Below are 57,671 nucleotides of genomic sequence, written 5' to 3'. Positions count from 1 at the left end.
AACCAGGGGTGTTGATTTCGTAAAATAATCCTGTTCCCCCAACAACTGTAAACCAGAAATTCGTCACGAGAGGAGCAATAAAAGCAACGGACAAAAACAGTTCCCGGACCGTTCTTCCGTCTGAAATTCGACTTATAAAAATTGCCATAATCGGCCCATAACCGATAAACCATCCCCAAAAGAAGATCGTCCAACCCGATAACCACTCTTCATCGCCTCGATAAAAACTCATCGGGAAAAAGTTCATTAAGTAGGATCCATATGCACTAATGAATTGATCGACAATGAACATCGCCGGACCGAGCAATAAGATGAGTACCGCTAGAAATACCGTAAATATAATATTAAAACGGCTTAGCCACTGAATTCCTTTATGAATTCCCGTTGCCGCAGAAATCGTCGCAATCCCAACGAGCACAAAAATCATGCTCACTTGCACGGCAAATGTATCTGGAAAGCCAAATATGGCATTTAACCCATATCCAGCTTGTAAACCAAGAAATCCAATCGGTCCAATCGTTCCTGCACAAGCCGCAAGTATGGAGACAATATCCGCTGTCGCTCCAATTACACTTTTATTCATCACACGCTCACCAAGAAGCGGGTACAATAGGGTACGAGGTTTAAGGGGTTGTCCCTTGTCCTTTGCATACATGAGCACAACAACACCTAATGTCCCGATCATCGTCCACGCTAGAAATCCCCAATGTAAATAGCCTTGCGATAGTCCCGCATGTACTGCCGAAGCAGTTGCATCATCACCGAGGAACACTGGGGGAACGTCTAGATAATGGTACATCGGCTCAGCCGCTGCCCAAAACACACCCCCACCGGCAAGGAGCGTCGTCATGAGCATCGCCAGCCACTTAAACCGCGAAATATTCGGTCGAGGTAACTTTCCTAAGCGAACCGTCCCAAGTTCTGTAAAACTCATAATGAGCGTTATGATAAACGTCAGCACCATAAACACTTGCCAATAGGCTCCAAAATACTTGGAAGACCAGGCAAACGAAGCATCCACAAATTGCCCGACAGCTCCAGCGTCAATCATAGAAGCGATTAAAAATACGAGCAATAATCCTCCACTAATTCCAAAGACCGTCCAATCCATGTCTTTCTTATTCATTATGTAACCTCCTATGCGCATTTCACCATAGGGTTTACCAAAAACATGAAAACTAACAGGGATACCTAGATGATTTTTTACTTGAAAGAGGCTTACTCCCTTTTTAGCCACTCTTTGAACAGCAAATGTTCAACTTAACAAATATATACTAATTCTACCGAGTAAAACCTTGAATATTGACCTTGTGCTCATACTCGTATTCGTTTACAATATCAATAAGAGAACATACGTTCTAAAAACGGTGCATTTATCGCAATAAACTTCTAACTATATCCAAATATATAAACCATCCAAAATATAAACTAGGAAAAATTTTAAATGAGATGTTTATTTTTTCTATTTATTCCCTGCTTTATATACAAAAGGTGGTGATTTATTTGGAGCAACATCACAAGCTGGCTAAGTTGATCAATGAAAACTATATTTTATTAATCAATGAGCCAATCATGAAAAGTTTTTTAGAGAAGAAGGAAAACTTCGATCTCCTACACATTTTTTTAGATTATCCAAATAGTGATACGGAAATAACCTTTAATGAAACCTTTAGAAATCACTTTTATAAAGCTAAGCTGAGCATGTATCTTTCAAAGTCAATCTACTTCAAATCTGTTGAATTTGATAAAAAAGTACGAAGATATCTAAACCACTTTCCACTAATAGCAGATAAAACAGCAGAAAAGAAAGAAAAAAACAAATATATAGACAATATAAATCGTAACGACGTTTCCGTTAATTCAAATCACCTAGATTATCACTTATTGTTTCGGTCAAATGACATTCTAGATCACATCACTTGTCCTAATTTGTATAGATTGATGAAAAAATTTAGTGAAAGACAGTTGTTAGTTTTGTCATTACTATATGTAGGTAACTACACTAAAAAAGAAGTCTCTATATTACTCAGAGTATCTCCTCAATACATTTCAAACACTGAGAGGCACTGTTTTAATAAGATTAAGGGAGGGCTTAAATAATGTATGAGAATAAAACTGAGCTTACTAGCGTCATTAGAGAAATTGATCCAAAAATTAAAAAATCATTATATCAAACGTCAAAACAGTATAGAGAAGATTTACAGCAAGACCTATATGTAACAATAATCACTATAATAAAATATCAAAAAGTCAAAACCCCAAAAATCTAGATGAATTCATTAATCATTTAATTAATGAGCAAAACCTTCAAAAAACTTAAACTAAAAATAAGGTTGTGCAAAGAATTACTTTATAATAATTGCACAGCCTCTATTTTATATATATAAATTACTATGGTCACTAGTTTTCCATATAACAATGATATTTATAAGGATATGCCCTAACTCAAGGTTCTACTCCTATTACGTAATGTTAAGTGCTTTACATTGTTTCTGCTCACTCAAGAAAAGTTTGTATAAATGATCAAATATCTTCCCAATCAAGGTTCATGTCCGTTATAAAATTGAAGTCTCCCAAACTTTGAATTTTATAATGGGAAGTTGAGTTACCAACAAAATCGCTTTGCATATTTGAGTCATTTAAACTTAGTATATCCTCTGATATTGATAGTGTGAACAATTCTTCACTTTGTGAATGTACTTCTATCCAATAAACTCTATTTGAAGAATCTATAGATGTATTGGTCGGAGTCAGGGAAGCTCTAAATATAACTTCACTAAAATCAGTAATGCTTTCCCTATCAACAATGTAGGCATATTTCATTTCATTTGAGTGGTCCTCTATATATATACGATCAATCTCATCCACTTCATTTATGTCTACTTCTTCAACTAACGTTGTTTCACGATTTTGTCCAATGAAAAGAACTAAGATTACTATACAAACGAGTAATACACTCATAAAAAAGAGTTTCTTTTTCAATTCAAACCCTCCCCGATTATATAATCTAGTTATCATTATTTTTTAAATTATCTATAAATAATGATCATACTAAAGTTCACCCAATTATATCAAAAAATCTATAGATGATGTTTACATTTCGTTAGTCTATCTTCCTTTATATATATAGCAAGGGTACCCTTAGCTAATATAACTAAAGGATGGTGGTCGTATGGCAGTGTTTGTTAGAGATTATATCGGAATCGTAAGAGGTGTTAATAGAGAATTTATCGAGATTCATCAAGCTCAAAGAAGCTTGGAAGAAGCTTTAGAAGACCAACTTTCAGAAACTGGTCTATCAGATGCACTTCAAGGAGTATCAGGAGTCCTTAGTTTATTTTTTGGTATGACTGGGGCAGGAGCAGTTGCATCAGCCGTATTTTCAATGATCAGTACACTAAGTTCAACAGAACTTGAAACAATCTTATTGTCAGTTAGAGAAGGAAGACAGTTTTTAGCTGATATGCGGGATGAGTTTGTCAATGATCCGGATTTGAATATCTTAACTGTTGAGCTACCGTTTCTTGAGTACGATACTCCAAGTGGGATTTATAGAGTTTGTCAAGGCAGAGGCACCATTACAGGACGATTGTAATTTTTTCTATTGAGATCCCATTAAGTCTTAAAAAACCGGATCGAGTATGACTCGAGCCGGTTTTTTATCACTTCTGAACTTAGTTATTCTTCGTAAATCCCAACACCGTCGAAGCCGTTTCTAGTTGATGTTGCTTCCTCACTTCCTTCACCGTAAATGTCGACTGCTGATTGCACAAATGCGAATCGGGTATCGTCGAAGTTTGAAATTGGTGTAAGGTAAACGGTGAGTGCTCGGTATACGATATTTCCTAATGCTTCACGTCCGATATCATCGCCGATGAGAAATGCTGCATGATTAATGATGGATGAGTTGACGTGCACACCTCCATTATCAACCTGAATGGGCATATCATAGAATTCATCCATGTGTGCAGGGAAGACTCCTGAACCATTCCCATACTCAACGTACGCATCGTTAACTGGGAATTTCCCTGGTTCTTCTAAGCTTCTAAGCGCTGTTCTACCCTCAGCAAGCCACGCTTCCCCGATAATATCATCGCCAATATCCCAGCTGGAGTCATCCACTAATACCCCGAAAATATCGGCGATGGATTCGTTGACTGCGCCAGACTCAAAACGATACATCAAGTTGGCGGTGTTCGTAATGACGCCATGTGTAATTTCATGAGCGGCAACATCTAGCCCTGCTGATAATGGAATGAATTGCTGTCCATCTCCATTCCCATAGGCCATCTGTCTACCGTTCCAAAATGCGTTATTGAAGTTATCCCCGTAATTGGCCGTTGAAATGAGGGGTGCTCCTTCATCGTCTAGAGAATTCCGACCGTGCTCTTCTAGATAATATTCATACACCCTCAAAGAGTTGTAATGTGCGTCCACCCCCGGTGCATCGTAACTTGAATTAAACCCTGCGGTATCGTTTGTAAATGGGTCTCCCGGCAGCCCGAAGCCACTAGAAGGAAATTGGTTCTTCATATCATATGTGTAAATGCCCTCAAAGTCCGGCCGCGTCCAATCATACAGCTTAAATGTACCTTGAGGAATGTCAGAAATCTTATACGCCATATTTAGTACTCGATAATCGCCGAGCACACCAAAACCGGACCCGTGCATAGGCCCAAAATCACTTCGGTCAATGTCTTCTGGAAGCTGTCGGATTTGCATGAGCGGATTTTCTTCTACAGGGGCAGGTGATATGTCTTCCACTTCTAAGCCTGCGTCTTCGGCGAGATGACCGATCGTATTGTAACGATCAACGATCTCTCCATTTTCTGCGTTCACAAACACATGCCAATCCCCTGGCTCCTCGCCCATGAAGTTTATGTTTACTTTATATACGGTAACAAGTTCATCCCCCATTGGATACATGATCAATTCTGCTGTAGGTTTATATTCAAGGTGGTCAGGAGCATCTACATGATGTTTTGCCTCATTGACCGCATCTTCTGTAGACAGATGAACAGCACTCGTTGATACCGCCGATTGCGCCTCATGGTAATTGCCATTTACACTACTCATTGTGCCATCGGCGTTGAAATGAACGAGTAATTGATGTCCTTCAACGGGAACACCATTTACGACTTGCTGGTAGCGAATATGCGTCATGCCGTGTTCGTCTTCGGTTTCTTCAATTAATTCTAATTCCTGATCAGGCTCTGCAATACCGAGCACATCTTGATTTGACTCGATAAAGTTCAAGGCTTGATCGGTGTAATTTCCACGACTTTCTTGTGTAGACATTGCTTGATCATCTACCTCATTCTCTACAAGCAAAATACGAGACTTCTCATCATTTGCCTCTGGAACATTTCCATTTTCAGCAGACAACGACAACGATGGGCTTGATAAAAATAGCGCAGCAGCACCACATAAATAATAGAACTTTTTCATAGGTTCACCCCTCTGCATTTTTATTATTATCTCATTTAATAGAATTAACTGAAATCGGTAAAAGCTATAGATTTGCTTTGGGCCTTTTTTCCTTAAGGAGCCTCTTGCTTTAACAACAAGAGGCTCTCAAGTCTCTACTTAACTTGTGTTAATCTACCATCTTTAATCTCATAGATTAGGTCCGAAACCTCCTCAATAAATTGCTTGTCATGAGACACAATAAGAACAGTTCCCTTGTATTTAGCGATCATTTCTTCGAGTGCTTCAATGCTTTGTACATCAAGAAATGTCGTTGGTTCATCTAAGATGAGCACGTTATAGCTTCCTAAAAATCGTTCACTTAGAACGAGGCGAATGGCTTCTCCACCACTAAGGTAATTGACTGATTTCTGTATATCATTCCCTTGAAAACCCATTGAGGACAGCACTGCACGAATTTGTGGTTCTTCGTAATCTGATTGATTTCGAATCCAATCAATGACAGTTTCATCACTCTCGAAATGATAAGCCATCTGCTCATACCGGCCGATTACGACTTTCGGTGACAATATCACGCCAGCTTGATCGTTTGCAATATGGTGCAAAAGCGTTGACTTCCCTGCACCATTGGCACCTGTAAAGGCGATTGTTTTTCCTAAAGGTAGTTGAAAACTAACATCCTTTACTAGGGTTCGATTTCCTGCTCGAATGGTTGCTCGGTCTGCCATAATGGGGATTTTGTTGTGTAATTCCAACACTTCGGGAGTATGAAAGCGAATGTGTTGTGCTTGTTCTGGAGCTTGGACTTCTTCTAATTGATCCATTCGCTGTTCAATTGCTTTTGCAGCTTTCGCCATCGCCTTTTGACTGCTTCCTTTTTCTTTTGTCATAAACATGCGATTGGCGTTTGGCGTGCCTTTACTTCCCTTTGTAACATCACTCGCTTTTCTCATTTTTTCTTGTGCTGATCTTTGAAGTCGTTCCTTATCTTTTAAATATTTATCATATTGATTGGCTTGCTGTTTGTTCTCCAGCTCTTTCTGTTGTTTGTAGTCCGAGTAATTGCCGGTATAGACCGTCACTCGCCCCTGATCGACTTCCCATATCTTTGTAACCAACTCATCTAATACGTCACGGTCATGGCTAACCAAAACGAAAGCACCATAGTAGTACTTCAATTCATCAATGACAAAGCGCACACCTTCACAGTCCAAATGTGTTGTTGGTTCATCCAAAAGCAACACCTCTTTGTAGACCGAGAATGTTTGAGCGAGCTTTCTTGTCGTCTCTTCTCCACCGCTAAGTTGGTCGTGATTAGGGACAGATAATCGACCGAGCCATTCAGCATCTGCCACCGCATTTCTTTCACTGTCCAATTGCGGGAATACACTAGCGTCTGTATGACTAATTACTTTTCCCCTGCTTGGTGTAACTTCGCGACTCATTAACTTCAAGAGTGTGCTTTTGCCACTTCCATTGTTTCCGACGATGCCAATCCGATCAAACTGATGGACAGACAGCTTTTGTATATCAAGTACAACACGATCCAAATACGACATTTGGATGTTTTCTAATTCAATCGTTACTTTTTCCATTCTCTCTTCCTCCCGTTTGCTCTGATCCGTCAGAGTAAGAAGAAAGTCTGCACAAAAAAAGAGAAGAGCATAAAAATCCGCCCAACTCATCGATAGAAGAAGTTATAAAATGACAGACTTATCCCGTTTACCCTGCGGAGTGCAGAGTCATTGAACGATTCCATTACTTGTTCAATGTCGGGAAACGTAGTCTGGGTAAAAACATAATATAACTTTCCTCCTTTTCGTAGAATTAGTTCCAGTATATGTACGTTAGTGATGATTGTCAACGTCGTTAATATGATGGACTTTTCTAACGTTTTCTACACTTATTGCATACACAATAGAAAACACTCATGGAGGAGGAGACATCATTGAGACCCAACTCGGAATGGGATCATTTGCGGAACGGAAATCGCAAAAATCGCCTGAGTGGCATTCACATAAACAATCAACTTATTCAGTCTCTATATACTTCATCAATGCCTCCTAATGGGATTACAGTAACTGGGCCAACAGGAAATACGGGAGCTACTGGTGCTACAGGGCCACTTGGCCGACCAGGAAGACAAGGACTAGCAGGACCTCAAGGGGTTCCAGGTGCTACTGGACCAACGGGGCCGCCAGGGACTGGATTGACTAGTGTGACTGGTCCCACTGGGCCTACAGGGGTTACCGGGGTTACCGGGGTTACCGGACCTACTGGTGCTACTGGCCCTTCTGGATTGACTGGGAATACTGGAGCAACAGGAAGCACTGGGGTTGTAGGTCCTACTGGGCCTACAGGTAGTACTGGGGCTACGGGGGCAACAGGTTTGACTGGAAGCACTGGCGTGACGGGCAGTACCGGTGTTACTGGACTCGCAGGTAACACGGGAAATACAGGGCCTACTGGATCAACTGGTACTACAGGAAACACTGGGGCTCCCGGAATCACTGGTGCTACTGGCGGTACTGGTGCATCTGGATCGACAGGGGCTACTGGAGTTGCTGGGCCTTCAGGTGCGGCGGGATCTACGGGGAACACAGGAATAACGGGCAATACAGGGGCTACGGGACCTTCAGGATCAACAGGAAATAACGGGCCTACTGGAATTACCGGACCTACGGGCTCTACTGGTAACACCGGTGCAACAGGAATCATAGGTACCACCGGGCCTACAGGGAGTACTGGCGCCACTGGACCTTCTGGACCTAGCGGTTCAACTGGAGATACAGGAGCAACTGGGGATACGGGTGTAACCGGATCAACGGGCGTTACTGGGGTTACTGGCATAACTGGAAGTACAGGAACAACAGGCGCGACGGGGGTCTCTGGGGATACGGGTCCGACTGGTTTAACTGGTCCTCCAGGCCCTCCAGGAGCTACTGGACCTTTTGGACCTACTGGCAATACTGGGAGCACTGGAGCTACGGGTGTCACTGGTCCTACAGGAGCGAATGGAGCTACTGGAAATACAGGGGCTACAGGATCAACAGGAAATACTGGAATCACTGGCCCTACTGGGAATACTGGGGCTGCTGGGTCCACTGGGGTTACAGGACCTAGTGGCTTAACTGGAGATACAGGAGCAACGGGGGCTACAGGTAACACGGGAAGTACTGGTAATACCGGCGTTACTGGCGCGATAGGTCCTACTGGGAGTAGTGGTGTGACAGGGATCACTGGAGCTACTGGACCCTCAGGTGTAACCGGACCCACTGGCTCAACTGGCAACACCGGTGCAACAGGAATCATAGGTACCACCGGGCCTACAGGGAGTACTGGCGCCACTGGACCTAGCGGTTCAATTGGAAATACTGGAGCAACCGGGGCTACGGGTGTAGCGGGATTCACTGGCCCTACTGGCATTACAGGTAGTACTGGAGCGACGGGCAGCACTGGTCCTTCTGGCTCAACTGGTGCTACGGGGAACACAGGAACGACTGGAAATACAGGGCCTATCGGGGTTACTGGCGTTACCGGACCTAGCGGCTCGACCGGCAACGCTGGAGCAACGGGAAATACAGGGCCTACTGGCGTTACCGGTGCAACCGGCACCACCGGTGTGACGGGATCTTCAGGGGCTACAGGACCCACGGGCACTACTGGACCTTCAGGCAGTACCGGAATTACTGGTCCTACTGGTGTTACAGGGCTTATCGGACCGACTGGCTCAACTGGCAGTACTGGGGCTTCAGGAATCACAGGTACCACCGGTGCCACTGGACCTAGTGGTTCAACCGGAACTACTGGAGCAACCGGGCCCACGGGTATAACGGGATTTACAGGTTCTACTGGCTTACCTGGTGCAACTGGTGTCACAGGTCCAACTGGCACTACAGGCAGTACTGGGGCTACTGGCGTTACAGGTGCGTCGGGACCTTCAGGGACTACAGGACCCACGGGTGATACCGGTCCTTCAGGCAGTACTGGAATTACTGGAGCTACAGGTAATACTGGCACTGCAGGTAACACTGGACCGACCGGCTTAACTGGTCCAACAGGAGTTACAGGACCATCTGGAGTTACTGGGGTTACCGGACCGACTGGACCGACTGGAAGCACAGGTACTACCGGCCCTACCGGGAGTGGTGGCGCCACTGGACCTACTGGAAATACAGGAGCAATCGGGGCTACAGGTAACACTGGAAGTACTGGCAATACCGGGGTTACTGGCGCAATAGGGCCTACTGGGAGTAGTGGTGTGACTGGAGTTACAGGCGCCATTGGCCCTACAGGTGCGACGGGTGCTACTGGCGTTACCGGAGCAACGGGCACCACCGGTGTCACGGGATCTTCTGGGACTACTGGAAATACAGGGCCTACAGGGGTTACTGGTTCATTAGGTGTTACAGGACCGACTGGAGCTACAGGCAGCACCGGTGCTACTGGACCTTCAGGCAGTACCGGAATTATTGGAGCGACTGGTGCCACCGGACCTAGCGGTTTAACGGGCAATACAGGAGCAACAGGAATTACTGGGGCAACTGGCAATACTGGAAGCACTGGAGCCACAGGAATTACTGGTCCTACTGGTGTTACAGGGCTTATCGGACCGACTGGCTCAACTGGCAGTACTGGGGCTTCAGGAATCACAGGTACCACTGGACCTAGTGGTTCAACCGGAACTACTGGAGCAACCGGGTCCACGGGTATAACGGGATTTACAGGTTCTACTGGCTTACCTGGTGCAACTGGTGTCACAGGTCCAACTGGCGCTACAGGCAGTACTGGGGGTACTGGAGTTACCGGTGCGTCGGGACCTTCAGGGGCTATAGGACCCACGGGTGATACCGGTCCTTCAGGCAGCACCGGAATTATTGGAGCGACTGGTGCCACCGGACCTAGTGGCTTAACGGGCAATACTGGAGCAACTGGAATCACTGGGGCAACTGGCAATACTGGAAGCACTGGAGCCACAGGGGTTATCGGACCTACTGGCTCAACTGGCAGTACTGGAGCTTCAGGAATCACCGGTGCCACTGGACCTAGTGGTTCAACCGGAACTACTGGAGCAACCGGGCCCACGGGTATAACGGGATTTACAGGTTCTACTGGCTTACCTGGTGCAACTGGTGTCACAGGTCCAACTGGCGCTACAGGCAGTACTGGGGATGCTGGAGTTACCGGTGCGTCGGGACCTTCAGGGGCTACAGGACCCACGGGTGATACCGGTCCTTCAGGCAGTACTGGAATCACTGGAGCTACAGGAGTTACCGGACCTAGTGGCTTGACTGGTAATACTGGAGCAACGGGAATCACAGGTGTCACTGGCACTTCAGGCATAACGGGCAGCACCGGGAACACTGGTCCTACTGGAGTTACTGGACCTACTGGAAGCACAGGTACTACCGGCCCTACCGGGAGTGGTGGCGCCACTGGACCTACTGGACCTAGCGGTCCAACTGGAAATACAGGAGCAATCGGGGCTACAGGTGTCACTGGAAGTACTGGCAATACCGGCGTTACTGGCGCAATAGGTCCTACCGGGAGTAGTGGTGTGACTGGGGTTACTGGCGCCATCGGCCCTACAGGTGCTACGGGTGCTACTGGAGCAACGGGCACCACAGGTGCCACTGGTCCTTCAGGCAGTACTGGAATCACAGGAGCTACCGGAGTTACCGGACCTACTGGCTCAACTGGCAATACTGGAGCAACGGGCACTACCGGTGTCACTGGTGTCACCGGGCCTAGCGGCTTAACCGGCAGTACCGGGAACACTGGCACAACTGGTCCTACGGGGATTACAGGAACGACTGGAAATACAGGTCCTACTGGGGTTACTGGTTCAACAGGTGTTACTGGAGCTACTGGAATTACTGGACCTAGCGGTCCCTCCGGAAATACAGGTAGTACTGGAATCACTGGCGCTTCCGGAGTTGCCGGACCTAGCGGCTCGACTGGCAATACTGGAGCAACGGGTAGCACCGGTGCCACCGGACCTTCGGGTGCTACAGGACCCACTGGCGCTACCGGACCTATTGGACCGACTGGATCAACAGGTGTTACTGGCTCTACAGGTTCGACTGGGAGTACCGGAATCACCGGCATAACAGGGGCTACTGGCGGTACGGGTCCAACAGGAACTACCGGACCATCTGGGGCCACTGGCACGAGGGGAGCTACTGGTGCAACTGGGTCCACTGGACCTACGGGTCCTTCAGGGTCAACAGGCCCAACGGGTAGTACTGGTCCGAATGTATCGTTACAAGGGTTTTCTGCACAACGAACGCCTGCAACGCTTAGCGCGGCCGGTCAATTGGGAAATTGGATTACGCCAGCTCCTTTTTATACAGACACTGGGTTTGATCCTACGACTGGGAATTACACAGTTCCAACTTCAGGTCGTTATTCTATTAAGGCGATGATTAATTATCAAACGACTGCCGCTATATCGGTTCAGCTCGGGGCTGGAGTTAACCCAGCATTCACTCTTGAAAGAATCTCTCCAACACCGACAGTTATTGCTTCAGGGTTGTTTCCGGTATTAAACGTCAATATTCTTCTACTATTAACATTACGAACGATTCTCGGTAACGGGGGTGTGAACTTAACGGCAGACGTGAACTTAAATGCAGGTGACGTAATTGGTCTGTTTTATGTATCCAATGGCTTGAATATCAATTTGAATATTGGTGCAGGTTCTTCTTCCGGTGTCGTTTGGTCCATTCACCGTATCACGTAATCAAAGGAAAAGATCCGTACCTCACTTGAGGTACGGATCAGCAATTAATCTAAGTTGCCGGTACGATCTAACACGGTTGCAAGTTGCTCGCGGGAGACGGGTTCTTTTGGTCGTTCGCCATTTAGAATACCTTGGCTCGTCGCTTTTTGCCATGCTTCTTGATGTGCGGGTGCAACCGAAGTAGGTGCTGGGGCGTCCATTGCTTTAATTAAGGTGCCTATCAAGTCCTCATACGGTAATGTGCCGTTTTCTAGCCTTTGTGACATATCCCCTACGCCATGTCTACGAACCAATCTGCGGATGGCCTCAATGTTACTTGCAAACAGAGCATCATTTAAATTCACAAACTGCTCCTCCTCTTTTGCCGTTATTTTTGATAGGTTAAACTCAGCCGCAATACCGTTCACATGCCCTCTTGCTATCGCTTCAATGACTTCTGAACGTTTAAGTAGAGCGGCATCTCTAGCATTGGTAATAAATAATGATTCTGTGAGTGCGGTTTTCATCGACTGGTACGTTCCGCGAAGAACTGCAAAGTTTGCAGACTTTAACCCTCGATCCGTTACTGTGCCGTATCGACGTATCTCCGACAATATATTTCGATGCAGTTGATTTCTCAGACTAGGCAAGTTGGAGTTATTGTGCATAAATGTTTCTGTACCGTTTGCTGAAGCAACGTAAGCATTTAAGTGGATGGATACAAACCCATCTGCGCCAAAGCGTACAGCTCGATTTGCTCGCTCAGAGAGTTCAACAAACACATCGGTTGTACGACTCATTGCAACGTCCACATTCTCATATTCTGAAAGCAAAATGTCTCGAACGCGTAGACCGATTTGCAATACAAGTACTTTTTCAGTGAGACCGTTACCTTGAGCGCCTGGATCATGACCTCCGTGACCTGGATCAATGAATATCTTGGTCATCAGCATTCTCCTTAAAAAAGAAAATATCGTTCTATACAATCTATTCTCTTAACTGGCGACAAGCAACGGCTCAAGACTAGAAGTCTACGTACATTCTTGTATTAAAAAATCTCTTTAAAGAGGCGCCCGATCAAGCGTGGCACGTACAAAATAATTTCAAGAAAATAATCAATGAAAACCGATTGTGAGTGTGGGTCTGATTTCCTTTTTCTCTTCATCGTCAAACCTCCTCAAAAGAAAGGTTCATAGGTTCAGAGGCAAGCTCTGCTTCAGGATCCATATTTGTAGAAGGGGTGTTATCGTCCACTTCTTCAAAAGAAAGATGATCCACCCATACTCTCCCTTTTCCAGATAACAAAAGACCGATTGAGATGATTGAACTGTCATCAGGAATATCTAAAATGATCGTATAGTAGTTCCACTCCGTCGTGCCTGTAATTGGGCGATTGTGCATGTTATCGAATTGGAGAATATCTTGAGAAGTCCCATCAACTCTCATCCACAATCCACAAGACTGTTCCACTTGTTCTGTTTTGACGAACCCCGTAAACTTCATTCTTTTCCCGATAAACTGCTTCGCTTTAAACTGTTGCATAATCGTTGCGAAGCACTCTTCTCCTAAGGCTTCCTTTGATTCAAGCCGAACACTCTGGCTTCCGTAATGAACGACCTCCTGATCCGCTGTAAGTTTGTATAAATGGGGGTGAGATCCGCTAAGGAACCACCCTTTAATTTCTGAATTGGTCATTGGCTCATCTCCTTTTTTCTGTACGAAAAGACTTCGATATTTTCCAGGAGGAAGGGAATAGTACTTTTTAAATGCTCTTGTAAATGCTTCTTGACTCTCAAAATAACTATTAAGTGCAATATCAATAATTCGCTCTTCTGTATAGAGGAGTTGGTGAGCAGCGAGAACAAGTCGGCGATGTTTAATGTACTCCGTAGCACTCATGCCAACTTCTCGAACAAACGTCCGATGAAAGTGGTACTTAGAATATCCCATTTCAATGGCGACGGTTTCCAAGGTGATCGGTTGTAGCAAGTTCTCTTCAATATACGCAACGCTTCTCTGAGTGATGGTTTGCACCGTCTCTCCTCCTTTCCATAGTAGAATACGCGATTATGTTCGCTTTGTTTTGATCTTTTTTGCGGCGTATGCCCAAACACATGCGTATGCTAGGAATATTACACTTGCGATAAAGTAAACGATGGATAGTGATCCATCAAATGTCGAGAGCAGTAAATAAGATAATAAAGGACCTACCGCTGCACCAGTGTCTACCATAATGGTATGCCACATCATAAATTTCACCCTGTCCGTCTTTGAAGCCGCTTCTGTTGCAATGGTATCGACCGTGGTTGAAAAAAACGTCGAAATTAATTGAAATATAACGAGCAACAAAAGCAAGAGATACAGCTCACTCGTCCATCCAATTAAAAAGAAAACGATCGCTCCCCCCGATAGAGGCACAAATAATAAGTAGTGTGAGTGCTCCAGTCGGTCCATCCACTTTCCGACGAGCGGAGCAACAAAGGGGTCCCAACTCCAACGAACCGCTTGCAGAACGCCTGCAACGGTAGCCGCCCCAATCACAACCCCTAGTACGGTCAACTCCTCAATATAGTAGGTTTCAATTAGTGGGCTTAACGTGGATGCGAACAATCCCATAATCAAAAAACCCATACCGAGGCTCGTTAATAAAATGATTGTATGGTACGAGGTGAATGAAAATTTGTCATTTGTAACCGCCTGTTTTGAATCGTCATTCGTAATAAGTACGTTAGGAATTACTCGCCAAACAACCGGGATACACGCGGCAGCACATAAAGCAAACACCGTCGTGATCGGCATAATTGACATCTGGTCTGCAAGTAAACCCCCTGCCAGCATTCCAACAAGTCCACCAATCCCCCATAGACCGTTGTACATGCCAACGTGCTTTCCGCGATTATCATCAGAACTCACTTCAATTATGGTGAGGAACCCCCCCATTCTTAGCAATGACCAGGCAACACCCCAGAGCATTCTGGCAATAAACAGCACCCAGAAAATCGGAAACACTCCGTAGGAAAAGGTTGTGAGGCTTGCAAGAATCATCGCAATAAGTAAGCCTGTACGTAATGAAAAGCGCCGGTAAAACCAGGCAACCAGTGGGTTTAGTGGAAGACGAATTAAGCGATTAATGGAAAGCAAAAGCCCAATTTGCCATAAAGCCGTGAGCCCAAATTGTGAATAATATAATGGCAGTACAATAAATAGCATCGCATCTCCAAATAAAGCGATCGCAGTTATTAGTGCAACTTGGATAACACGTATTCGAGCAGATCCATTCATTTTATTCCCCTCCACATCTTTCACATATAATTCTAACTTTTTTAAAGAGGAATAAAAGTGTACACTCAATATATATCGAGTTCCCCTTTTAGGAGGTGAAGAGGTGCACCTGATTGAATATTACTTACGGTTATTAGATCAAATTAAAGAAGTAAATACTGTTGTTTCTATTCGGCTTCCACGTGTATCCTCAATCCTCTCTTGTACAGATCGCAATGCGAAGAAAGTACTTGCTAAACTGACAGATGCGGGGTGGATTACGTGGACTGCTGGTCGTGGACGTGGCAGAATCTCGTCCATTCGTTTACACATTAGCCGTAATGATTTTCTAATTGATCAAGCAAAACAAGTAGCCACATCACAAACGATTGATGATGCTCTTGGGTTTTTGCATCGCTTTTCTCTGCCTCATACCGAGTTACAGCAGTTTTTTGATTGGCTTATGACCGACATGACTCGAACTGAAGCAAGCATAAATACGACATCCAAAGACCAGATTATTCTTCCTTCTTACCGAAGCTTTACGAGCTTGAGTCCGTTACAAGTGCACCGTCGTTCTGAAAACCATGTCATGAAGCATCTTTATAACTGCCTCGTTCGTTATGATGAACGGACGGAGCAATTTTCACCTGACCTGGCACATCATTGGCACGCACAAAACAACAACAAGCAATGGACATTCTATTTACGCAAAGACGTTCAATTCCATTCAGGTAAAGAAATGACTGCCAAAGACGTTCAGGAAAGCCTCTTACAACACAAACGTATAAAAGAATCTCCTTATCATTGGGCATTTAAAGACATGGATACGATTGAAACGCTAAGCCGATATGTTGTGCGCATTACATTTGAATCTTCACAACCACACCTGCTTCATATTGCTGCGTCTCTCGGAGCTGCGATTACTCCCGTTGAACGATCGTCTCTGCCTGTAGGAACAGGGCCATTTGAAGTAACAAGCTTCACAGACAAAAAGTTCATCATGCACGCATTCTCAAAACACTTTCACACAAGGCCTCTGCTTGATATGGTTGGCATGTTTTTTTATCCTGAACTTTACAATTATCCTTCGGCACAACATTTTAACGAGAAAGATGTTCCGTTAAATTTCTATCATTACCCTTATTATGAACGTGTGGATGACCGGCTTGAAAGTTATGAAAAAGTGGACCGAGGAAGTAAACTTCTAACTTTAAATATGAACACAGGCACCTTAGCCAACGACGATCTTTTACGAGAAGCCATTTGTCATCTTCTTCCCGTCAGCTCATTACTTGAACGCTATCAAGGCAAACGGTTTTCAAAAGCTGAGCGAATGGTGCAAGAGTTTGAAAAAGACACATTCGCAAGAAGCGAAACACGAGGAGCTCGCTTGTTGCAACAAAGTAAATATAGCGGGGAAACGTTACAGCTTTACACGTATGCTGGAGCAGGAAATGAAGCAGATGCTCAACTCATCATTGATCACCTATTCAAGTATGGAATTCGTATGCGTTTACGAGTGTTGCCTTATGACCAGTTCCACCGTGAACATGCAGGAGCTGATTTACTACTTGGAGAAAACTTATTTCTTGAATCGCCGCTATTTACTTATATGATGGCTTTTCTAAGCAGTCAGAGCATATTAAACACTCATCTGCCTGAAGATATTCTTCATGACGTTAAACAAGCCTTGCAATCAACAGATGCACTAAACAAACTACTCCACATCGAACGCAACCTATTAAGTCAATACACGCATGTTCACCTTTATCGATTAACGCAATACGCATTTTACCCCAAGAATTTACATGGGGTGGAAATGAACACATTAGGTTGGGTCGATTATCGGAAGTTGTGGTATGACATCGGGGGATTTGAATAAAGGGTAGGCGGAGGTAATAATGAATACGAACGACTTATTCCGAGATATGGCTCTCACATCCATTATCGTTAGTGTCATCTATTCATTTTTGGGAGGTATATTTCACCATTTCCTAGCGATACATTCAGCAATCACAGATCATTCATTTGGAATAACCGTCATATTAACATTCTTTAGCATCACACTCATAACCATCTTCATTATAGCCCCTGCCCATTACTACTTGTCTCGTTTCGGAACATGGAAGGGACCAACAATTTTGTTTAGCTTAACCACCATGATTGTAATCGTCATTTCGTTAAACACAGGTTCCGGCACGTTGTTGTTTTATATATTTTTGCCAGTGGTATTTAGTGTTTTTTCTTTACTCTTAAAGTATTTTCTGAATCCTTCCAACAACTCGCAACGTATATAATTTAAAGGAGTGAATCGGAATGTTAACTTTAGCCGATATGTTAATGCTTACAGCGATTGATCCAGAAAAAGATCGGGTGTATGTTCGCAGTAGTTCTGCACTTCCATACGGATTGAGTGGGGCGTTGATCGCCGAGCTGATGTTGTCTGCAAATGTAGAATTGCAAAAGGATAAAGTTGTCGTTATTCATCCTGAACACGAAGATCCTGTTCTTCAAAAAACGTTGCAAATTATTGAAAACGATAAGCGTAAACGTTCAGCGAAAGATTGGGTGTACAAACTAACGACAGCTCATAAGAATTTGCCAAATGTGATGGCTTATCACCTCGAGGAACAATCGTATTTAGACGTGAAAGAACATAAATTCCTCTGGATTTTCCCTCACTATACGTATCATTTACGTGAAGAAAACAACATAACTGGACTGCGTGAAACGTTCAACACCGTCTTGCAAAAAGCGCAAGAAAAAACGCCGTTCAATCGTGAAGAAGAACGGCTCATCGTGTTGTTATCACTTATTGATGCAAGCAAGCTTCTTGGCATCGTCTATCCCGATAGTAAAGAAGAACGATCGGTTCGTAAACATCTGAAACAAGTGAACAAAGATTTACCTGTTTCTAAAGCAGTATACGAAACAATTATGGCCATTGAAGCGAGTGTCGTTATTGCCGTGACTGCTGCGTCAACGGCTGCAAACAGTTCCAATTCATCCAATTAGTGCTTAGAACTCCCGCCCTCTTCTCTAGGGGTGTTGAGAGGGATGAAGAATTGTTCGGTTTTTGCACGTAAAGATTTGGACCGTCCTGGAATGTGGCAGTTTAAATATGTTGAACTTTAGGTTAACCTCGAAAACAGTGTTGCTGGTTGATGTGGCGATTCAATTTCAGAGTAGAAGCGCGACATCAACTCTTTTGTGTTCGTTGTGCCTACTAGACCGGGGAGGAGCGGTTAAGCTTCCTCCGTTTTATGATGAAATTATTAAACTGTCACTACTTAAGAAAGAGAAATTATTTTTCCCCTTATCCTGAACGAGCAGAGCGGAATTATTTGGGTACGCTCTATGGACAGATTTTTGCGGATTTGCTTGCGTATGAGGTTAAAATCGCACCATAGACTTTGATATGGTGTGATTTCTAGTTTCTATGCTTTGATTTTCACTCATACACCTCATTATTTAAGCAAAATCCTACCATAAAACGTTCTATGGTAAGATTTCCCACCTTTATCTGTGGACAACCTTACGACCGGAAACGCCCCACCCCTTTCACCCCGAAAAAAGAGCGAACGTTCACAGTTTAGGAAACGACGGGCGTAACTTCCTCGCACATTCTCGTTTTCAGCCAATGGTCTAGCTGTTCGATATCTTTTGAAAAGATTCTGTCTTGCTCAATTGACGGAACCACTTTTCTTGCTTCGGTATAGAACTGTTTCGTCTTCTTCGCGAGGTTCTCACTGCCTCTGTATTCCGCAGCTTGCATGCCACAGATGGCCTCGATCGCTAATACTTTTCTCGCATTTTGGATAATTTGATACGCATGCCTAGAACCAATGGTCCCCATGCTCACATGATCTTCTTGGTTCGCTGACGATGGAATTGAATCCACGCTTGCTGGATGAGCCAGTGTCTTATTTTCAGAAACGAGGGAAGCAGCCGTATACTGAAGAATCATCGCCCCAGACTGAATTCCAGGTTGCGGGCTTAAAAATGCTGGTAAATCATTGAGCTGTGGATTCACTAACCGCTCAATTCTTCGTTCTGAAATGTTTGCGAGTTCTGCGACGGCAATCTTTAGGAAGTCCATAGCAAATGCAATGGGTTGACCGTGAAAATTCCCTCCGCTTATGATTTTTTCACCACCGTCAAAGATTAGTGGATTGTCGGTCGCTGCATTCATTTCGATTTCTAGCTTCTCTTTTACATACTTCAACGTTTGCCAAGATGCTCCGTGCACTTGCGGAATACAACGAATGGAGTATGCATCTTGCACTCGCAATTGACCCTGGCGTGTCGTCAATCGGCTTCCTTCAAGGTAGTCACGAATTCTCGCTGCAACATCAACTTGCTCCTCATATCCCCTTGCGATGTGTACGTCCTCATCAAAAGCGTCAATAATGCCTTGAAGTCCTTCGATCGTCAACGCACTCACAAGGTCCGCATACTGAGCCAAGTTCTCAGCTTCAAGGTATCCAATGACCCCCATTGCTGTCATCGCTTGCGTCCCGTTTATGAGCGCGAGACCCTCTTTTGCTCGTAGTGTGACCGGCTGAATGTTGTATTCGTCTAACACTTCCAGGGCAGGGCGGACTTCTCCCTTTACAAACACGTCTCCTTCTCCCATAAGCGCGAGTGCTAAATGAGCGAGGGGAGCAAGATCTCCACTTGCGCCGAGAGACCCTTGTTGTGGAACGACCGGTGAAAGGTTTGCGTTAATCATATCTTTTAACGTATGAACAATGACAGGGCGAACCCCAGAAACGCCTTTAAGAAGCGCATTGAGTCTAAGAATGAGCATCGCACGCCCGACAGGTTCTGGAAAAGGCTCTCCGACACCGCAAGCATGAGAATGAATTAAGTTGCGCTGCAGTGCCACGACGTCTTCTTTCGGTACGGGCACATCGCTTAACTTACCAAATCCCGTGTTAATGCCGTACACGACATCGCCATCCTCAACAATTCGTTCTACTGCTTCACGAGATGTTTTTACTTTCTCCAAGCTCAAGTCATCAATCTGAATACGTTCTTTATCAAACAAGATCTTTTTCATTTGTACGATCGTAAGTGAATGTCCATTTAATGTAATCATTAGACCGCTCCTTTTTTCAATATAAAAAAGGGACTATACAAAACCGTACGATGTACGGTTTCATATAGCCCCCTAGTGTCTATTGGCTGTGGGCCGTTTATATGTGGTTAATGCCAAGCCCAATCGTCTCATGCTCGGCGCCTTTTACCGGGGCTCCAATTGTCCCATAAAGAGATACGGCAATCCATTCCCCTTCTTCGGGTTCGTCATACGGTCGACCTCTCACGATGGAAAAGCTAAGACCAACCGTACGTAACATCGACCCTAGCTGGACTTGCCCTCTTGTAACCCCTTGCATCGCTTCAATAATCGCGTGATAAAGCGCATGCCCTTCTCGGTAAAGGTCTTTGTTAATGATCTTCTCATTCTTTGCTGCCGTTTCAATAGCGGCAACAACTTTATGTGTATCCATTGATCCAACTTTCCCTTTGCAAAACTGCCAGTTGGAAAGCTGCAATTGTTCTTCAATATGTGCACAATCCTCTTCTAATAGTAGCAAAAGCGCGGATTGTCCGATTCTTCCGTTTGTTTTTAAAGGCATCACAATCACTCACTAACATTGAACATTACACACGAACTATCAACTATTGACTGGTGTAATTGTTTTCATTGTATTTTTTTCCTTGTGAAAAGTCAATTAGAATACGATATGAGTAATCAAGGCGATAATCGGCATCGCTATGAGTGTACGGAGCACAAACAGAATGAGCATATCTTTTAGTGTGACCGGTACATCCACTTCCATTAAAAGCGGAATGACCGCTGAGAAAAACAATACTTGAGATAAGGAAAGAACAGCGATAAAGAACTTCGCTTCAACTGCGGCCTCAACGACAAACAACGCAGGCAAGAACATCTCTGCAATTCCAACGAGTGATGCCGGTGCTACGAGATGCGCATCCGGTATGCCTAACAACATGATGAGTGGTTCCATCGGCTTTCCAATCCATTGAAAAACAGGTGTATATTCTGCAATTAAAATGGCAGACAACCCGATAGATAGAATCGTAGGTAAGATTAGAATCGTTAATTTTCCACCATCTAGCAACCCACTAAACAGTTCTTTAAATAACTGATTAGATTCTTTTGCCCGGGCTGCACCGATCCGTAGTGCTGCCTTGAATAAGTTTCCTTCAGGTTGTTCTTCTTCCACCGGTTCACCCACAAACGTATCTGGTTTCCTAGAAAGAGGTGGAATCCGAACGAGAATCGCAGCCAGCACAATCATGACAAATGTGACACTTAAAAAGATAAGGGGAAACAGATGCAACAAATCCAATGTTGAAGCGACAACAGCAAAAAATCCAATGCTTACAGACGAAAAACACGTCACGATTATGATAGATTCTTTAGCGGAGTATCGGCTCTGGTTATACATTTTGTTCGTCACATAAATGCCGACTGAGTAGCTTGCTACAATGGATGCGACAATGTCTAACGACGCACGCCCTGGCACTTTGAAAAGGGGTCGCATAATCGGTTTTGATAATGTTCCGATAAATTCCAATCCGCCAAAAGCAACGAAAAGCGTGACAAAGAAAGCACCTAAAGGAACAATGACTGCTACAGATGACACAAGATTGTGATACATGAGCTGTCCAGTATTTGGCAAAAGCACCGCTTCTGGACCGATATTAAAGACGATCATAATCGCAAAAACAGCGCCGAGCAAACGAAAGATTAAAAACGGTATGCTCGTCCGAAAATACGAAAAATCACGACTCCATTCAGTATTCGAGCGCTCTTGAATAAAAGCGATTGTACTAAGTACAGCGCTCAACAAAATGATGAGCAATACGTAAAAGGCGACCATTTGCGGAAAGTGGTCTTGTATGCCAGACACAAAGACATCAAATGGAATGGTCCAAGCTCCGTCTACTTTTATTGGAAGCAAAAAGAAAAGAAAACCGATAATCATTGTGCTCCATAACTTCACGTAAGAAAGACGGTTATTCGCAGTTTCAACGGTTCTCGATGTTTGTTTCATCTTTCATCCCCCTGTATTCAACACAACAACCGGTGTAAATAAAAGAGGCAACTACGCCTCTTTTCTTTTGCTATATCCGGTAAGAAAACTGAGCATGGTGTGAACGGCCGCTTTAACGGTTTGTTCCCCAACATCTTTTCGAGGATCAAGACAAACAATGTCCATCGCCTTCACTCGTTGATGTTCACCTGCCAGTTGAACAGCTTCGAATAATTCTTCTGTATACATGCCACCTGGTGTGGCGGCGGGAGCTGCGGGTCCATGAACGATATCAAGCACGTCCATGTCGACCGTTAAATAGATGGTATCTACCTGCTTACTTAGTGTTTCCAATGCTTCTTGAATGACCGATCCAATGCCGGCTTTTCTCGTATTTTTCATCGTTATATAGTTAATGCCATGTTGATCTGCGTATATTTTTAAGTCCTTGGCGTTAAAGAAACCATGGAGACCAATGTTATGCACGTGCTTGCCTTCAATGACCCCGTTCTCAATTAAAAACCGGATGGGCGTCCCATTTGCAGGGCCGAGCTCATTCGGGTCTCGCAAGTCAAAATGGGTATCCAATTGCAAAATCCCGATTCGCTCATCAGGATGAGCATTTTTCCACCCTTTTACGAGCATCGCTGTAATGGAGTGGTCACCACCTAAGGACACAGGCAATGTATGTGGATGGTGTACTCTCATCGCTTCCATCGCTTGTGTAATGTTCTCGTGCGTTTGATGAATATCCGTCACATGCTGCTTGACGTCCCCTAAGTCAACGGCTTGAAGGGATGCAAGATCGACGTCTTCGTCCAAGTTGTACGTTTGGAACGATTTCCAAGCGGCGCGCATCGCTTCTGGGTTCTCGCTCGCTGCCGAAGTGCTAATGGATGACTTTGACAGAGGAACTCCGAGAATTGTTACGTCAACATCATTCAAATCTGTCGATTGTTCGACAGGTCGAATCCACTCGTTAACTTTTACGTCTTCGTTCGCCTCTGCTTTCTTTGTCCAAACTCTTTGTGGTCGGTCGAGCTGCGGGTACGGATAGCCACTCATGCTAATGAACCACCACGGACGAGAGTCTTGCCTTCTTTAACGACCGTATCGACATGATTCATGCCGTATTGATAGGATAAGGTCAAATAGTTCGGCACATCAAAGATCGTAACGTCGCCTTTCTTCCCAACTTCAAGGCTTCCTACTTTCTCCTCCATACCAATGGCATGTGCCGCATTGATCGTCGTTGCCGTCAACACTTCTTCAGGTGTCATCCCCATTTTTAAGCAGCCGAGATTCATAATAAATGGCAAAGAAATCGTCGGTGAGGAGCCTGGATTTTGATCTGTCGAAAGTGCTACGGGTAAACCTTTGTCAATCATCTTACGGCCATCGGCGAACTCTGCCATTAAGAAGAAGGCTGTTCCTGGTAGTAACACACCCACTACACCCGCTTCAGCCATTTGTTCAACTCCACGGTCGCTCGCTTTGAGTAAATGATCAGCGGAAATGGCACCCACTTCAGCAGCAAGTTCTGCGCCTTCATATGGCTCAATTTCATCTGCATGGATTTTCGGAATAAGGCCGTGCTTTTTCCCTGCTTCTAGAATTCGTCTTGACTGATCAGGCGTGAATACACCACGCTCACAAAACACATCATTAAATTGCGCAAGTTTCTCTTCAGCGACCACTGGCATCATTTCATCAATGACACGGTCCACAAATGCTTCTGGATTTTCTTTTTCATCCATCGGCACAGCATGTGCCCCCATGAACGTAGACACAATATCGATCGGATGATCCCCTTCAAGCTCTTTAGCGACACGCAATTGCTTAAGCTCATGTTCAAGTGTTAATCCGTACCCACTTTTCGCTTCAATTGTCGTCACACCGTGTAGCAAAAATTTGTTCAGGCGACGGTGCGACTGCTCGTATAATTCTTCTGAAGTCGCTTTTTGCGTCGCCCGTGTCGTCGCATGAATTCCGCCACCTGCGTTCATAATGTCCATATAACTTCTGCCTTCAAGCCTCATCGCGTATTCGTTTTCGCGTGTACCTGCATGAACGAGATGTGTATGCGGGTCAACAAGTCCAGGGGTAACCGTCTTTCCAGTGGCATCGATCACCTCTGCATTCTCAAGCTTTTCACTGTATTCTGCGCGAATGTCTTGATCCGTTCCTACCGCCAAAATGACACCATCTTCAATAAGCACACTGCCGTGTTCAATCATGCCTACTTCTGACATTCTCTCTTTTTTAGCAGGTTGTTCACTATGGCCTTTCATTGTCACCACTTGCGCAGCATTTGAAATATAAACGATTTTTGACATGTACAATCTTCCTTTCTATTGATCTAACATCGGAATGTTCATCTTATGTCTCTTCGCAGCGTCAATAGCCTCATCATAGCCAGCATCTACGTGTCGTACAATTCCCATTCCCGGATCTGTTGTAAGCACACGCTCAAGCCGAGCTTCTGCATCTTTCGTTCCATCAGCAACGATAACCATGCCTGCATGGAGGGAATACCCCATACCTACACCACCACCGTGGTGCACACTCACCCAACTAGCGCCACCGACACTATTAATCATCGCATTGAGGATTGGCCAGTCAGCGACTGCATCACTTCCGTCTTTCATCGCTTCTGTCTCACGGTTTGGTGAAGCAACCGAACCTGAGTCTAAGTGATCGCGTCCAATAACAACCGGTGCGCTTAATTCACCGTCTGCGACCATTTGGTTAATGATCTTCCCAAATTTCGCTCTTTCACCATACCCTAACCAGCAAATTCTAGATGGTAGTCCTTGGAAAGAAATCTTCTCTCTCGCCATGCGAATCCAATTACACAAGTGCTCGTTGTCACTAAATTCACGAAGAATCACTTCGTCAGTTTTATAAATGTCTTCCGGATCTCCTGACAAGGCGACCCAGCGGAAAGGTCCTTTTCCTTCGCAAAACTGTGGGCGAATATATGCGGGTACAAATCCTGGGAAGTCAAACGCATTTTCGACTCCTTCATCTTTCGCCACTTGTCGAATGTTGTTGCCATAATCAAACGTAATCGATCCTTTTTGCTGAAGAGTGAGCATCGCTTTTACGTGCTCAGCAATGCTTTTTCTTGATTGCTCTGTATAACTTTTTGGTGAGCGAGCGCGTAGTTCATCCGCCTCGTCTAGATTTAGACCTGTAGGTACATATCCGTTTAGCGGATCGTGAGAAGATGTTTGGTCTGTAAGGACTTCTGGTGTGAATCCTCGCTCAATGAATTCAGGTAGGATTTCTGCAGCATTCCCTAACAATCCAATCGACAATGCTTCTTTCTTTCCTTTCGCTTCTTCAGCCATACGTAATGCCTCATCAACTGACTCGGTGGAAACGTCCAAATACTTTGTATCTAACCGGCGCTGAATGCGATGTTGATCCACTTCAATGGCAATACATACGCCCCCATTAAGTGTTACCGCAAGCGGTTGTGCACCACCCATCCCACCAAGACCAGCGGTGACGGTAATTGTACCCGCGAGGCTGCCATCGTAATGTTGCTTCGCTAACTCACCAAACGTCTCGTACGTTCCTTGGACAATGCCTTGAGAACCAATATAAATCCAGCTCCCTGCTGTCATTTGTCCATACATCATGAGTCCTTTTTGATCAAGCTCATGAAAATGATCCCAATTCGCCCAAGCAGGTACGAGGTTGGAGTTGGCAATCAACACTTTTGGCGCGTCCTTATGTGTTTTGAATACGACTACTGGCTTACCCGATTGAACGAGTAATGTTTCATCATCATTTAATGTCTTTAAACTATCTACAATCGCATCGTAGCTTTCCCAGTTACGCGCTGCTTTTCCGATGCCACCATAGACGACCAAATCGTCAGGGTTTTCAGCAACATCTGGATGGAGATTGTTACTGAGCATGCGTAGTGCGGCTTCTTGAATCCACCCTTTTGTATGCAGTTCAGTGCCCTGATATTGTTTCACTTTCGTTTCTTCAGCCATTCAAATCTCCTCCTGCTGTCTTTTTCGTATTTGCTACATCGTATCAACTTGCACAATTGCATTACAGACAAGAATCTTTTGAATAAAGATAGTTATTTTCAATATTTTACGAGAAACCGTTTACAAAAAGATAACTATTTTATAAATGATATAATTTTTGGTTCAGAACCTATAATTACTTTGAAAAATTTTTATCTTCTTAATGTTTCGTGGTATGGTTGGAAGAAAAAAGAGGGGTAGGAAACAACTGTATGGCTAGAGGAAAAGCATACTTATATACCATTCTTGGTGCATCCGCCTGGGGATTAATTGGCGTTTTCGTATCCCCCCTGTATGATCGCGGATTCACGCCTTGGGAAGTCGTGGCGATTCGTGGCGTCTTCACATTTGTTTTCATGTTTTTATTAATGATATTATTTTTCCGAAAACACCTCGCTACAAAGTTTCGTGATCACCTTGTGTTTGCAGGTGCAGGCATCATTAGCATCGCTTTTTTTAATTACTTTTACTTTGAAGTGTTCGCTCAATCTGGCATTTCACTCGCTGTCACGCTGCTTTATACTGGGCCTTTATTTGTTACCATCTTATCGAGAATTTTCTTCAAAGAGGCTCTCACAAAAACAAAGATGATTGCGCTTGGTCTCGCTGTCATTGGCTGTGCCTTCGTTGTGGAGCTGCTCCCTTATGGTTCCTCAAGCTTGCCACTATCTGTTGTTGGCATGGGCATTCTTTCAGGATTCTTTTACGCATTGTATAGCATCTTTACAAAACCGATTACCGACCGCTACTCACCACTCACCATCACGACGTATACGTTCTTATACACAAGTGTGTTTATGCTAATTGCAAGTGACGTGACCGCTAAAGTGGGGTTATTTACATATCCAGACGTGCTCGTTTCTAGCGTACTGCTCGCCCTCGTTTCAACCGTTGCCGGATATGTTTTTTATACAACCGGATTGAAACATCTTGAAGCGAGTAAAGCATCCATTCTCGCTACCATTGAGCCAATCGTTGCTGTAATAACCGGAGTGCTCGTTCTGAATGATACATTGGCGGTCTGGCAAGGCGTTGGCATCATTAGCGTGCTATTCTCAGCAGTTCTAGTGACGAGAAGGAGAAGAAGCAGGCAGCATTCTGCTCGAGTCGTATAGAAGATCGCATCTCCATTCTCTTTCGCTGAAGTTGTTTTGAAAACAGTTGATTGCGTGCTTGTTCATTAGTACTTTGTTAAAAACGGGTGTTTTCTAAGGAGACAATTTGAAATTAATAATGCTGGTTTTCTTTTTTGGTGCATCTACTGTGAACGAAGGTACGAACAGAGGAGCTTGTAGGTTATCGCTCCCTCACGTAGTCAATTAGACACTTACGAATTGACGAGCAGCGTCTTTTGCTGTTCGATTGAGACCGTTCGTGAAGTCGCCCCATGAGGTGTATGTTTCATCTTTGTCTCCTTCTCATATCTGGTTTCTTTCGAAACAGTTCTTTACAGAATTATATAGAGTGTCATAAAAGTACGCCGATAATTCATGGAGGTCTATATGGCAAATATATTACTTTTAATAACTTTAACTACTCTAAGTTTGTTGCTAGGAAACATCATAGTATCTAACATCGTAAAGGATTACATCCCTAGAAAAAAATTAAAATTCGTAAATGCTCATATACTACTAATACCAATAATACCCATATTTTGGCTTTTTATTTTAGTTTCTGATATAAGCCCTTTATTTGCTATTATAATAACTACGATTCTGTACTGTTATATGCATTTTCACTGTACGGTTATTTAAAATATCGCCATAAAAAGAGATAGAAGTTTTTCAAAGGGGTGTTTTTATGGAAACAGAAAGAACATACAAAATTGGGGAAATCGCATCTATGTTTAATATCCCAAAACAAACATTGCGTTATTACGATAGATTAGGTGTAATCAAACCTTCTTTCGTAAATGAAGAAAATGGCTACCGGTATTATTCAATTGAAGAAACAAGGAAATTACACAGCTTAAACCTATTGAAAAGAATGGGTGGCAGCGTAAATGAGATAAGTGATCTATTTTCTAAAGAAGGCACCATACCTGAATTGAAAGAGAACTATAGCAAACTCATTGAAAAAATTGATGATGAAGTAAAGCATTTATTCTTACTTAAGAACAGTATTCAAAACAAATTAAGCGATTTAGATCAACTTAACCAACAGCGTAACCAATTCGACATTCAACAGCGCGAGGAAACAGTAGTTTGTGTAAAGCCTGTGCAGATTCGTTCTGCAGAAGATCAAGAAACAGAATGTTATCGTGCGTTTCTACCGATTGCTTCTGATGTTGATTTTATTAATACACGAACAGGATTTATTTTAGAGAAAAATAATTTCTTGAACAATGAGTCCTACGCAACGTTTTTTATCATTGAAGGATGTTCGCCAATTGAAGGCTACCATGAGCACGTTATAAGAAAAGGAACATACTTAACGTTAACCATTGAAGATGATTATTCGAAAAGCTTTGCGTATTACGATTTATTAAGAGAACACATCCTCAAGAATGAAATTGAGGTACAAGGCGACATTTATGAGTTTTCTCATGAGCATCTCCCCCACGTTTCAAAGAGTTATGCGATTTGGCAACTAATGGTCGAGGTGAATCCGTTGACCCTACAATCACTGTAGGGTTTATGGTTAAATCATCAAATTAAAAAAGGATGGTTTTATTCTCATGAGAATTCGATTAATTGTTGCTCACCCAAGAAAAGAAGCATTGACGATGAAAGTTGCGGAGCGTTTTATTAATGGCGCAAAAGAAAAGGGCCATATCGTTGACGTGGTTGATTTATATAGAGAGGAATTTAACCCCGTTCTGTTCGAGAAAGATGAACCAGATTTTGAATCCAAAAACAATGTGTACTCTGAGACAGTCATGAAAGAAGTCAAACATATAGAAGAAAGTGATGCCCTCGTCTTCATTTTTCCAATCTGGTGGTACGGGATGCCCGCGATTATGAAGGGGTATGTCGATCGCGTGATTAATTATGGGGTGGCATATGGCCAAGGAAAAGACGGCATTGTTGATAAGGTACGATTTATTGGTCTAGGAGGCGTCGATCGAAACTTCTATAAAGAGCAAGAATTCACATCCGCGATTAACATCCAATTAAACAGAGGCATCAGCAACTACTTTGGCATTCAAGATACGGAGACCCACTTGTTCTTAAACACATTCGCAGAAGGCATTGACCAAAAAGAGATTAAGAACTATTACAACACATTCTTAGATGACGCTTATCAGATCGGACACGACCTTTAAAGAGGAAATAGGAAAGAGACTATTCTTGTTTTACTCGAGACAAAATGGATTTAGAAATACCTTTGTATTAAGGATCAACAATAGCAAAAGCATATGAGTGTCCATTAAATATCGTTCTATTTCTTTATAGTGAAGAAGAAATAGAGCATAAAGACGAGACTATTTTTTGAAGTCACAGTATAAAATTACACAACCCGTCATGTTCGCTTCCACATCGAGCTGAGCGAGCGATGCTAGCGAGTCCTTCCGACATCCAAGTGTACGAAGAAGCTTGATTTTACTCTCTCCCGAAGTTGAGGTGGTTTTTGCTCACATAAACCTCTAGCTGCATTAAATTTGGGAATGATTAGGAGATCCGCGATCTAGATCACGTCCAAAATGGTCTAGATCACGGTAAAAGGACTGTTTTTCTCATATATAGGGGATCTAGATCATATTCATGGTGATCTAGATCATTTTTCACTGCTTTGAACACCTGCGGTGCTAATGAATGCTCAATATTGGTAACTTTTAGGAGATTGGTGGTCTATATAGAATGAACTAAACATTTTCCTCGTTGCGTAGTCTGTTGTTGCTTTCCACTGCAGGCGGATGCTTGTACTCCGGAGTATAAGTGCGACATCACCTCACCCGGCGCTGCCGCTTGTGTTCGCTGTGTCTACTTGACCGCGGAGGACCGGCCGAGCCTCCTCGGTCTAACGACCTGCGGGGTCTCGTCTCGGCCCAACTTCTACAGGCGTCACCGCCTTTCGTTCCAAGCAACGGTACTGAATAGACGACGTCGCTGAACTGGGGTTGCTCAATATTGGCATTCAACTCGATCCGTACACTTTGGAGGCCAATAGCAGTAGATACTCATCTTTTCTACGTCTATTGAAACCGATGATGATCGATCTCAAAGTCGATGAACTTTAGGCTTTAACGGTTGGTATACCATTCGTTTGTGAAGAAATTCTTTAGTTCAACTTATATAGATCACGGTTAAAAGGTCGATTCCCACAAATACTTGACGATCTTTATAGAATGAACTTAGCATTTTATTGATTTGCACTGTTGGGTGGAACGGGTAGCGCGGTGCTGGGTGCCATTTTGCACTTTTCACCAAACTCCTGCGTAGATTCCATGCTGAAGTGCCAACGACACGTCGGCCCCAGCGGGGGCCGAAACGAAACCGCACTTGGTTCGGCGCGGCTCGCGCCGACGTCTTGTAGGTACTTCAGGGCGGGGATGTACACATGACCTGGTGATCTGTTACCTAATTTATGAGAATACATCGCTTTTCCTGCGATTTTCCCCAACTTGAGAACCGTTCGGTCGCAACTCGAGCACAGTCTTCACTTTACCAAGCTTACCATTGGTTCTTGAAGAAAATCTTTAGTTCAACTTATATAGATCGCTTTAGATCACCGCAGTTCACCTCACACTGGGCGAACTATGAAGAACTTCAACCCTGTTTATTTATATAAACCTCAAGATTTATATAGAAACAACATCTAAACATTTCAACAGCCTGAGGGATGTTCTCAAATGAGACATCCTTTTTTTATGCTGTTAAAAAGGACAAACCCTTTTGTTGAGCCATGACAAGCGCTTCGCCCAAGTTCCTCATCTCTCCTAGTTAATCCAGCATCATATATCAAATTTCGGCACTGTTCTCCCGACAAAAATTTGGACAACCTTTAGTATTTCATGTCAACTTCTTAAACTATAATAAAAATTCGTAAAGTGGAAATAATAAACGTAACAAGTACAAATTCATTTTAGCTAACCTTTAGGAAGGGGTTTACGTTATGACCATTCAAGTGATCCTGTCTGTTGAACTGCTGGAACTTGTCCTTTGGTATATGCTCGTTCGAATGAGTCGTGCTCCTCTGATTCGTCGCACGTCCCACCACCTTCCGACACTTAACCATGTAACTGATCGCTAGGTGAATTGGAACAGAAATCCGGACCTATACGTATAGGTCCGGATTTTGCCGTTAATCTACAGAACGCCGCTATGCTTACCCGTAAACTGCCCCTATACATGAACCCGATGAAAAATGTACAAACTGGGGGTAGCTACGTTGTAAAGGAGAAACGACACATGAAAACAGCCTATGGCCGCATACAGCCTGTGTTCTATTGGGCGGTTGGCATCTTACTTATCGTGATTTTATCGGCAGTGGCTATACCTAACCAATTAGAACAAATGACTTCAACTGTACAAGCATTTATTTCAAATTCTTTTGGTTGGTACTACTTAATCGCTGTCACGTTTTTTGCTTTAATATGCTTATTTATTATCGTTAGTCCATATGGAAAGATCAAACTTGGAAAAGATGATGAAAAACCTGAGTACGGATACTTATCTTGGTTTGCGATGTTGTTTAGCGCAGGGATGGGGATTGGGCTTGTTTTCTTCGGAGCGGCAGAGCCGATGTCACATTTTGCGATTAACTCCCCGACCGTCGAAGAAGGTACCATTGAAGCTGCACAAGAGTCGATGCGCTTCGTATTTTTCCATTACGGTATCCATGCTTGGGGCATTTATGCCATTATCGCTGTGTGCCTTGCCTATTTTAACTTTCGTAAAGGAAAACCCGGATTAATCAGTGGTACACTATCCCCTCTTATGAACATAAGTGGAATTACTGGTAAAGTCATTGATACGTTTGCTCTCGTCGCGACGGTAACAGGGATTGTTACGAGTTTAGGATTTGGAGCTGTACAAATGAATGGCGGTCTTTCCTATTTAACGGATGTGCCGATCACATTTTGGATCCAGGCCATCATCATTATTATTGTGACCGTACTCTTTCTAACATCGGCAATGACTGGGCTTAATAAAGGAATTCGTTTATTAAGTAACTTTAATATGATTCTTGCCCTTCTCTTGCTCATCTTTATTGCAACATTTGGCGCCACGATGTATTCATTAAATCTATTCACGAATACACTCGGGACCTATATACAATCGTTGCCCGAACTTAGCTTCCGTATCGCACCCGGTAGTCCAGAGGCGAGAGAATGGATCAATGACTGGACGATCTTCTATTGGGCATGGTGGATTGCGTGGTCCCCGTATGTAGGCACTTTTATTGCCCGTGTTTCACGAGGAAGAACACTCCGGGAGTTCACCATTGCCGTTTTAATCGTGCCTTCAATTGTTGGTTTTATTTGGTTCTCCTTCGTCGGCGGCACTGCTATGTCACTCGAATTTAATGATGTTATCAACTTGAGTGTCTTAACAGATGAAGAAATGCTCTTCGGTATGCTGAGTACGATGCCGGTCAGTACACTCACTTCCATCGTATCCATCATTCTTATCGCCGTTTTTTTCATTACTTCAGCAGACTCTGCCACCTTCGTTTTAGGCATGCATTCTACAAATGGCTCAAATAATCCGCCAAACCGTATCAAATTTGTATGGGGACTTGTACTGTCCGTTACCGCCATGGCATTACTATACAGCGGTGGATTACAAGCTGTGCAAAACGTCATGATCATTGCAGCGTTTCCGTTCTCGATCATTTTGCTTTTGATGGTGTTTTCATTAATAAAGTCTCTGCGCTTTGAAAGAACACGAACAGACGCGAAACAACGAAAAGAGCAGCGAGAATTACGCCAATCAAAAAAGCAACAAGATAAACGAACGAATCGGAAGTTCATCTTAAGAAAAGACAACACAGACGAGTGAATGTTCGTGTTGAGATCAGGACCAATATAGGATGAACTTAGCATTTTCCTGATTGCACAGTTTGTTGTTGCTTTCCATTACAGGCGGATGATTGTACTCCAGAGCACAAGGGTAACATCGGTGGTCAAATGACAACCACCGTGTTTTCTATGTAGTCCAGACTACAAGTGCAACATCGGTGGTCAAAGTACGCCCACCGTGTTTTCTATGTACTCCCGCAACACGATTCACATTTCTGCCTACTGGCCAGGGTATGGAAAGAAGCCCAAATGCCCCTTATCTTCATAAATGTGACACTTGAGAATGAAAAATCATCATTTTAAACGTGGATGCGCACATAAACGGAGTCAACGGTCACATATCGCGATCTATGTGACCGTTGAGGACCAAAAGCGCACGGTTAGAGGGCTGGATTGTCACAAACGTGTCAGGAGATCACACGCTTGCGTCAGGTGATGACCAGCGGTCACGTCCTTTTACCATTCAGTAAACGTCTTCTGTGTTTTCCACAACCCTTGCAGTAATGAACAACGATCGACATCGAAGTGAGATGAACTCCAACAGACGATCGGTAGGCGTTTGCCTGTAAAGACCGCTCTCGGTCATCGAATTACGTGAAATTCTTTCGTTCAACTTATATAGTCACGGGAGATGGTGCTCTTTGCTGAGAGTCATCTCCCGCTGAGCAACCGTTTCTTGTGAAGTGGATGATCGCTACGTTGTTTTCCGAAATTCTCGGGGAGTTTTCCCGATGTTCTCCTTAAACACCCGACTGAAATAGTTCGCTTGGTGAAAGCCAGCGGCTTCTGCTATTTCTGAAATACTAAGGTCGGTGCTGAGTAACTTTTCTTTAGCATAAGTAATTCTGTAATTCAAAACGATTTCAGAAAAGGACCGGCCGTATTGTTTGGATAGCAAGTCGCTTACATACGCGGAGCTTAACTGAACTTGATCTGCGACTTGACTTAAAGTAAGCGTCTTGTTTCTGTATTCTTTTCGAATAAAGGCCAGTGCATGATCAACCGCATCTCGGTGACTCACTGGCGTATTGTTAACGGTCTCAACGAGTCGAACGATAAATAGAATCATTTCCTGGACAATTCGAAAAAGGTTGGATCCATATAAAATATGATCAAAAGTGCTTTTATAATGCTTTTCATACTTATCATCGGTCATTTGACTTTTTAACATGTAGCGACGAACTTGCGCCAAAATACTCGTCAACCTCGTTCGCAACAATCCGGGTTCGGGATAGGGACTCGTAAATGCAAAAAACTCCGTTCTAAGCCATCGTCGAATTCGGTGACGATCGCCCTCACTTAACATGTCGATCCATTCGTTTTGTTCTTTAACGGATAGAAAAGGATCAAAATCACGCCAAGTCCCTACATCTTTTGTCTCAAATACTTGGTTATACCCTGTGAAAAACGTAAGTTCCATCGCTTGAATTAAATCGATATAAATCTCTTGCAATGACTGATCTTGTTGTCTTGTATGAACTCCGATGGCCATTGGCGTATGTGAAACGTACGACCATTCGTATAGTAACGTTCTTGCTCGCTCCACTTCGTCATGAAAATGTGAGCCAAATACGAGCACAATTCGATCACTCGTCGACAATACTTGAGGCCGAACGGAAAACGGATATTGCTTCACAAATGATCGTAAATGAGGCAAGTCTTTTAAATCTTCAACTTCTAATAAAAAGACAGGGTAGGAAAATGCTTCATCACTTTTGATAAATAACGATTCGTAATCGACATACGAAACGGTACGTTCTTCCACGTCATTCTGGTTTGACAGTTTGCGAAACGCCGACTGCATATCATGGCGAATCATAGATAGCGATAACGGTTTCATCCAAAGGTTAATCGCTTCAAGTTCTAATGCTTGCATCGCTTTTTGGAACGTCGGTTCCGCTGTAATGACGATCACTTGGCTAACTCTTTGTATAAATGGGCGAATCACTTCCCATTTATCCGCTGGAATCATATCTAGCTCGATGCAGACAATGTCGGGAATTTGCGTTTCGACTAGATCTACGAAACTAGAGAGCGTATGACATGTACTGATCGTATGGACAGGAAACGCGTTATTTTTGATGAGCCATTGGAGCCCTTCAGCTTCTTGTTGATCTCGGTCAGCGATGACAATTTGATACACCTTCGTCCGCCCCCAACTTTGTATTGTTTAGAATTGAGAATAATTATAACTCAGATGAGAATTATTGAAATGTTCTATACAACAATTATATCATCATTACTTTTTGAAAATCGAAAAAAATATTTTCAATTTTTTTCCTTCACCCTTTTATCATTTGAAAATACTTATTTTTTCCCTTAAAATACGGGATGTGTTTCATTTTCAACACAGCTCATCGATTCCATTAATAGATTTCTTGACAAATGAAATATGTATATTAATAATGAGTATGTGTTAATAATAATTATCAACAAAGGATATCAGGAGGATGTTGTTACATGTCACTTATCGGAAAAGAAGTACAACCTTTCACAGCCCAAGCTTACAAGAATGGTGAATTCATCGAGGTTACCGATGAAAACCTTAAAGGTCAATGGAGCGTTGTTTGCTTCTATCCTGCAGACTTTAGCTTCGTTTGCCCAACTGAACTTGAAGATCTCCAAAATCAATATGCAGCACTAAAAGAACTCGGTACAGAAGTTTATTCTGTATCTACAGATACTCATTTCGTCCACAAAGGTTGGCACGATGCATCTGAGAAGATCAACAAGATTACGTATGCGATGATCGGTGATCCTTCTCAACAAATTTCTCGTGACTTCCAGGTTCTTAATGAAGCTTCCGGTCTTGCAGATCGTGGAACGTTCATCATTGACCCAGATGGCATTGTTCAAACTGTAGAAATTAGTGCAGACGGCATCGGCCGTGACGCAAGTACGCTTGTGAACAAAATTAAAGCTGCACAGTACGTTCGTAACAATCCAGGTGAAGTATGCCCAGCTAACTGGGAAGAAGGTTCTGAAACATTAAAGCCAAGCCTTGACCTTGTCGGCAAAATTTAAGGGGTGTAATTAATGGTTCTTGAAGCAGAGATTAAAAACCAATTAAACCAATACATGCAGTTATTGGAACAAGACATTGTCATTAAAGTGAATGCCGCTGATGACGATACGTCAAAGGATATGGTTGCACTACTCGATGAGTTGTCTTCGATGTCTACAAAGATCACTGTGGAAAAGGCCGCCCTATCAAGAACACCTAGTTTTTCTGTGAATCGAATTGGAGAAGACACCGGTGTAACATTCGCCGGTGTTCCTTTAGGTCATGAATTCACATCACTCGTTCTTGCGCTTTTACAAGTAAGCGGTCGGCCGCCGAAAGTTGAAGATAAGGTGATTGAGCAAATTCAAAACCTTAAAGGCGAATTCCACTTTGAATCGTACGTAAGCCTCTCTTGCCATAACTGTCCAGAGGTCGTTCAGGCGTTAAACTTAATGAGTGTGCTGAACCCAAACATCACACACACCATGATTGACGGCGCGGCATTTAAAGAAGAAGCAGAATCTAACGATATCATGGCTGTTCCAACAGTGATGATGAATGGTGAAACGTTTGGTAGCGGTCGAATGACACTCGACGAAATACTCAACCAAATGGGCAGTGGCGCTGACGCATCTGAGTTTGATGAGCGGGATCCTTTTGATGTGCTCGTTGTTGGTGGCGGACCATCGGGAACAAGCGCAGCGATCTATGCTGCTCGAAAAGGGATTCGCACAGGCATTGTCGCAGAACGATTTGGCGGCCAAGTGCTTGATACGTTGAGTATTGAGAACTTTATTAGTGTGAAGAAAACGGAAGGTCCTCAATTCGCTGCGAGTCTCGAAGAACATGCAAAAGAATATGACATCGACATCATGAACTTGCAAAGTGTCAGTGATATTCGCAAAAACGAGCTGTTTGAAGTTGAATTGGAGAACGGCGGTGTACTGAAGAGTAAAACCGTTATCGTTTCCACCGGTGCACGTTGGCGCCAGCTTGGCGTACCGGGAGAAGACGCGTTCAAAAACAAAGGTGTGGCGTATTGCCCACATTGTGATGGGCCTATCTTTGAAGGTAAAGACGTTGCTGTCGTTGGCGGTGGAAATTCCGGTGTTGAAGCAGCGATTGACTTAGCAGGTATCGTAAATCATGTTACTGTCATCGAATACGGTCCAACGTTGAAGGCGGACGAAGTGTTGCAACAACGCATTGAAACGCTTCCAAACGTTGATGTAATTACAAATGCCAAGACGACTGAAATTACCGGTGATGATCATGTGAACGGCATCACTTATCTTGACCAATCGACAGGTGAAGAAAAGAACGTCGCCCTGCAAGGGGTCTTCGTGCAAATCGGGTTAATTCCAAATACCGATTGGCTCGACGGTTTCGCGGATCGCAATCGAATGGGTGAAATCATTACGAACAAATCTGGCGCAACGAACGTCCCTGGGCTTTTTGCTTCTGGTGACTGCACAGATGTACCTTACAATCAAATTATCATATCAATGGGACAAGGAGCGAATGCCTCCCTTGCCGCTTTTGATCACCTGATCCGTAGCGCAGTTCCTGTTTAAAGCGCAAAACCCTTGGTCATTGGACCAAGGGTTTTCTATTGCTAAACGGATGATTACTTGGCGGTGACACCACCATCAACAGGAAGCTCGATCCCTGTAATATGGCTCGCTTCATCGGAAGCTAAGAAAAGAACAGCGTTTGTCACTTCTTCTGAATTGCCAAGCTCGGGTAAAGCGACTTGCGTCAAGAAATAATCTTTATATTGTTCCATAGACGGCGCACTCATTGGTGTCACGATATACCCCGGGTGCACAGAGTTTACACGGATATTTTGCTTACCGTAATCGACCGCTGCCGCTTTTGTAATGGACCGAACCGCACCTTTAGAAGCGGTATATGCACCTGCGCCAGCCATCCCTGTGAGTGCGGAAATCGAGGAAATATTGACGATGGAACCCCCGTGTTCTTGCATAAGCGGAATTGCCTGTTGCATCCCAAACATAACTCCATTAATGTTAATTCCATACGTCCGTGCCCAGTCTTCTTCCGTTTGCTCTTCAAAAGGCGTTGCCAACGAAATGCCAGCATTATTTACGAGAATATCCAACCGGCCGTAACGTTTCTTAACATCCGCCATAATTTGTTGCCAGTCGTCATGTGAAGCGACGTTATGTTTATAGAATACCGCCTGGCCACCAGACTCAGTAATTTGTGTAACGACGTTCTTTACAGCTTCTTCATTGATGTCTGTTGCGACAACGGTTGCTCCTTCTTTAGCAAACCGTAACGCTTCTGCTTCTCCCATACCACTACCTGCACCTGTGATTAGCGCGATTTTATTAGGTAATCTCATCTTTAAGAGCCTCCTGTTTTATAAAAAATGATAGTCCGACTATCATTTTAAGTGTACAATGTCGAACGTACATCTGCAATTTGTACGTCTTCTTATTTTGCATGAAAGGACCATTTTTATGACATCGATTGGAAAGCGACAGCAAAACAAAACGAAGCGTTATGAGAGCATTGTTCAAACCGCTGAACAACTTTTTTTAGAGAAAGGGTTAGAACGGGTGCAAATGCAAGAAATTGCTGACTTTGAAGGGGTTGGGATTGCAACGTTATTTCGCTATTTCCCGAAAAAAGATCGGCTGATCGTAGCTGTAGCCATCTACAACTTGGAGAAACACATCCATTCATTTACAGAAATTGTGAACAAATCGACAACCGCATTCGAACGATTACAAGAAATCTTTGATCTACTAACGATTGGAGATGACGATACGTTAAATCAAAGTGCAACCTTTCGCGAAGCCTTTGAAAGTTATGCTTCATTTGCCGTTCAGGAACTCGATACGATGAGTGACTATATTGCCACGCAAAAGCAAATCGCGGATTTAGTCATGATCATCATTGCCGACGGTGAGCGCGACGGTTCACTGAGAACAGACGTACCTTTGAAAGAGACGATTATTACCGCCATCAATAGCTATGGGACGTTTGGAAGTAACATTACATTAAAATCCCCCATTACGTACTTAGAAGAAGACATTGCGCCACACAAGCAACAGCTCATATTAAAAGAGATGATACTCACATACGTAAAAAATGATGATGTTTCGTTCTAACTGGCTTAGCTAGTCCCCATTTTCCATGTGTTATTCTCCGGATTACTGGGAAACATAGGAAGTGCTCGATCATGCACAAGAAATAGGTAGGTGTTTTCATGAGAAATTATGCATTACTCGTTATTGGAATCTTATTTTTCTCGCTATCGGTGACGCTATTCGCGATGCCGAACAATTTAGCTGAGGGCGGTGTTCCCGGCCTTGCACTATTGTTATACCATGGGTTTGAGATTTCTCCTTCTCTCGTTACATTTATCGTAAACGCCGTTACACTTGCCATCGGTTATCGGTATTTACCCCGAGATATGATTATAAAATCACTCGTCACCATCCCGCTGTTTTCATTGTTCATTTTTATCTTTGAAGGAATGGGACAAGGAATTCCTGATCCGTTACTCGCCGCCTTATTCACCGGATTGTTCTCAGGAATTGGTTTTGGTTTTATCTTTCGTTCAGGTAGTACAACCGGTGGTACGTCAACGATTGCACGTATGCTCAACTATAAATTTGGTTGGGAGTTGACCGGAACGAATTTCGTCTTAGACGCGATCATCGTGCTGACAGGTGTTTTTATCATTGGTCCACTCATGACGATGTATACCGTACTTGCATTGTTTGTCGGTAAAAAAGTTACAGATTACGTACTCGAAGGTTTCGAATCAAAAAAAGTCGTCCATATTTTCACACCAAAAACAGTCGAAGTGTCAGAAGCCATCCGACTCAGTCTTGGTGCCCACACAACGATTCTTCAAGGACTGAACGACAAAGAAAATTCTGAGGAAAATTTAATTTATGTTGCGATTCCTAAGCAACGTCTGTTTTACTTAAAGAAAATTGTTCGTCAAGTCGATGAAAATGCGTTTACCGTCGTGCATACAGTCAAAGATGTTTCAGGAGGAAGTTTCGCAGAAGCCCATGATCCTGCTCAAAAAACCTTCCACAATGAAGAGAACGAACAAGAATATTATGAAAAACAAGCAGACCCTTCATAAGTCGCTTGTCATGTTTGGAGGTTGACTATGAAACAAGCAATATTTGTCGTATTTGGAACCGCACTATGCGCGCTCTCGGTAACCGTTTTTGCCATGCCTAACCAGATCGCAGACGGCGGGATTTTGGGGATCGCACTCCTTTTGTTCTATGCATTTGACTGGTCGCCAGGTGTAATCACGTTTATTTCTTTTATTTTGCTACAACTCGTGAGTTTTAAATTCTTACCTCGTACGATGTTTATGAAAACGATGATCAATGTTCCGTTGCTCTCCCTTTTCATTTTTACAACTGAAGGTATGGTGACGACACCATTAGGTGACCCCCTCGTTGCGGCAATCTTTGCCGGACTTACGATGGGGATTGGTTTCGGGTTTATTATTCAAGCCGGCAGTTCGATTGGCGGCACATCTACGCTTGCGAGACTTCTTGCTCAAAGGTACGAATGGAATGTCATATTAACGACTTTTATTATGGACGCCGTTATCGTATTTGCAGGTGTATTCATTATCGGTCCGCTCTACACGCTGTACACGATCATCGCTCTGTTTATCGGAAAGTTAGCCAGTGATTACGTAATTGGTGGTTTTGATGCAAAAAAAGCAGTAACGATCGTATCCCCCGAATATCGTGAAATTGCCAAGCGTGTCACAGTGAACATGACTTCCAGTGCTACGTATTTCAACGGCTCCGGAACATTCACGGAAAAAGAACACTACGTTCTCTACGTCGTCGTTCCAAGTTATCGACTGCTCATGTTAAAACGTTTAATACGCGAAGTCGATCCAAACTCGTTTGTTGTCGTACATAATGTGAAAGATGTATCTGGCGGAACATTTTTTGCACCACCTGTGGAAACGACGGAAGAAGAAATTGAAGAAGAAGTCGAGGCACTTACTGAGGATGAAAACAACGACAATCATCAGCGAAAACAAAGTCAAGAGGACCCTCCTCCAGTTGTTTAAATAAAATAAAAATGCTGGGAGAGAGTCTTCCAGCATTTTTATTTAGCTGAATACCTTTTGTTTTTGAATGGCATCTTCGATAGTGTCTTCCAGAGCCACTCTAGGGGGCCAACTCCGAAAGTCTTCAATGTAAGGTGAGCAAAACCAAGCATGCAGATGCTAATCAATACAAAACCAACAACTACAGCCAATATGCCATCAACGCCTATAAATCCGAGGCCAAAACTATAAAAGTAAAGGCTCGCAAGTATACTTTGCAATACATAACAACTTAGCGCAGTTCGACCAATCACTTCGAACTGCTTCTGAATCCATCGTAATGCTCCACGGTTCATCATCCAGGCAATCAATCCGATATACCCAAATGTTAGAACCGGCGCAAACAAGAAGCGTACCGGTATTTCAAAATATCCACCTGGAACTAGTGAAAGCAGGTTTAATGGGAGTCCAATACTAAATCCCCATAACATTAACTTCTTTTGGATATACATGCCCTTCTTATCCATGTTAAATGCGCCTGCTAAATATAATCGTATGCCAATCAAGTACAGCCCAATGGATCCATAGATTATAGAAAACGCCTCTGATCGTAAAAGAAAAAAATTCTCAATTCGATAGAGGACCTGCTCAAAATACGTCCCAAACTGATATAAAGAAGTTGTTTCCAAAGCAATTTGTTGAATAGCGGTATACGACGTTGGGTCCGAAAAAGCAATATACGTTTGCACATAATAAATAAGGATACCAAATGTGTGTAGAGACAATGTGACAATAATCCAAATTGTCATCGTTTTTGGTTTTAATTGGACTAAAAATGCTACAATGGCTCCGGTTATAGCGTAAGTCATTAAAATGTCATACTCAAAGATGAATACAAAGTGAAATAAACCTTCAATAAATAAAATGAACATCGTCAACAAATAAAATGGTATCCATGGTACTTGCGATCCTTTACTATTTTGATATTTCATATACAGTCCGACTCCAAAAAGGATCGTAAGCATCGCTAAGAAATTCCCATTAACGAAAACAGATTGAAGCATTTCAACTACGGATTGTCCTTGATTCATTGGCATAAGTGTCGCAGAACCTGGATCAGAGAATATCCAAATATTCGTTGCAAGTGTGCCGACAATAGCGACCCCTCGTAACAAATCGAGAATGTGAAGACGAGAAGCAGAGTTCATACAATCACCCACTTATTGTTAGTCCATTTAGCATAATCAACAAGTGGGCGATTTTTATATTTCCACGCGTAAGTGGTGGAAATGGGAGAGTAACGCGTTTCATTATATACATAAAAAGCGGTTTGTAATCAAAGTTCTCTCAACCTCTTTATGCGAACACTTCCAAAAGCTGTGCATACAAATCTCTTCTCAGTTAATCTACCCTATCTTTCTCTCCATCTACTTCCCGTTCAATCTGAATGGTTGATTGTTCGATGTGCAAAGAATGTTGCACGTAATGCTTAGCTTTTTCGAGTACATCTTCGTAAGCTTGGTTTGAGTTCCCCTGTAGTACAAGGTGCACAGTGAGCTTCTCAATTCCCGACGTAATCGTCCATACGTGCAAGTTGTTCACATCAACGACCTCATCGATCGCTAACAGGTCAGCCGATATTTTGTCACAATCGAGATGCTTTGGCGTTCCTTCTAACAATACGTGTACGGTGTCTTTGAGCAGACGAAATGCAGACAGCCCAATCATGAGCGCAATAATAATGCTGAGTATCGGGTCAGCATAATACCAACCAGTCGTCAAAATAATGATGCCGGCGGCAACGGCAGCGACTGAGCCCAATGTGTCTGAAAGAACATGAAGGTATGCCCCGCGCATGTTTAAGTTGTTCTTCACGTCCCCTCGCATTAATACGAACAATGCACCAACGTTGGCAATTAGCCCGATAAAGGCAATAACGATCATCGCGCCGCCCATAACCGCCTGTGGCTCAACAAATCGCTGGATCGCCTCGCGAATGATAAAAAAAGCAATCACGAGAAGCATGACACTATTTAAAAGTGAAGATAACACCTCGTACCGATGATTTCCAAACGTGCGAGTAGCGGTTGCTGCTTTCTTAGCGAGCACAATGGCAAAGAAGCTAATGAGCAGGTTCGCAAAGTCGTTGAACATATGTACAGCATCCGCAAGTAATGCTAAGCTGCCCGTCCAAAGTCCGCCAAGTAACTGAATAACCATCCAGCTGCCGATAATGAGCATTGCGTACAGAAGGTTTTTCTTATTTGCCTCACCTGTCGCGTGATGATGGTGATGTCCGTGGTGGTGGTGATGATGTCCCAAAGGTTAGACTCCTTTCCGATTCCTTATATGATCATATGCACATATAAAGTGTGTTAATAAACAACGCACCCACATCCGTCATTAATCGTGGGTCGCGTGTTGTATCGTTTTCTCAAGTATTTTTAATACGTGTTCATCTTCAGGTGAATAGTACATCGAAGTGCCTGCTCGTCTTGATTTCACGAGCCGCAAATTTTTTAGAAAACGCAGCTGATGAGATACGGTGGATTGACCAAGCGAAAGATGTTCGACAATCTCACCGACCGAACACTCTTTTTCTGCTAAAAGATGAAGTATTCTTATTCTCGTCGGGTCACCAAGCGCTTTAAACGTTTGCGATACGATAAATAGCGTTTCCTCATCGAGGTCTATGTATGAATGATTCATTTTTTCACTCCTGCTAATATGATTATGTGCTCATATTAGCATATAGTGATTATAAGTTCAATACATTTTTGTCAGTATGACTAGCGCTGTTAAAGAACAGGTTTCTCTTGGCATTAATGGGGGCTGCCCGTATATAGGAAGATCATAGCTATGGTAAGAATTTTGTCAATTGGCAAGCCGATTTAGCTGAAATCTTATCACTCTTTGTTCTATGGTGGGATTTGCAACAAATGGGTGCGTCAAACAAAAGAAATCTTACCATAGGAAGCACTATGGTAAAATTTACGCTTTGCACTCTGCTAAGTGTCCAAGGCGGTTCATGCAAAGAAAAATAGGAAGACGTCTTCTAGTACTTTCGCTTGTTGAAAATTTCCTATCAACGGTTATATTATGGGATTTTTTACATTTGCACCTCGCCCTATTGCCCGAACCTTCGCATAAAAGGGAGTCATTGATTTCGGTTAACGAGAAGCTTAAAAAGTAATGTGTGTTTTTCTGAGCTGCGAGGTTTTGAACGTGGAACGGGGGAACTGGTTCCAAAGATTATCGATTGGAATCAGATTCACTCATATGTGACCATTTTGCCTCTTTCTGATTCCAATCGATCGACATCTAATTCCAAACGTCCGTCTAAGGAATCAGATTCAACACTTTATAGAAATTGAACAACAATCTAGTTCCAAAGCGATGTTTATTGTGTCGCACAGTTGAAAACGCTTAACTTCTGTCGGCGCGAGTCGCGCCGAATCGAGACCGATTTCGCTTCGGTCCCGCTGGGACCGACCAGTCGTAAGGTGTTAGGTTTAATCCAATCTGCGCGCAAGTTTTACGAAATGAACGGTAAAACCGCTAATAAAGAGCAAACATGATTGCAGAAAGGGTAAACTAGGGCGCACAATGCGCACTACGCGCCCTGCCCCACTCGGTATAACACCATTGGAGTGATTCCGCTACGCGAAGACATTTTTGTCATATCGGCCACAACGTAGGAAATGATGATGTAACCTCTACATTCTGCACCTAGGATTTTAAACAGAAAGTGATTTTTCAACAAACCTCTCTGCATGTTTTGTAAGCTGTGCCCAATCCTTTGTCTCAACGAGTGCTTTCTTTAACAATGAGCCACCGGCTCCTATGGCGATTGCACCTGCTTGTCGATATGAGACAAGATTGTCCAAATCAATTCCGCCTGTCGGAATGATTGGGATGTGCCCTAGCGGTCCTTGCACTCCTTTTAGAAACGAATGTCCAAGGGCATCCGCAGGAAACACTTTTACGATGTCCGCGCCCCACTCATACGCTCGAAAAGCTTCGGTTGGCGTAAAGATTCCTGGAATCATCGTCTTTCCTTCTGCCTTCACAAAACGCACGGTCTGCTCGTCCAGAATAGGGGAAACAATGAAATCAGCGCCCGCTTCTAGGGCTAATTTCGCGTCGTTTACATTTAGCACTGTTCCTGCACCAATTACTGCCCTTTGATCAAAACGATTTCGCAACCGAGCAATTTGCTCGGTTGCACGGTCCGATTCCATCGTTACTTCCAGTACGTTTACGCCTCCTGAAATGAGTGCTCCTGCGATTTCTTCGATGTCTTCAAAAGGAAGTTTGCGCATAACCGCCACGACCCTCGATTCAGTGAGCAACGTCGTAAAATCAGCCATTTTTATTCTCCTTTAGGATCGCTTTCATTTCTTTTGCCACTTGTTTCGGGTTCGTTGCTTTCGTTAACGCACTTCCAACAATGACAATGTCTGGCTGATGACGACTGACATCTGGCAATGTCTCCAGAGTGATTCCACCCGCAATAGCTTTTTTCAATGTCATCCCTTCAACAAAAGCAAAAGGGGAATCAGCTTTTTTGCCAGTCTTTTGTTCATCTTTACCGACGTGTAATCCCAAATAATCTGGTTGCAACTCATTGATTTCTTCCACCTTGTTTCGCTCGCTAACACCGAGTAGGTCTACTATCATTTCCGCTCCATGTTCGCGTGCGGTAACGATGGTTTCTTGTATCGTAGCTGGAGGTGCAAACGCCATGACTGTAGCAATATCTGCTCCTGATGCAAATGCTTGTGTCGCTTCATGACGACCTGCATCACAGATTTTCATGTCTGCCAAAAGAATGTGGTGAGGGAACGCTTTTCTTAATTCACGTACGATACTCATTCCATACTCTTTAATAACACCCGTTCCAATTTCCACAATATCAATGTACTCATCAACTTCATACACAATGCGAAAACATTCATCCCAATCCAATCGATCCAACGCCAATTGTAGCTTCATCGGTCCCCTCCTTACCGTTCGATACGCTCTATAAACCCAAGCCGCTGTTCTACATCTTCAAGGACCGGTAATCCTTCGTTATCACCGACCACTTCAACAACCATAGAACCAATTGTTGCAGCAAAAGTCATTGTCTTTTCTAGCGACCAACCGTTCAAATATCCATAAACGACTCCAGCATCAAAACCGTCTCCTGCTCCAACCGTATCTACAACTTTCTGGGCAGGCACTGCCGGCACTTCTAGTACTTCGTCCTGGTAAGAAGCGATCGCTCCTTCTTCACCTTTTTTAATCGCTACAAACTCAATGCCTAGCTCTTTTGCTCGAGCAAATACTTCTTTAGGATCTGATGTGCCTAAAATAATCTCTAACTCTTCCTCACCTGCCAAAAGCAAGTCCACATCGTTTAGTAACGGGTATAAAGCGTCCTTTGCTCGTTTTGCAGTCCATAACTTCAATCGAATATTCGGGTCGAGTGACACTTTCATACCGGCTTCTTTTGCTAGTTGTACTGCTCGTTTTGTCACTTCCAAGTTTTCTGGAACGACTGCTGGAAAGACGCCGGTGATATGCAATAGTCGAGCCGCTTGCACGTAATCAGCTGACAAGTTTTCAGCCGTCATTTTTTCGGTCGGAGAAGGGTGGCGGTAATAAAACGTGCGTCCGGCTCCACTTGCTTGGATCTCCTTAAAATTTAGTGAGGTTGCGTACCCTTCCTCTAACCTCACCTCGGTCGTATCGATGCCTTCTCCGCGAGCAAATGAGCGAATGTACTGCCCAAATTCATCTTTACCGAGACGAGAGATCCATCCGGTTTCAAGTCCAAGCCTCGCACAACCGATCGCAAAGTTAAACTCTGCGCCTCCCGCGCGGCGTTCAAAAGAATTCACGAATTTCATCGGCCCTGTTGAACTTGGATTGAGCGTAATCATCGCATCCCCAATCGTAATTACATCTTTCATCGTGTCTACCCCCTTCTTTGTTAAGACAGCTCTAAGTTTGCATGTCTTGCGGTCATTTGTTCATGTTGATTTGTCGTCAGTTTCACAATGATTGCATCCAATAATACGTGTACACTTTGGTCAAATTGATTGCCGAGTGGTTGAATCGTTACAGGCTCATGGTTGAGACGCTTTTTCGTTGCTGCGGGTACGAGCAACACGTGATCTGCCTCAGAAGATTTCTCTTGTTCGGGGTTCGCTGTAACGAGAGCAACCGAAGCGCCTGCTTGTTTTGCTTTTGAAATGAATGACTGTGTCCCCGATGCTGATCCTGATATGATGACTAACAAATCACCGTCGGAAATGCTCGGAGTAATCGTCTCTCCCGTCACATAAACTGTGTAGTCTGCATGCATGAGCCGCATCGCAATCGCTTTTCCCATCAGACCAGAACGACCTTCCCCACTCACAAAGATTCGTTTAGCGCCTTTGATGGCCAACGCAAACGCGTGCATCTGTTCTTCTTTCACATTGCTAACGACAGATTGTACTTCCTTTACACACGATAAGGCTACTTCTTGAAATGTAGACATAAGCGTCTCCTTCTTAATTTTTATGATCAATCGATAAAGCTTGGTAACCATAAAGCAAGATCTGGTAAAAATGCAACAATAATAATCGTTACAAGAATAACAGCGACGTATGGAAGCAAGGCAACAATCGACTTGCTTACGCTTAGTTTTGCTATTGAGCTAGCGAGTAACATACATAAACCGTACGGCGGTGTAATCATTCCGACTGCGAGACACATCACAATAACGATCCCAAAGTGTACAGGATCTACACCGAGAGCCTCTGAAGCAGGCAACACAATCGGTACGAAAAGAATCATCGCTGGAATTGCATCCAAGAACATCCCGACAAACAAGAATAGAAGGATAACCGCGATGAGGAAAAAGCCAACACTAGAGAAGTTATCTTGGAAAAAGCCAGCAATAAGGTCAGGCACCCGGTAGTAACTGAACAGATGGCCCAGTGCAGTTGCTGTAGCTAACGCAAACAACGTGAGAGAGCTTAAACGAATCGTATCATACACAATCGCCGGCATATCTTTGAGTGTAATCGTGCGATAAACAAACACCGCTAGAATAAGTGCGTACCCACAAGCGATAATTGCTGCTTCTGTAGGAGTGACAAATCCACCAATAATTCCACCAAGAATAATCACCGGTGTTAACAACGGAGGGATGCACGTCAAAAAATTCTTCCCGATATCTTTCATGCTCACTCGTTCATGACGAGGATAGTTTTGCTGCTTCGAAATAAAGCCAACAAGGGCCATCATCGCCACGCCCATAAGCAGTCCTGGAATCACACCGCCGAGAAACATCTGACCGACAGATACACTTGTAACACTGCCATAGACGACCATCGGAATACTGGGTGGAATTAACATCCCCATCGTGGATGAGGCTGCCGTCGTACCGACGGCGGTACTTTTGCTATATCCTTCTTTAATCATGCTCGGAATGAGAATCTTACCAACACCAGCTGTATCCGCTTGAGCAGAACCTGAGATGCCTCCGAAGAACATGGACACCACAATGTTCGCTTGCGCCAATCCTCCACGGATATGCCCAACCATCGACACAGCTAAATTAATAAGTTTTTCGGATATTTTTCCTTGATTCATAATGTTTGCTGCGAGAATGAAGAGTGGAACCGCGAGCAAGATAAACGATTCAAGACCGGAAAACATGCTTTGCATCACTACTTGAAGTGGCAACGAATCTAGCATCCAAATCCCAACAAATGCGACAATCCCTAGCGTAAAAGCAATTGGCACACCTAAAAACAATAATAAAATGAAAAGTGCAACGAGAATGATGCCGGTCATCCGGTTTCTCCTCCTTTTTCAAGCTGATAAGCTTTGCCGTCTTCGATCGCGTTTCCAATGGAAAAGAGTAGCATTCCGAACCCTGCAACCGGAAGCGCTAGCCACAAATACCCTTGTTGAAGCTCCGGTAACGTGTTCACTGTCCACTCCCAGAACAACTGTACAAGACGAGAGCCATGTATGATCATCATCAAACCAAACCCTCCGATGAGTGCATGGCTAATCATTTTTACCGTCAGAAGCGCACCGCCCTGTAGCTTTTCAAATAAGTAATCAATTTTAAAATGCTCTTGATGGTAGACCATCACCGCTGCTCCTAAAAAAACCATCCATATAAACGCGTACGTTGCGACTTCTGCAGGCCAAAGTAACGTGATGGTCGGAACATAGCGAGAGAGTAGCTGTAAAAATATGCAAACGACAAACACGATAAAAAACAGAGCAGCCGCACGCATAAATACGTATTCAATACCGTTCAGTAATGTTTTCATTTTCAGTCCTCCTTATTGGTCGGCCAACTCTTGAATCGCTTCGTATAGCTCTACCGCTTCGAGCTCCTCTGCGATTCGTTCACGTACCGACTGTGTCTGCTCAATGAATGGTTCAATATCAACTTCATTCACGATTGCACCCTCATCCTCTAGTGCTTCTAAAGAAGACTCTGCGAGTTGTAAATCCGCTTCCCTTGCCGCTTCTGTTGCAACCTCAGCAGCGATCTCAATCATTTCTTGTTCTTCATCCGTGAACCTCTCCATCACAACGTCTGACGTTAAAAAGAAACGCGTCGTAAAATCATGATCAGTGAGGGAGATGTAGGGCGTCACTTCATGGTGACTAGACTGATACACGTTCGTAAAGTCATTCTCTGAAGCATCAACCACACGGTTTTGCAATGCTTGATACATTTCGTCCCAAGCAACACTTACGGGGAGCGCGCCAAGTGCAGACCAACTGTCTTGAATACCAGGTGAATCTTGGGTACGGATGCTCACATTACGAAGGTCTTCCACCTCTTCCACTGGCTGTGCCCCGTAATATTGTCGTACTCCTGCTGTCCAGTATCCGAGGACTTGAAGGTTCGTCTCGCTTTCTACCATCTGGCTCATCTCTTCACCAATGTCGCCATCAACAACGGCCAACCAATGTTCATAACTTGTGAATAGATACGGCATAGAAAACAAATCAACTTCTTGCTGCACTTGTGTCATGAATCCTGGTGATACAACGGTCATATCGACCCCTCCGGTGGCGATGCTTTGCAACAACGTGTCCTCATTTCCTCCTAGCGACCCATTTGTATGTAGTTCTGCTGTAATTGCACCATCCGAAGTCTCTTCAATGGCATCGCGGAATTCTCGAAATCCAACAGCAAACGGACTACTTTCATCCAATTGTGTAGCGAGAATGAGTTTCTTAGGATCCCCTGGATCTCCAGCCACGTCCTCTGACTGGCAACCTGCTAATGCGATTACCGTTACTAGACTCATCAATCCGAACTTTTTCATGCATTCTCCTCCTTGTCAATTAACAAGATAATCGACGTTTCAATACGGGTTGTAACCGGTACGTATTCTTTTCTCGTAATCCTTGTTCACTGTCCTCGATCTCCGCTAAAAGTAGCTCTGCAGCTTTTCTACCCATCGCAAATGTCGGTTGAGCGACCGTTGTTAAAGGTGGATTAAAGAATTCTGCGAAGGAAACATCATCAATACCAATCACAGCGAGCTTTTCTGGAACGAACAGTTTTTCAGATTGAATGTATTTGAGAATCTCTTGAAGCACCCGATCATTTCCGGCAATGACAGCATCTGGGGGAAATTCACTCATCATCTGTTGCATTACCTTTTGTACGTCATCGACCTCAGCGCTTCGTACAAGTGCCTGATCTACATGGACCCCTAAATTTTTTAGCACTTGATAGTAGGCATCCTTACGTTCCACCCGAGGGGTAATGTGATGTTTGATCGGTTGAGTAATTAAGCCGATTTTCTCATACCCTTTTCCGACTAGCTCCTCCACAGCAAGCCTAACGGCTTCTAAGTTATCGGATAAGACCGCATTGACTTCAACATCTTCAATCAATCGGTCTAAAAAAACGAGGGGGTAGTGCTGTTCCACTAATTGTGTGAACAATGCTTGATTATCACTCGTTGGAAGGACGATTAGACCGTCAACTTGCTTTGCCCGAAGCATATCAATGTAATGCTTCTCCTTTTCCGGTTGGTCATCTGCGTTGCAAACGATCACATGGAAGTCATTCGCATGGCACGTATCTTCAATTGCCCGAACGATTCCAGTAGAGAATTCGTGCAAAATATTCGCAACGATCACACCGATCGTTCGCGTTTTCTTCTGACGCAAGCTTCGCGCAACCCCATTCGGACTATATCCCAACTCATCAATCGCTCGTTCAATTTTCTTTTTTGTTTCATGGCTCATATAGTGAAAACGTTCGTTCATATATTGTGAAACGGTGCTTTTGGACACCTCCGCTAACGCGGCAACGTCCGCCATCGTCACTTTACCCATCAAACACCTCCATAACTAAACCGATTTATCTCTGTGTAAAAAAGGAAGCGCATCCAAAGAAGCGCTTGTAACTAAATCGATTTATGATTCCGTTATATTGTAGCTTGGTGAAAGCGGTTTTACAACATATTATTTAAGATTCCCACAAAAAAATCAGCGTGACTCTCTCTCCAAGGAGCGTCACGCTGTTCAGGTTTATCCGATCAACACTTGATCTTTCGGGTAGCTTGCTCGGCTTACCGTCTGTTGATACGTGAGAGCGTACGCCAATGCTAGCGGCCCTAAACGGCCAACAAACATCGTAATCATGATGACTACTTTTCCAACTGTTGATAGCTCATCTGTAAAGCCCATTGACAAGCCTGTCGTACTAAATGCGGATACCACTTCAAATAGAACGGTTAAAAAATAAACGTCATTAATCCCTTCCGTTACAGTAAGGATGAGCGTCGCAACAATGATAAACGCAAGTGAACTCACGACGACTGCAAGAGCTCTCATGATCGTTTCCATTGCAATCGTTCGCTTAAACGCATGCACTTGATTGCCACTTCGGAATGTATTAAACATGGCCAACAACAAAACAACAAACGTATTCGTTTTTATTCCCCCACCTGTGCCACCAGACGATGCACCAATAAACATGAGCACAATGATGAGAAATTGTGAGGCAACGAGCATACTGCCAATATCTACCGTATTAAACCCCGCACTACGAGGGGTGGCACTTTGAAAATAAGCAGCCCATAACCGCTCCGATACAGTTGACCCGTTCGAAGCTGGATTCCACAATTCTAAAAGAAATAGCGCCACAAAACCAAAGACGAGAAGTGCCGCTGACGTCGTGAGGACGACTTTAGAATGTAGAGACAAAAAGCGAAAGTTTCTCGTTTTGTATACGTCGGCTATGACCATAAGCCCTAAACCACCGACAATAAACAACGTGGATAGGCTAAGGTTAACCGTCGGGTCTCCGACAAACTGTTCCATACTATGATCAAACAGAGAGAAACCGGCATTATTAAAGGCTGCAACCGAATGAAACAGTGCATAATAGAAGGCATCTGCCAGTCCTAACTCTTCATGCCATCTCCACGTTAGAACAAGTGTACTTGCCCCTTCTAATAAGAGGGCAAACAGTAAGACAATCATTGCGATTCGTAACAATCCCCTCGCAGACAGGGAATTCGTTGTCGTCTGTAGTAATTGTCGGTACTTTAAACCCGTCACTTTACCAAGTAGTATCGCTACCGAAATACCAAACACCATAAACCCTAGTCCACCGAGTTGAACGAGAACCATAACGACCGTTTGCCCAAACAAAGATAAATCTGAACCAGTAGAAACTACCGCCAGACCAGTTACACAAACTGCCGATACGGAGGTGAACAACGCATCGGTAAATCCAATACTTGTCGGACCTGCAGAAGACAATGGCAACAGCAGAAGCACCGTGCCAATCATAATTAAGAAGAGAAATCCGATAATAATCCACTGAGGGGGATTAATGTGAATATCTTTATTGTGGAGTCTCACCTGTGCACCTTCTCTACTTTACTGTCTTATCGTAATCCTTCTGCATTTTTTGAATCGACTTTGGTTTTCCGATAAGAATTAATATATCCCCTTCTCGAAGCACTCGGTCTTGCTTAGGGGAGATGTCGATGTTCTGCTTTCGATCTTTAATGGCCACGATTGTACAACCATATTTGCGGTTGACGTCTAAATCTTCAAGCTTCCAATGACTCATCCCCTTTTGCACGAGAATCTCCTCGACGTGATAATCATCAGACAGTTCCAAGTAATCAACAAGATGATTCGACCCGATAAGATTGCCTAGACGCCTACCCATATCTCTTTCAGGGAAAATAACTTGATCTGCACCAATCTTTGTAAGTACTTTCCCGTGGTGCTCATCTTTCGCTTTGGCGGTAATCTTTTCAACTTCCATTTCCTTTAGCAATAATGTAATGAGGATGCTCGCTTGTAGGTCTTCCCCAATACCGACAATCGCATGACTATATTTATGAATGCCAAGCTGTTCCAGTGCGACTTCATCGGTTGCATCAATTTGAACAGCATAACTTGCATCTGTTGATATTTCTTGAACTTTGTGTTCATCAATATCGATGGCCAGCACTTCATGACCATTACCAATCAATGTCTTTGTTACACTAACGCCAAATCTCCCTAAACCGATGACGACAAATTGTTTTCTTTTCAAGTGACTGCCTCCTATCCTTTTTACAATATGCACATGGTACATAAAAAAACCTGTCAAAAGGGCATAAATTCCCCCAGATTGACAGGCTCCACCAAAAAACAGCTATGTATTACAAGTGATTATAAACGTTATTCGATGTAAGTCAAGAGCTATTTGCATAAATGTTCAGCAATTTGACAGCCTATTCATGAAAGGAGGCTCCTATGACGAGAGGACAATCGAAAAACAACAAACGAAAAGACAAATCCAAACTATCTCAAACCCCTGAAGCACTTAAAGAAACTGATGGAGCAGATGTAGAATATTCTTCAGAGCTGGCTGACCATGATGACCTTGTTGCAAAACGTCGCGCTGAAGAAGCTGACAAGCGGAGTCATTAATCGCCAAGTGCGCACACGCTTATCATTGTGTGTGCGCATTGGCTACGATTTCGTATAACAGACCACTTCTGACGAATGATCAACCACTTCAGCGTCCTCATTCTCTACAATAAACGTGATCGTATCAATCGTGTTCGGCGGATCGTGGTCGCCGTAGTATGTTAAATACGTGGCTGTAACCGTCACGAATTCGTCATCTTCGTTATTCGTTTCTAAAGCCAACAAATCATAATGCTGCTCACCCATGCCAAGCAATTCTTCAGCATATGGAGTAATGACCGATTCGTATACATATTCCTCTGCTTCCGCAATTGTTGTAGTCATCATACATAAAACGATAGTCAAAAAAACAGCTTGCAGTTTTTCCATCCGCACTCACCTCAGCGGTTAATTTCCCCGAAAGTTAGAATTTTTATCGAAGTTAAAATTACCCTTTTGCTAAATGAAACACCAACTCGTAAGAAATGGACGCCACATGTGATTATAGAAGTGTCGGCCTCTTAGGTGAATCACAAAAACCGCCAACGTTTAAAGCGAACGTTGGCGGTTTTACATCAATAACATGACTAGTTAATCATCATGTGTTCTGAACTACTCTAGTAAAACGGTAAGATCTGTTGAATTTTTGCAAAGACGAAAGGCTTTACGCCTAATGTAGATTCTGGTTCAGATGCTTTGGCTGTAAAAGGGGTCGTATATGTCGGCGGCCCACCAGGAGCTTTACCCCAGTTCACATCGAGCACTTTCAACCCACTGCCCATATCGGAACCAAGAATGTAGTCTCCGTAAATGAACACTCCCCACACATTGGCCGCATCGGGTACATAAGACGCTACTTCCCTCGGATAATGGGGGTTGGATAAGTCAATCATGCGTATTCCATCAGAATAGTGGGAGAGATACAGCTTATCTCCTTCAACTTTAGGGTCATGTACGGTATACGTTCCTCGCTCCCTTTCTTCTGGATCAATTTGTTCTTGTGAATTATCTGAACGAATATCGCTGATAAGAACTGGGTTTGATTTATCCGAGATGTCATAGATTCGGGTGTATCCCCATCCTCTTTCGAATTCTGGATCGTCTGGATCTGGCTCAAATACTTCTCTTGTCTCTACGAGAATCGTATCATCATGAGCGAGCGCGGCGGAGTGCGCAGCACCTTGGACATCTCGCTCAAAACTCGTATGACCCACTACTTCCGGCGCTTCAGGATTGCGAATATCCATAATAACAGTACCTAAATCCCAATAAGAGATGTATGCATAATCACCTCCCTGATCGGTAATGACACTATGAGCAAATGCGGAACGTTCGGCCCCTTCTTCATCCGTGTAATTCATTCCATCAAAATCATTAGCACGAATCAATTCCCTCGGATCCCAGTTGTAAAGGTGCTCTGGGTTCTCGGGGTCGCTCACATCAACGATAGTGAAATCATGATAGTCACCTTCGGTATAAAAATCCGCATAAATGTTCGCCGTTAGAAGAATGGCTCGGTCTTCTTGCGTCGTCAAATACAACTCGTGCGTGCCTGTTAGTACGTCAGCAGGAAGCTCATAATAGCCAAGTTGTTCGGGTCTTTCTGGATTGGTAACATCATAAATCGCCGTGCCAGATTGTTCGGTTTCATCTTGATTGTATTTTTGCAGACTAACGACAGCTAAGTCCCCTGTAAAATGGGGTGTGTCCACCGACTTGACAATGACTTTTTCCTGCCAAGTACCCGGAATGTCATTTGCAAATACACTTACCTCTTCTGGATTTTCTGGGTCCGTCATATCAAACACACGAACGCCCTCATTGGATCTTGCCCCCCGGTGTGTTCCTAAGTATGCATGATCTTTATGCGCATACACGTCTGCAGTCGTCACACTCTGACCATCAATCTCCTTTAGTTCAACAGCTGCAACTTCAGTGACATTAGTGAATTGTCCTTGCTGAACCGTAATAGCCGCTTCTCCGCTCGCGTGTGAAGGACCCGGTTCAACAGGCTTAACGATCCCCTGCCCATGCTCCTCTGGACCAAGGTTACATGCGTGGGCAACAGGTGCACCGAGCGCAAGCATTGCTGCGCCTCCTACAATGGCAGTTCGCTTAAACATCTTATACAACAAAAGCCATCCCTCCTCAATTGAGTATCGCTTTAATTGTAATATTTTTACTTTTTTTAATGGAATAGTCTATTTTTCTAAAATTATTAATTATTAATTCTTTCGATCCACATTACCGCTGCATCGATCTTCTATATTATAGAAATCAACGATATACTTCACTCAAGGCAGTGACGTACGACAAACACTGCTCCGTTCTTGACCCCATTCGATGTGGCAGTGTGAACTCGTGAAAAAACATCATCCGCTGCGCGAGACTAATCTCTAATTGTACACCTTGAAAACATTGATTCTTATTGACGATGTTTCTCGGTGATTGTCCCGAGAACAGCGTTCCCTGCTCTGCAATACGCGCAGTAAATCCTGCGGTTTGTAGTGCGCACAGCGTCTCCCTTTTTAGCTGTTCATCACGTCCTCCAATGATTGTGTCTCTTTGTTCAGGCTTTCCAAGATACCCATGTATAGCAAGTGTTGTTGTTGATTCGCCCACCACGTGTACACCCATCGGTTCATCAAAATGGGTCGATGTGATGTGCATGTCCGCATTACCTGATTTTTGCCTACCTTCAAATATGTAGAAGCCCATACCCGTGCGTTCTGCGAGCAACCTAGTCAATTCACTAGTACCTGGTTCAATCCCCCCACCATGGGGCGCAATAATCATCCGCTGCTTGGCACTTACATGAATATCGTAGTCTTGCCCTTTTATATGTTGCATTTTAAGTTCATCATACGTTTCATATCGATCCATCGTTAGGCTCCTTATTTAAATTAACGACCTTCAAAAAAACAACCACCACTAACTCAGAAGCTGAATTCTATTATTGTTTATTTTTAGAGTTAGTATAAAAAGTGGACACGCAATAATGAGCGTCTTGTATAATGAAAGGAATACAAGAGGAGCGTGGAAGAACTTATGGGAAAAAAACATGTATCTCAACAATATCGAGAGCATCTTTCAAAGCTAGTCGTTGAAGAAGGACGTACGCCTCGCCAAGTATCTGAGGAAATGGACGTACCGGTT

General features: G+C 43.6%; 48 protein-coding genes (1 of these 48 running past the window's edge). 17 read left to right on the top strand and 31 right to left on the bottom strand.

Annotated elements, in window-relative coordinates; genetic code table 11:
- Positions 1 to 1,126, bottom strand: partial view of a BCCT family transporter gene (locus tag ACE1TF_RS10005; RefSeq protein WP_375016397.1) — the 5' portion only. The gene continues 428 nt to the left of window position 1, outside the view; only the first 1,126 of its 1,554 coding nucleotides appear in the window; its start codon is at positions 1,124 to 1,126; its stop codon lies off the left edge, out of view.
- Positions 1,127 to 1,503: 377 nt separating this feature from the next.
- Here ACE1TF_RS10005 and ACE1TF_RS10000 point away from each other — a divergent pair, with 377 nt between their 5' ends.
- Both ACE1TF_RS10000 and ACE1TF_RS09995 read left to right on the top strand, forming a co-directional pair.
- A complete protein-coding gene (locus ACE1TF_RS10000) occupies positions 1,504 to 2,100 on the top strand; it encodes a sigma-70 RNA polymerase sigma factor region 4 domain-containing protein (RefSeq protein ID WP_375016395.1) in 597 nt (198 codons plus the stop codon).
- The gene (locus ACE1TF_RS09995) at positions 2,100 to 2,270 is read left to right on the top strand and encodes a hypothetical protein (RefSeq protein WP_375016393.1); all 171 of its coding nucleotides are present in this window, start codon (positions 2,100 to 2,102) and stop codon (positions 2,268 to 2,270) included. Before ACE1TF_RS10000 ends, ACE1TF_RS09995 begins: the two co-directional genes overlap by 1 nt.
- Before the next feature lie 253 nt (positions 2,271 to 2,523).
- Here the strand turns inward: ACE1TF_RS09995 and ACE1TF_RS09990 are convergent, their stop codons facing one another.
- On the bottom strand, positions 2,524 to 2,982 hold the full coding sequence (locus ACE1TF_RS09990) for a hypothetical protein (RefSeq protein WP_375016391.1): 459 nt from the start codon (positions 2,980 to 2,982) through the stop codon (positions 2,524 to 2,526).
- Between the two features lie 190 nt (positions 2,983 to 3,172).
- On the opposite strand from ACE1TF_RS09990, the gene ACE1TF_RS09985 reads away from it, so the two are divergent.
- Positions 3,173 to 3,595 carry a hypothetical protein gene (locus ACE1TF_RS09985; protein WP_375016389.1) on the top strand — a complete coding sequence of 141 codons (423 nt, stop codon included), beginning with the start codon at positions 3,173 to 3,175 and terminating at the stop codon, positions 3,593 to 3,595.
- A gap of 83 nt (positions 3,596 to 3,678) precedes the next feature.
- Here the strand turns inward: ACE1TF_RS09985 and ACE1TF_RS09980 are convergent, their stop codons facing one another.
- Positions 3,679 to 5,448 (bottom strand): M4 family metallopeptidase, encoded by a 1,770-nt coding sequence (locus tag ACE1TF_RS09980; RefSeq protein WP_375016386.1) that lies wholly within the window; start codon positions 5,446 to 5,448, stop codon positions 3,679 to 3,681.
- A 134-nt stretch (positions 5,449 to 5,582) separates the two neighbouring features.
- On the bottom strand, positions 5,583 to 7,022 hold the full coding sequence (abc-f, locus tag ACE1TF_RS09975) for a ribosomal protection-like ABC-F family protein (protein WP_375016384.1): 1,440 nt from the start codon (positions 7,020 to 7,022) through the stop codon (positions 5,583 to 5,585).
- Positions 7,023 to 7,375: 353 nt separating this feature from the next.
- On the opposite strand from abc-f, the gene ACE1TF_RS09970 reads away from it, so the two are divergent.
- Positions 7,376 to 12,169 carry a beta strand repeat-containing protein gene (locus ACE1TF_RS09970; protein ID WP_483867162.1) on the top strand — a complete coding sequence of 1,598 codons (4,794 nt, stop codon included), beginning with the start codon at positions 7,376 to 7,378 and terminating at the stop codon, positions 12,167 to 12,169.
- Positions 12,170 to 12,213: 44 nt separating this feature from the next.
- On the opposite strand, the gene ACE1TF_RS09965 is transcribed toward ACE1TF_RS09970, so the two are convergent.
- From ACE1TF_RS09965 to ACE1TF_RS09955, 3 genes are all read right to left on the bottom strand, one after another.
- The gene (locus ACE1TF_RS09965; RefSeq protein WP_375016382.1) at positions 12,214 to 13,095 is read right to left on the bottom strand and encodes an N-acetylmuramoyl-L-alanine amidase family protein; all 882 of its coding nucleotides are present in this window, start codon (positions 13,093 to 13,095) and stop codon (positions 12,214 to 12,216) included.
- 220 nt (positions 13,096 to 13,315) lie between these two features.
- Entirely contained in the window at positions 13,316 to 14,182 is an 867-nt protein-coding gene (locus ACE1TF_RS09960; protein ID WP_375016380.1) for a helix-turn-helix transcriptional regulator, read from the bottom strand.
- Positions 14,183 to 14,215: 33 nt separating this feature from the next.
- Entirely contained in the window at positions 14,216 to 15,430 is a 1,215-nt protein-coding gene (locus ACE1TF_RS09955; RefSeq protein ID WP_375016378.1) for an MFS transporter, read from the bottom strand.
- Positions 15,431 to 15,533: 103 nt separating this feature from the next.
- On the opposite strand from ACE1TF_RS09955, the gene ACE1TF_RS09950 reads away from it, so the two are divergent.
- Positions 15,534 to 17,294: an ABC transporter substrate-binding protein gene (locus ACE1TF_RS09950; protein ID WP_375016376.1), complete on the top strand. Its 1,761-nt coding sequence runs from the start codon at positions 15,534 to 15,536 to the stop codon at positions 17,292 to 17,294.
- Positions 17,295 to 17,728: 434 nt separating this feature from the next.
- Entirely contained in the window at positions 17,729 to 18,427 is a 699-nt protein-coding gene (locus ACE1TF_RS09945) for a GOLPH3/VPS74 family protein (protein WP_375016374.1), read from the top strand.
- Between the two features lie 577 nt (positions 18,428 to 19,004).
- Here the strand turns inward: ACE1TF_RS09945 and hutH are convergent.
- From hutH to hutU, 6 genes are all read right to left on the bottom strand, one after another.
- Positions 19,005 to 20,513 carry a histidine ammonia-lyase gene (gene hutH / locus ACE1TF_RS09940; protein ID WP_375016372.1) on the bottom strand — a complete coding sequence of 503 codons (1,509 nt, stop codon included), beginning with the start codon at positions 20,511 to 20,513 and terminating at the stop codon, positions 19,005 to 19,007.
- 97 nt (positions 20,514 to 20,610) lie between these two features.
- Positions 20,611 to 21,054 (bottom strand): histidine utilization transcription antiterminator HutP, encoded by a 444-nt coding sequence (gene hutP, locus ACE1TF_RS09935; RefSeq protein WP_375016370.1) that lies wholly within the window; start codon positions 21,052 to 21,054, stop codon positions 20,611 to 20,613.
- A gap of 96 nt (positions 21,055 to 21,150) precedes the next feature.
- Positions 21,151 to 22,500, bottom strand: coding sequence for a YjiH family protein (locus ACE1TF_RS09930; protein ID WP_375016368.1), 1,350 nt, complete (start codon positions 22,498 to 22,500; stop codon positions 21,151 to 21,153).
- Between the two features lie 51 nt (positions 22,501 to 22,551).
- Complete coding sequence (locus ACE1TF_RS09925) at positions 22,552 to 23,544, bottom strand: agmatinase family protein (RefSeq protein WP_375016366.1); 993 nt, start codon at positions 23,542 to 23,544, stop codon at positions 22,552 to 22,554.
- Positions 23,541 to 24,815, bottom strand: coding sequence for an imidazolonepropionase (hutI, locus tag ACE1TF_RS09920; RefSeq protein ID WP_375016364.1), 1,275 nt, complete (start codon positions 24,813 to 24,815; stop codon positions 23,541 to 23,543). The genes ACE1TF_RS09925 and hutI overlap by 4 nt, the downstream gene beginning before the upstream one ends.
- Positions 24,816 to 24,830: 15 nt before the next feature.
- Positions 24,831 to 26,489, bottom strand: a complete 1,659-nt coding sequence (gene hutU, locus ACE1TF_RS09915; RefSeq protein WP_375016362.1) for a urocanate hydratase — start codon at positions 26,487 to 26,489, stop codon at positions 24,831 to 24,833.
- A 251-nt stretch (positions 26,490 to 26,740) separates the two neighbouring features.
- On the opposite strand from hutU, the gene ACE1TF_RS09910 reads away from it, so the two are divergent.
- The 5 genes from ACE1TF_RS09910 (at position 26,741) to ACE1TF_RS09890 (ending at position 33,472) form a co-directional block, all read left to right on the top strand.
- A complete protein-coding gene (locus tag ACE1TF_RS09910) occupies positions 26,741 to 27,643 on the top strand; it encodes a DMT family transporter (RefSeq protein WP_375016360.1) in 903 nt (300 codons plus the stop codon).
- Positions 27,644 to 28,328: 685 nt separating this feature from the next.
- On the top strand, positions 28,329 to 29,159 hold the full coding sequence (locus tag ACE1TF_RS09905; RefSeq protein WP_375016357.1) for a MerR family transcriptional regulator: 831 nt from the start codon (positions 28,329 to 28,331) through the stop codon (positions 29,157 to 29,159).
- A gap of 46 nt (positions 29,160 to 29,205) precedes the next feature.
- Positions 29,206 to 29,793 carry an NAD(P)H oxidoreductase gene (locus ACE1TF_RS09900; RefSeq protein ID WP_375016355.1) on the top strand — a complete coding sequence of 196 codons (588 nt, stop codon included), beginning with the start codon at positions 29,206 to 29,208 and terminating at the stop codon, positions 29,791 to 29,793.
- A 1,790-nt stretch (positions 29,794 to 31,583) separates the two neighbouring features.
- Positions 31,584 to 31,721, top strand: coding sequence for a hypothetical protein (locus ACE1TF_RS09895; RefSeq protein WP_193744782.1), 138 nt, complete (start codon positions 31,584 to 31,586; stop codon positions 31,719 to 31,721).
- Positions 31,722 to 31,879: 158 nt separating this feature from the next.
- Complete coding sequence (locus ACE1TF_RS09890) at positions 31,880 to 33,472, top strand: BCCT family transporter (RefSeq protein WP_375016353.1); 1,593 nt, start codon at positions 31,880 to 31,882, stop codon at positions 33,470 to 33,472.
- A 714-nt stretch (positions 33,473 to 34,186) separates the two neighbouring features.
- Here the strand turns inward: ACE1TF_RS09890 and ACE1TF_RS09885 are convergent.
- On the bottom strand, positions 34,187 to 35,635 hold the full coding sequence (locus ACE1TF_RS09885; protein ID WP_042402884.1) for a response regulator transcription factor: 1,449 nt from the start codon (positions 35,633 to 35,635) through the stop codon (positions 34,187 to 34,189).
- A gap of 317 nt (positions 35,636 to 35,952) precedes the next feature.
- Here ACE1TF_RS09885 and ahpC point away from each other — a divergent pair, with 317 nt between their 5' ends.
- Entirely contained in the window at positions 35,953 to 36,516 is a 564-nt protein-coding gene (gene ahpC, locus ACE1TF_RS09880) for an alkyl hydroperoxide reductase subunit C (RefSeq protein ID WP_042402881.1), read from the top strand.
- Between the two features lie 12 nt (positions 36,517 to 36,528).
- Positions 36,529 to 38,070, top strand: coding sequence for an alkyl hydroperoxide reductase subunit F (gene ahpF / locus ACE1TF_RS09875; protein ID WP_042402878.1), 1,542 nt, complete (start codon positions 36,529 to 36,531; stop codon positions 38,068 to 38,070).
- A gap of 53 nt (positions 38,071 to 38,123) precedes the next feature.
- Here ahpF and ACE1TF_RS09870 read toward each other — a convergent pair whose 3' ends face one another.
- Complete coding sequence (locus tag ACE1TF_RS09870) at positions 38,124 to 38,864, bottom strand: SDR family NAD(P)-dependent oxidoreductase (protein WP_042402875.1); 741 nt, start codon at positions 38,862 to 38,864, stop codon at positions 38,124 to 38,126.
- A gap of 118 nt (positions 38,865 to 38,982) precedes the next feature.
- On the opposite strand from ACE1TF_RS09870, the gene ACE1TF_RS09865 reads away from it, so the two are divergent.
- The 3 genes from ACE1TF_RS09865 (at position 38,983) to ACE1TF_RS09855 (ending at position 41,591) form a co-directional block, all read left to right on the top strand.
- Positions 38,983 to 39,636 carry a TetR/AcrR family transcriptional regulator gene (locus ACE1TF_RS09865; RefSeq protein ID WP_238544759.1) on the top strand — a complete coding sequence of 218 codons (654 nt, stop codon included), beginning with the start codon at positions 38,983 to 38,985 and terminating at the stop codon, positions 39,634 to 39,636.
- Positions 39,637 to 39,734: 98 nt separating this feature from the next.
- Positions 39,735 to 40,628, top strand: coding sequence for a YitT family protein (locus tag ACE1TF_RS09860; protein WP_375016349.1), 894 nt, complete (start codon positions 39,735 to 39,737; stop codon positions 40,626 to 40,628).
- Between the two features lie 27 nt (positions 40,629 to 40,655).
- Positions 40,656 to 41,591, top strand: a complete 936-nt coding sequence (locus tag ACE1TF_RS09855) for a YitT family protein (RefSeq protein WP_375016347.1) — start codon at positions 40,656 to 40,658, stop codon at positions 41,589 to 41,591.
- A gap of 38 nt (positions 41,592 to 41,629) precedes the next feature.
- Here ACE1TF_RS09855 and ACE1TF_RS09850 read toward each other — a convergent pair whose 3' ends face one another.
- From ACE1TF_RS09850 to ACE1TF_RS09790, 13 genes are all read right to left on the bottom strand, one after another.
- Complete coding sequence (locus tag ACE1TF_RS09850) at positions 41,630 to 42,778, bottom strand: DUF418 domain-containing protein (RefSeq protein WP_375016345.1); 1,149 nt, start codon at positions 42,776 to 42,778, stop codon at positions 41,630 to 41,632.
- Positions 42,779 to 42,971: 193 nt separating this feature from the next.
- Positions 42,972 to 43,892 carry a cation diffusion facilitator family transporter gene (locus ACE1TF_RS09845; RefSeq protein WP_375016343.1) on the bottom strand — a complete coding sequence of 307 codons (921 nt, stop codon included), beginning with the start codon at positions 43,890 to 43,892 and terminating at the stop codon, positions 42,972 to 42,974.
- Between the two features lie 81 nt (positions 43,893 to 43,973).
- Entirely contained in the window at positions 43,974 to 44,279 is a 306-nt protein-coding gene (locus ACE1TF_RS09840; protein WP_042402866.1) for an ArsR/SmtB family transcription factor, read from the bottom strand.
- 1,028 nt (positions 44,280 to 45,307) lie between these two features.
- Positions 45,308 to 45,940 (bottom strand): bifunctional 4-hydroxy-2-oxoglutarate aldolase/2-dehydro-3-deoxy-phosphogluconate aldolase, encoded by a 633-nt coding sequence (locus ACE1TF_RS09835; RefSeq protein WP_375016341.1) that lies wholly within the window; start codon positions 45,938 to 45,940, stop codon positions 45,308 to 45,310.
- Positions 45,933 to 46,565: a 3-hexulose-6-phosphate synthase gene (gene hxlA, locus ACE1TF_RS09830; protein ID WP_375016338.1), complete on the bottom strand. Its 633-nt coding sequence runs from the start codon at positions 46,563 to 46,565 to the stop codon at positions 45,933 to 45,935. The genes ACE1TF_RS09835 and hxlA overlap by 8 nt, the downstream gene beginning before the upstream one ends.
- A gap of 11 nt (positions 46,566 to 46,576) precedes the next feature.
- Positions 46,577 to 47,527, bottom strand: coding sequence for a sugar kinase (locus ACE1TF_RS09825; RefSeq protein ID WP_042402859.1), 951 nt, complete (start codon positions 47,525 to 47,527; stop codon positions 46,577 to 46,579).
- A 20-nt stretch (positions 47,528 to 47,547) separates the two neighbouring features.
- Positions 47,548 to 48,099, bottom strand: coding sequence for a 6-phospho-3-hexuloisomerase (gene hxlB / locus ACE1TF_RS09820; protein ID WP_375016333.1), 552 nt, complete (start codon positions 48,097 to 48,099; stop codon positions 47,548 to 47,550).
- A gap of 26 nt (positions 48,100 to 48,125) precedes the next feature.
- On the bottom strand, positions 48,126 to 49,403 hold the full coding sequence (locus tag ACE1TF_RS09815; RefSeq protein WP_375016331.1) for a TRAP transporter large permease: 1,278 nt from the start codon (positions 49,401 to 49,403) through the stop codon (positions 48,126 to 48,128).
- Positions 49,400 to 49,894, bottom strand: coding sequence for a TRAP transporter small permease (locus ACE1TF_RS09810; RefSeq protein WP_375016329.1), 495 nt, complete (start codon positions 49,892 to 49,894; stop codon positions 49,400 to 49,402). The genes ACE1TF_RS09815 and ACE1TF_RS09810 overlap by 4 nt, the downstream gene beginning before the upstream one ends.
- Before the next feature lie 12 nt (positions 49,895 to 49,906).
- Positions 49,907 to 50,908, bottom strand: a complete 1,002-nt coding sequence (locus ACE1TF_RS09805; protein ID WP_375016326.1) for a TRAP transporter substrate-binding protein — start codon at positions 50,906 to 50,908, stop codon at positions 49,907 to 49,909.
- 19 nt (positions 50,909 to 50,927) lie between these two features.
- Positions 50,928 to 51,932: a substrate-binding domain-containing protein gene (locus ACE1TF_RS09800; RefSeq protein ID WP_375016324.1), complete on the bottom strand. Its 1,005-nt coding sequence runs from the start codon at positions 51,930 to 51,932 to the stop codon at positions 50,928 to 50,930.
- A 195-nt stretch (positions 51,933 to 52,127) separates the two neighbouring features.
- Complete coding sequence (locus tag ACE1TF_RS09795) at positions 52,128 to 53,468, bottom strand: TrkH family potassium uptake protein (protein ID WP_375016322.1); 1,341 nt, start codon at positions 53,466 to 53,468, stop codon at positions 52,128 to 52,130.
- Between the two features lie 13 nt (positions 53,469 to 53,481).
- Positions 53,482 to 54,156: a potassium channel family protein gene (locus tag ACE1TF_RS09790; protein WP_375016320.1), complete on the bottom strand. Its 675-nt coding sequence runs from the start codon at positions 54,154 to 54,156 to the stop codon at positions 53,482 to 53,484.
- A gap of 203 nt (positions 54,157 to 54,359) precedes the next feature.
- On the opposite strand from ACE1TF_RS09790, the gene ACE1TF_RS09785 reads away from it, so the two are divergent.
- Entirely contained in the window at positions 54,360 to 54,536 is a 177-nt protein-coding gene (locus tag ACE1TF_RS09785; RefSeq protein WP_375016318.1) for a YfhD family protein, read from the top strand.
- Positions 54,537 to 54,578: 42 nt separating this feature from the next.
- Here the strand turns inward: ACE1TF_RS09785 and ACE1TF_RS09780 are convergent, their stop codons facing one another.
- The 3 genes from ACE1TF_RS09780 to ACE1TF_RS09770 form a co-directional block, all read right to left on the bottom strand.
- Positions 54,579 to 54,905 (bottom strand): hypothetical protein, encoded by a 327-nt coding sequence (locus tag ACE1TF_RS09780; RefSeq protein ID WP_375016316.1) that lies wholly within the window; start codon positions 54,903 to 54,905, stop codon positions 54,579 to 54,581.
- 227 nt (positions 54,906 to 55,132) lie between these two features.
- Positions 55,133 to 56,650 carry an LVIVD repeat-containing protein gene (locus tag ACE1TF_RS09775; RefSeq protein ID WP_375016314.1) on the bottom strand — a complete coding sequence of 506 codons (1,518 nt, stop codon included), beginning with the start codon at positions 56,648 to 56,650 and terminating at the stop codon, positions 55,133 to 55,135.
- 142 nt (positions 56,651 to 56,792) lie between these two features.
- A complete protein-coding gene (locus ACE1TF_RS09770; RefSeq protein ID WP_375016312.1) occupies positions 56,793 to 57,398 on the bottom strand; it encodes a poly-gamma-glutamate hydrolase family protein in 606 nt (201 codons plus the stop codon).
- Between the last annotated feature and the right edge of the window lie 273 nt (positions 57,399 to 57,671).

Origin of the sequence: Geomicrobium sp. JSM 1781026, assembly GCF_041949955.1 — a bacterium.
Lineage (GTDB): Bacteria > Bacillota > Bacilli > Bacillales > Marinococcaceae > Geomicrobium_A.
This window is presented reverse-complemented; position numbering and strand designations above follow the sequence as displayed.

What these genes read in the sequence shown, in the direction of transcription:
- ahpC (WP_042402881.1), top strand. Translation starts at nt 35,953, where the DNA reads ATGTCACTTATCGGAAAAGAAGTACAACCTTTCACAGCCCAAGCTTAC.
- ACE1TF_RS09770 (WP_375016312.1), bottom strand. Translation starts at nt 57,398, where the DNA reads ATGGATCGATATGAAACGTATGATGAACTTAAAATGCAACATATAAAA.
- ACE1TF_RS09895 (WP_193744782.1), top strand. Translation starts at nt 31,584, where the DNA reads ATGACCATTCAAGTGATCCTGTCTGTTGAACTGCTGGAACTTGTCCTT.
- ACE1TF_RS09905 (WP_375016357.1), top strand. Translation starts at nt 28,329, where the DNA reads ATGGAAACAGAAAGAACATACAAAATTGGGGAAATCGCATCTATGTTT.
- ACE1TF_RS09860 (WP_375016349.1), top strand. Translation starts at nt 39,735, where the DNA reads ATGAGAAATTATGCATTACTCGTTATTGGAATCTTATTTTTCTCGCTA.
- hutU (WP_375016362.1), bottom strand. Translation starts at nt 26,489, where the DNA reads ATGGCTGAAGAAACGAAAGTGAAACAATATCAGGGCACTGAACTGCAT.
- ahpF (WP_042402878.1), top strand. Translation starts at nt 36,529, where the DNA reads ATGGTTCTTGAAGCAGAGATTAAAAACCAATTAAACCAATACATGCAG.
- hxlB (WP_375016333.1), bottom strand. Translation starts at nt 48,099, where the DNA reads ATGTCTACATTTCAAGAAGTAGCCTTATCGTGTGTAAAGGAAGTACAA.
- ACE1TF_RS09855 (WP_375016347.1), top strand. Translation starts at nt 40,656, where the DNA reads ATGAAACAAGCAATATTTGTCGTATTTGGAACCGCACTATGCGCGCTC.
- ACE1TF_RS09800 (WP_375016324.1), bottom strand. Translation starts at nt 51,932, where the DNA reads ATGGGTAAAGTGACGATGGCGGACGTTGCCGCGTTAGCGGAGGTGTCC.
- ACE1TF_RS09890 (WP_375016353.1), top strand. Translation starts at nt 31,880, where the DNA reads ATGAAAACAGCCTATGGCCGCATACAGCCTGTGTTCTATTGGGCGGTT.
- ACE1TF_RS09925 (WP_375016366.1), bottom strand. Translation starts at nt 23,544, where the DNA reads ATGAGTGGCTATCCGTACCCGCAGCTCGACCGACCACAAAGAGTTTGG.
- ACE1TF_RS09865 (WP_238544759.1), top strand. Translation starts at nt 38,983, where the DNA reads ATGACATCGATTGGAAAGCGACAGCAAAACAAAACGAAGCGTTATGAG.
- ACE1TF_RS09780 (WP_375016316.1), bottom strand. Translation starts at nt 54,905, where the DNA reads ATGGAAAAACTGCAAGCTGTTTTTTTGACTATCGTTTTATGTATGATG.
- ACE1TF_RS09805 (WP_375016326.1), bottom strand. Translation starts at nt 50,908, where the DNA reads ATGAAAAAGTTCGGATTGATGAGTCTAGTAACGGTAATCGCATTAGCA.
- ACE1TF_RS09825 (WP_042402859.1), bottom strand. Translation starts at nt 47,527, where the DNA reads ATGAAAGATGTAATTACGATTGGGGATGCGATGATTACGCTCAATCCA.
- hutH (WP_375016372.1), bottom strand. Translation starts at nt 20,513, where the DNA reads ATGATTACATTAAATGGACATTCACTTACGATCGTACAAATGAAAAAG.
- ACE1TF_RS09815 (WP_375016331.1), bottom strand. Translation starts at nt 49,403, where the DNA reads ATGACCGGCATCATTCTCGTTGCACTTTTCATTTTATTATTGTTTTTA.
- ACE1TF_RS09945 (WP_375016374.1), top strand. Translation starts at nt 17,729, where the DNA reads ATGTTAACTTTAGCCGATATGTTAATGCTTACAGCGATTGATCCAGAA.
- ACE1TF_RS09835 (WP_375016341.1), bottom strand. Translation starts at nt 45,940, where the DNA reads ATGGCTGATTTTACGACGTTGCTCACTGAATCGAGGGTCGTGGCGGTT.
- ACE1TF_RS09850 (WP_375016345.1), bottom strand. Translation starts at nt 42,778, where the DNA reads ATGAACTCTGCTTCTCGTCTTCACATTCTCGATTTGTTACGAGGGGTC.
- hutP (WP_375016370.1), bottom strand. Translation starts at nt 21,054, where the DNA reads ATGCCTTTAAAAACAAACGGAAGAATCGGACAATCCGCGCTTTTGCTA.
- ACE1TF_RS09810 (WP_375016329.1), bottom strand. Translation starts at nt 49,894, where the DNA reads ATGAAAACATTACTGAACGGTATTGAATACGTATTTATGCGTGCGGCT.
- ACE1TF_RS09980 (WP_375016386.1), bottom strand. Translation starts at nt 5,448, where the DNA reads ATGAAAAAGTTCTATTATTTATGTGGTGCTGCTGCGCTATTTTTATCA.
- ACE1TF_RS09985 (WP_375016389.1), top strand. Translation starts at nt 3,173, where the DNA reads ATGGCAGTGTTTGTTAGAGATTATATCGGAATCGTAAGAGGTGTTAAT.
- hutI (WP_375016364.1), bottom strand. Translation starts at nt 24,815, where the DNA reads ATGTCAAAAATCGTTTATATTTCAAATGCTGCGCAAGTGGTGACAATG.
- abc-f (WP_375016384.1), bottom strand. Translation starts at nt 7,022, where the DNA reads ATGGAAAAAGTAACGATTGAATTAGAAAACATCCAAATGTCGTATTTG.
- ACE1TF_RS09870 (WP_042402875.1), bottom strand. Translation starts at nt 38,864, where the DNA reads ATGAGATTACCTAATAAAATCGCGCTAATCACAGGTGCAGGTAGTGGT.
- hxlA (WP_375016338.1), bottom strand. Translation starts at nt 46,565, where the DNA reads ATGAAGCTACAATTGGCGTTGGATCGATTGGATTGGGATGAATGTTTT.
- ACE1TF_RS09840 (WP_042402866.1), bottom strand. Translation starts at nt 44,279, where the DNA reads ATGAATCATTCATACATAGACCTCGATGAGGAAACGCTATTTATCGTA.
- ACE1TF_RS09785 (WP_375016318.1), top strand. Translation starts at nt 54,360, where the DNA reads ATGACGAGAGGACAATCGAAAAACAACAAACGAAAAGACAAATCCAAA.
- ACE1TF_RS09995 (WP_375016393.1), top strand. Translation starts at nt 2,100, where the DNA reads ATGTATGAGAATAAAACTGAGCTTACTAGCGTCATTAGAGAAATTGAT.
- ACE1TF_RS09930 (WP_375016368.1), bottom strand. Translation starts at nt 22,500, where the DNA reads ATGAAACAAACATCGAGAACCGTTGAAACTGCGAATAACCGTCTTTCT.
- ACE1TF_RS09910 (WP_375016360.1), top strand. Translation starts at nt 26,741, where the DNA reads ATGGCTAGAGGAAAAGCATACTTATATACCATTCTTGGTGCATCCGCC.
- ACE1TF_RS09965 (WP_375016382.1), bottom strand. Translation starts at nt 13,095, where the DNA reads ATGACCAAGATATTCATTGATCCAGGTCACGGAGGTCATGATCCAGGC.
- ACE1TF_RS09955 (WP_375016378.1), bottom strand. Translation starts at nt 15,430, where the DNA reads ATGAATGGATCTGCTCGAATACGTGTTATCCAAGTTGCACTAATAACT.
- ACE1TF_RS09900 (WP_375016355.1), top strand. Translation starts at nt 29,206, where the DNA reads ATGAGAATTCGATTAATTGTTGCTCACCCAAGAAAAGAAGCATTGACG.